A 55,063-nucleotide genomic window follows, 5' to 3' on the forward strand; every position below is an offset into this window, starting at 1 on the left:
CCAGGAGAGAACCCCCTCGCTGCGCTCGGGGGGGGCCCGGCTTCGCCGGCCCAAGGGCCGGCCCTTCGGGCCGGAGTCCTCCGCTGCGCTTCGGATGGCTCCTGGGGCGCTGCGCGCCCCAGGAGAGAACCCCCTCGCTGCGCTCGGGGGGGGCCCGGCTTCGCCGGCCCAAGGGCCGGCCCTTCGGGCCGGAGTCCTCCGCTGCGCTTCGGACGGTTCGGGGCTCCGCTTCGCTGCGCCCTAACGGCCTGCTTCGCTCCGCCCCTAACGGCGGCTCGCTTCGGAGGCTTGGGTGACCGGGCTTTTAGCAGGACCCCAGGCGCTGCGCGCCTGGGCAGGGACCCGCCTCGCTGCGCTCGGCGGAGGGGCGCTTTACTCCTGATGTCGGCCTCCGGTCGAGACTCCGTGCCCCTATGTGGGCCTTTGGCTGAGATTCCCTCCGCTTGGCTTCGGGCAAAGACTGTCCCCTCGCTATGTTCGGGGACGGGTTGCTTCGCAGCCCACAACCGGCCTTCGGTGGGGACCCATTGGCCTAGCTTCACGTGGGCTCGTTTTGTGGACTGATCTTGCCTCTACTGGGGGGCTTACTTTGCAGGCCCTAGCCCGCTTTTAGAGGAGATCTAGCTCCTGCGCGCCTGGGCAGAGATCCGCCTCGCTGCGCTCGGCGGAGGGACGCTTCGAGACCCGATGCCGGCCTCTGGCCGGGACCGCTCAGCTTCGCTTGGGGTAAAAACCGGTCTTGCTGCGTTCGGCGGAGGGCAGCTTCGCGGCCCTGATGCTCAGTCTTTGGCGGAGACCTGCTCCGCTTCGCTTCGGGTCGGGAGGAGGGCAGATTCGGAACCCACAGTCTGTCTTTGGTGGGACCCCGCACTTGGTTTGGGTAAGAACTGGCTTTGCTTCGCTTGGTGAAGGGTCACTTCGCGAGCTACTGCCCGTCCCTGAGCTTTGTTCCGGGAAGAGTCTGGCTTGCTGTGCTTGGTGGAGGGTTGCTGCTCAGCCTGGAAGTGATCCTTGGTGGGGATCGCTGCCTCGGCATCGGCAGGCTCGATCCAGGCGGGCTAATTCTGTACTTCGTGGGTGCCCTTTGTGCCTGGTTGCGGGTGGGGTGGTGGTAACTGGCGGCTGAGTGGTGTTTTTTGTCTGGGTTGGGTTGTCCTGTGGGGTCTGGTTCGGAGTGTGGGGTTTTGGCGTTAACGGCGTTAACGCCGTTAACGGCGGCTGGGAGTGATTCAAAGTGGAGAGTGGATAGAGACGGGATTCAGTCAGTTTCGGTGGGAGGGGAGGGGGATTGGCCGGGGGTGGGCGCGGGTGTTGGGACGTCAGGAAGTTGTGGCTTCCGGTGGGTTGGAGACGGCGTTGAGTACGCGCAGCGCGGCAGGAGACGGCCTATAGAAGGTACGGAGATGCGTTGCCGCAGGTCAGGGGGGGTACAGGGGGAAAGTTATGTCCCCTCAGAAGGGACATAACTCGGGGGATGTGTCGCTGCTAGGGGGACAGAACGAGCGCAAAACGTCAATGGTACTGACGCTTTTCGGGCTAAAACGTCTGGGAGGCTGACGTTTTGCTGGAGATGTGTCCCCGAACTGCTGGGGGGTGGGGAGTGGTTGGGGGCCCTGCGGGGCCGGGCCGGCGGGGAGGGTGTGGCTGAGATATGTCACCTGTGGGGTTACATAAGACACGCCGAACGTCAACGAGCGTGACACTTGTGTCACCCTTGTTGACATACTCTCTGCTGCAGATCAACGAAGTGGAGAGCATCCTCGTGTCATCAGAGCCACAGCGCCGTCGGCCGAGTCCGTCGCGCGCGCCGCGTCCTGATCTCCCCGTTGATGACGCGATCTCGGCGTGGAGTCAGCCGCTGGCTCCGGTCAAGGATCTGGACAGTCTGGCCCGGCGGTACCCGAGTCGGAAGCTCACGCTGGACGGAGAGCGCAAGCCGCTGGAGTTCTACGGGACTCAAAGTCAGCCAAACGCGTTTTCGATGGACAGCCTCGAGTTTTTCCTGGTGATCGCGCAGTACTTCCGGGAAGCCTTGCCGTTGAGGCTGATCCTGCTGCTCATCGCGTGCCAACGAGCGGGGGGCCGGATTCCTCTTACACAGGAGGAGATGGCTACCATCCTGGACGTCAGCCGGACAAAGACGTCGGAGGCGCTGCACACAGTCATGTCTCATGGGATCGTCTTCAAGGTGCGGCGGGGTGTCTACCAGTTCAACCCGCCCTACAGTTACCGGGTGGCTGAGTTCATCCCGGGTACAGAGATGACGGGTGAGTTCGTGAAGGTGGAGCAGCACAGCACCATCTCGCAGATTCGTAGCGATACGAGCCTGCCTGATCTGGTGCGCTTCCCGTCGCTGGATCACATGCGTCAGGCCATCGCGGAACTGCGGGCCGAACGGGCCAAAGAGCGCGCTGCGCGTCGGCTTAGCCGAGCGAAGCGCACGGAAGAAGGGACAGCTCAGTGAGCACCTTGCGATTCGCTGCGGTCAACGCCGACGGGCTTCTCTCCGACCTGGACCTCCCGCCTGCGGCCTACCGTGTGCTGCTGAAGCTGCGTTCGCTGAGCGAGCCGGGCGGGCGGATCCTCATTGACCAGGCCACGGTGGGCGGGCTGCTGGAGCTCAGCCGGCCGAGTGTCAATGCCGCGCTGCGGAGCCTGGAGCTCGCGAAGCTGGTGCGAAAGGTCAGGAACGGGGTGTACCAGATCAACCCGATGCTGGCCGGGTACAACTCGTTCGAGGACGCCGTCGCCGCGGTGAACGCGATGGCATCCGACGAGCGGCTCGACGCGCGGGGGTATGTCGCCAGCTACCACCAGGCGGTGGCGGAGTATCAGGACCAGCTGGCCGAGCAGCGGAAGAAGCGGGCCGCGCAGGCCGCTGCGAAGAAGGCTGCCGAGTCGAAGCGCCGCAGGACGTTGCACGCCGTGGGGTGATGCGGGCGTCTGGGCGGGCCTGTGAGGGCTTGCGAGGGTCCCGGGGTATCCCCGGGACCCTTTTTGGTTTTTGGGGCCGCGCTGGGGGTGCTGGGGCCGTTTTGGTCGTCAGAATGCGAAGTCGACGTAGTCGATGTCCGTGAACTCGACCAGCAGGCTCGTCGCGCGGGCGCCGTTGTCCTTGAAGTAGAGCTCCTGGAGGCCTTCGGCCGCGATGTGGCGGAGTTGGGACTCGGTGGCGCCGGCCTCCTGGGCGGCGAAGAGCCGGGACGCGTACTCCGGGGGAAGGTGCTGCGTGATGCGGCGCATGCGGCCGTCGTCGGTGGTGCCGGGGGCCGCGGTGAAGCCGAAGCGGGCGCGGGTCTCGATGACGAGGCCGGTGGTGCGGGCCGCCTTGTCGCGGGCGCGCTTGCGGACCAGGGGCTGCCAGCGGCGGCGTACTTCTGCTTCGAGGCGGGAGGCGAGGGCCGGTTTGGGCTGCTTGATCTCGTTCTTGACGTAGCGCTCGACCGTGCGTTGGGAGATGTTCAGGGTCGCTGCGACCGTTTTTGTGGATTTGAGCTGTTTGAGTAGGTAGCGCATCTGGGCGCCCGCGGATTTGGGGATGGGGCGGGTGAAGTGCTGTTCGTCGGCCCTGGTCAGGCTGTCGGAGATGTCGGACATTCTTCGTTACTCGCCGTCTGCCGCTGCGTCGTGGCCCTTGATGTGGCGGGCGGGGTTGAGGTGTTCGTCGAGCATCTGGACGGCCCAGAGGAGGGGCTGGGTGCCCTCGTGCTTGACCATGCCGGGGCTGACGCCCAGGCGGAAGCCGCCGGGGAGGGGCTTGCCGTCGGGGGTGTGGGGGAGGAAGTCGAGGGGGCTGGGGCCGTCGGAGAGGTACACCGCGCAGTCGGAGAGGACTGCGATGGGGTGGAGGCCCGCCGCCGTGGCGAGCTTCTGCATCTTGCGGTGCATGTTGACGCGGGCCGTGGCGATGACGGCGGCGCGGATGTCGGGGCGCCAGGTGGGGCGTTCGAGGGCGGGCCAGGGCTCGCCGGGGCGGTAGGCGGCGCCCTGGGGGCGTTCGCGGAGCTTGCCGATGCCGCCCTTCACCGTTGATTTGATGGCGGAGAGGATGGCTGCGGTGGGTGGGTTGCCTTCTTTGTGGGTGGACATCGCGGTGAGGAAGTCGGGTTCCGAGAGGGACGGGGTGACGCCGAGGTCCGCCATCGTCGCCATGTAGGCGTCGCGGAGGCGGGTGTACCAGGCGTCCAGGTACGGGCCGTGGTCTTCGCGGATCCAGGCCTCGGTGGGGTGGACGGCGTGGCCGAGTTCCTGTGCGTAGGCGAGGGTCGGGGTCGCGTACCAGGCGGGGCCGGTCGGGGGCTTGCCGTGGGGGGTGAAGGGGCTGGGCAGGCGGGGGTCGAGGGACAGGGTGGAGAGGTCCGCGAGCCAGCAGCCGGGGGTTTTGGGGTCGAAGCGGGGGGCGGTGACGTGGGTGGCGGGGCCGAGGCCGACCGGGAGGCGGTTGGCCGCTGCGGCGAAGGCCATGTTCACGTCGATGCCGACGGCGTGGGTGCGGGTGCACTCGGCGTCGGTGAGGAGCTCCGGGTCGCGGATCCAGTCGTAGGCCTCTTCGTCGAGGACCTGGTCCGGGGTGCGCTGGTGGGAGCGGGGGTAGAGGGCGGCGATCACCGGGTGCTCGTCGGGGGCTTCCGGGGGAGCGGGGTCGACGGCTCGGGTGAGGGACCCGGGGACCGGGGCCGACACCCAGGTGTTCGTGGCTTCGTCGCGGGCGGCGCGGGTGGGCGGGCGCAGGGCCGTCATGAGTTCGAGGCCGGTGACGGCGGTGGAGCCGCGGGGGGTGAGGACGCGGGCGGCGTAGGTCGTGAGGAGCTCGGCGAGTTCCGGGGCGGGGAGGGTGGCGGTGTCCTCGCCCCAGGCGCGGGGGTCGAGGGCGCCCCAGGGGAGGATCGCGAGCTGCACGCACTGGCGGCCGGTGGTGGGGGTGGCCGGGCGGTAGATGCGGGGCCAGGGCCCGAAGCCGCGACGGGTCAGCTGCCACTTGCTCTTGGCGAGCTGCTTGAGGGTGGGGTGGTTGTCGGGGAGGCGGAGGGCGCGGCGGTCTTCCAGGGTCGGAGGGAGGCCGAGCTGTTCCACGGCGGGGGCGGTGAGGACGAGGAGGGGGTCGCCGTCGCGGCCGTTGCGGTGGAGGCGGGGGGAGCGGAGGTCCGCCTCGGTGAGCGCCCAGGTGATGAGGGCGGGGAGGTTGGTGGTGGGGTGGTCCAGGACGAGGCCGGCGGCGGCGTAGGCGTGGCCGGTGCCGTCGAGGACTGCCAAGGGGCCGTTGCCCTCCGGGCGGGGTGGGTGGGGTTGGGCGGGTCGGCGGGTCGGGCCGGGCTTGCGGGTCTCGTGAGGGGGAGGCGCTGTTCCCATACCCGCCCCTTGCCGAAACCGGGGCTCCGCCGCAGGCCCCGGGTGGGGGTGCGCGGTGGAGCGGGCGTCGACGGGGGCCGTGGGGGTGGGCTCCGCCTTGGGGGGCTGGGGAGTGGCGGCGTTAACGCCGTTAATGGGGGCAGGCGGGGTGAGTTCGTTGGGCTCGGCCTCGGCGGCGGGGTGAGGGGTGGTGTCAACGGTGCTGACGGGGGCGGGCGGGGCGGGTTCGGTGGGCTTGGCCTCGGGGGTGGGGTGGGCTGGGGCGTTAACGGCGTTAACGGCGTTAACGGGGTGGAGGGTGGCCAGGCCTTCGAGGAGGCGGGCGTAGGCGGCGCGCTTCGGGGGGCGGGGGGCCGTGCGGCCGATCTCCCAGGAGGTGACCGTTTCGCGGCGGACGGACAGGGCCTTGGCGATCTGGTCCTGGCTCAGGCCGGCGGCCTCGCGGAGGCGCTTGCGCTCGTCCGGGTGCGGGAGCGCGTCCTTGGCGGCTGCTTCTTCCAGCAGGGCGTCTACCGCTGCGAAGAGGCTCTCTTGTTCGTTGGGCATCGGTACCTCCGAAGGCAGCCTATGTGAAACGCACTGCTGAACGCACATGAAACGCACGTGGGGGCGTTAACGGCGTTAACGGTGATGGCGTTAACGGCGTTAATGCCCCCGGCGTGGGTGGCTCGGATACCCCGCTCAGATACGCGTCATGAGGAGCTCCGTGACGGCCTTGAGGTCGTCCGGGGTGAGGTGTGCGGTGAGGGCGTCCGCGATCGTCTCCGGGGAGTTCGTGGAGATGGTGATGCGGGGCGAGGCGGCCGGGGCGGCGGGGGCGGCGGGGGCGGGGGCCGGGGTGGCGTTAACGGCGTTAACGGGGTGGGTGCGCTGGCGGGGCGGATTGACGGCGCTGAGGGTTTCGTCCGCCGCCGCCTCCTGGGCCTCCTGGGGCAGGCGGCCGATGCGGCGGGCGGGCTCCACTTTGAGCTCGCCCGATTCCACCTTGTCCTGGAGCTCCGGGGTCAGGTTCAGGAGCGCCAGGCGCTGGGAGACCCAGGCGCCGGTCTTGCCGAGGCGCTTGGCGACCTGGGCCTGGGAGCCGTGGACGTCGACGAGTTCCTGGAGGGCGCGGGCCTGGTCCATGGGGGCCACGTCGACCCGGTGGATGTTGGCGATCAGGGCCGATTCAAGGATGTCCGAGGAGGACGCCGAGAGGGCGTCGTTCACGTGGATGTGCATCGTCTTGAGGCCGGCGAGGTGGGCCGCTGCCAGTCGGCGGTTGCCGTCGATCACGACGTACGGGGCACGGCCCAGGCCGTCGGTGGCGCCCGGGTGGGCCTCCATGAAGGCCATGCGGGTGGCGACCGCGAGGGGCTGGAGCTGTCCTCGGGCGACGAGCGACGCGGCCAGTTCGTCGAGTTCCGTGAGGTCTTCGCGGAGGTTGAACGGGTTGTGCGCGAGAGCCTCGATGGGGACCTCGGACGGGGGGACCACTCCCGAGGTGGGGGCGCCCGTGGCCTCCGCGATGGCCGCGCGGCGCGAGCTCACCCCGACCGGCTGGGCCCGGGCGAAGGAGGCCGAGACACCGAGTTTGTCTGCCTTGCTCATGAGATCTCCCGGGCGAGGGCGCGCAGGGCCACGGCCTGGTCGCCCTTGGGTGCGTAGACGAAGAGGGGCTGCTTCACGCGGACTGCTTCGCGCTGTTCCTTGAGGTCGGGTACGACGGCGACGACGCGCGGATCCTTTATGTCCATCCAGGCCTGGAGGGAGGAGGTCGCGATGTAGCCGCGGCGGCCGTCGTAGAGGTTGACCACGAGGCCCAGGTAGTCGATGTCGAGGCTGAGGTCGTCGCGGAGGTCGTTGATCTGGGAGGTCAGGAGGTCGTACGCGTCGGCGGACGAGTCCTCCGCCTGTACGACGATCAGCGCGCCGGAGGCGCCGGGCTGTTCGGCGTCGCGGCGGCGGCCGTAGTAGATGGCCGCGTCCATGCTGAGGCCGAGGCTCGGAGGGCAGTCGACCAGGATGACGTCGTAGTCGGACTCGACCGGGGTCAGAGCCCGTTCCAGGGCGGCCTCGCGGGCGCGGACCGTGGAGAGGCGGACGTCGAGGAGGAAGGCGTCCGTGCAGGCGGGGAGCAGGTGGAGGCGGTCCCCGAACCGGTCGTGCTCGATGGGCACGATGAGGTCCTTGAGGGGGCCCTTGGCCTCGCCGGCCATGTGGCAGGTGAGGCTGTCGCCGCCGATGGGCAGCGGCTGCTGGCCGAGCTGCTTGGTGAGGTGGCCCTGCGGGTCGAAGTCGATCAGCAGGACGCGCATGCCCAGACCGGGGAGGTCCTCCAGATCCAGGGGGGTGCCCGGGTCCGTGGGGGGTTCGTCCTCGGGGGACGAGAGGCGGGCCAGCTGGCGGGCGATGCGCACCGGGTGGAGGGTCGACGGGTCCTCGGCGAGGGCCTCGGCGGTGCCTGCGGTGATGGCGGTCTTGCCGACCCCGCCCTTCTGGTTGCACACGATGATGCGGCGGACCACGGAGGGGCGCTTGACCGTGGGAGCCGGGTTCAGCTCCAGCCAGAGGTGGACGGCCTGGGCGAGTCCCTGGATGAGGGAGACGCCGCGGTCCTTGGAGTCGGCGCGGAAGGACTCCCACTGGCCGGCGGGCAGCCAGGTGGAGAACGATTCGGCGCCGGAGGTGTCGACGGGGGAGGGGGCCGAGGCGAGCGCGCTCCAGTGTGCGATGCCCTGGTGGACGGCGTCCTGGATGTCCACCCGCAGTTGGGCGGTGCGGATTTTCAACTCCTGGCGCAGCCACGGGGGGAGCTTGGAGACGACCTTCTCTCGGTCGCTCTGAGACGAGGGCGAAGTCATGAGAGGGACTTTACTAACGTTCAGGGGTGTTCGTGGGCGCCACGCTTGAGTTTTGCTAACGAAGTGGGCAAGAGGCGGGTGCTGGAGGGGTGCGGAGGGCGTTAACGGCGTTAACGCCCTCGGCTTCCGGAGGCGGGCAGCAGGGGTCGGGGGCCCGGCCGCGTTAACGGCGTTAACGCCGTTAACGGTCCAGGGCGGCCTCGCGCACGCCGTGGCCGGCTCCCCCGAGGTTTACCACGGCTGTGCGAGGCCGCCCTGGACACGCCGTCAGGCGGAGGGCGCGAGCCCGAGTTCGGCCCGGCACGCGGGCGAGCCGGCCGGGGCGAAGTGGGGGATGCGGCTCGCGGGGACGATGCCCGGGAGCAGGAAGTCCCACAGGTCGGTGATGCGGTGGTGCAGGTCCTCGCGGTGGGTGCGGACGTGCGAGGTGACCTGGATGCCGGTGAACGATCCGACGAGGAAGGCCGCGACGTCGTGGACGTCCAGCGACGGCAGCACGTCGCCCCGCTCCTGCGCCGGCGTCAGGCAGGCGCGGCAGGTCTCGATCCAGGTGTTGTACGGGGACGGGTCCGGGTCGGTGAAGGAGCCGAACTCGATGACGAGGCGGATGGCGGCGCGGACGCGGACGTTGCTGCGCAGCCCGAACGCCACCTGGTGGGTGAGGTCGATGACCGTCTGCAGGCCCGGTTCCCCGAGGGCGGGGACGCCGGACGAGATCTGGAACTGCTCGTCGATCAGGGTGCGGGCGAGGGCTTCCTTGGAGGGGAAGTGGAAGTAGAGCGCGCCCTTGGTGACACCGGCGTGCCGGACGACCTCGCTGAGGCTGGTGCCGCCGAATCCGGCGGCGTCGAAGGCGATCGCCGCTCCGTCGAGGATGGCCTGCCGGGTGATCTCGGCCCGATGCTGCCTGATCCTCGCCACGTGCGTGTTCCCCCTGGTCGCTGCCCCCGTCCGCGCGGTGACCGCTGCGGAGCGGCGTCAATGTAGGCAGGTTCTGGGGAAGAAAACCAGTCGACCAGTACTTTTTGGGGTCGGCGTTAACGGCGTTAACGGGGGCGAGGGGCGGGGTGGCGTTAACGGCGTTAACGCCGTGGGGCCGCATAGGCGGGGAGGGGGAGCGTGGAGGTTCTCTCACCGGCCTTCAGCATGAGGTCGAGGATGCGGCGGCGGCCGAGCAGGCCGTTGCGGAGGCCGAGGCCGAGCTTTGAGGCGGGGGCGAGGAAGGCACCCGTACGTGCTCCGCCCTTCTGGCAGCCCTGGGCGTAGGGCCGCAGGAGGGACTCGTAGCGGGCGAAGGCTCCCTGGTGGTCGTCGGGGGAGCGGGAGAGCTCGCCCGCCAGGACGTACGCGGCCACGATCCCGGTGCCGGTGCCCATGCCGCCGATGGTCGCGCCGCAGGCGGCGTCGCCGAGGAGGGCGATGCGGCCGGACGACCAGGTGGGTACGTCGACGCGGCTGATGGAGTCGAAGTAGAGGTCGTCGGCGGGGCCGAGGGAGTCGAGGAGGTGGTCCACGTGCCAGGGGAGGCCGGTGAAGGCCTGGCGCAGGAGCTGCTTCTGGGCCTCGGTGTCGTGGCGGTCGTAGGTGAGTTCCGGGGAGGCGAAGACGAAGAAGGCGCCGGCGCGGGTGGGGTCGGTGCGGTTGGCGCCGAGACTGGCGAGGCGGCCGGGGGCGTTGTGGCCGAGGGTCCCCGTGTCGGGGCGGAGGCCCAGGTGGTTGGGGAGGCTCCAGGTGGCGGCGTAGTGGCCGAGGTGCGTGACGTGGTCGGCTTCCGGCCCGAAGGCGAGGCGGCGGACGTGGGAGTGGATGCCGTCGGCGCCGATGACGAGGTCGAAGGTGCGGGGCGGGGCGTGGCGGAAGGTGACGTCCACGCCGGTGGCGGTTTCGGTGAGGGAGGTGACCGTGTCGCCGAAGAGGTACTCGGTGGAGGGGAGGGAGGACTCGTACAGGACGCGGGAGAGGTCGCCGCGCAGGACCTCGATGTCTCCGCCGGCGAACTCTGCGGGGAGGCGGAGGAGCGGTTCGCCGTGGGCGTCGACGAAGGTCATGGGGGAGCCTCCGGTCCGGATGCGCCGGAGGTCGTCGAGGATGCCCATCCGGCGGAGGACGGACAGGTGGGTCTCGCCCCGGAAGTCGACGGCCTGGCCGCCGGGGCGGAGGGCGGGGGCGAGTTCGACGACGGTGGGGCGGAAGTGGTGGCGGGCGAGCCAGTGGGCCAGGGCGGGGCCGGCGATTCCGGCGCCGGAGATGAGGATGCTGCGGGGCATGGAGTTCCTCCGGGGGCTGGGCGTTAACGGCGTTAACGCCGGTGCCGGTTCATGGGGACTGCCGGGGCGGCGTTAACGGCGTTAACGCCGTTAATTGTGTCCGGCGGAGACTGAAATTTTAGTGTGTACGGTAGACGCAGTTTTCGTGCGAGCGCAAGGGGATGTGGTCCGATGGCGGATGAGCAGTGGGGCGCGGCCGTGCGGTTGCTGTGGGGGCCGGAGCCGGCGGCCAAGCCCGCGCGGGGGCCGAAGCGGGGGCTCACGCTGGAAGCGATTGCTCGGACGGGGATCGGGATCGCCGACGCGGAGGGCCTGGGCGCGGTGTCTATGCAGCGGGTGGCCGGCGAGTTGGGGGTCACCAAGATGGCGCTGTACCGGTACGTGCCGGGGAAGGCGGAGTTGGTTGCGCTGATGGTGGAGGGGGCGTTGCCGGTGCCGGCCGTGCCGGTGGCTGTGTCGGTGGAGGGTGGGTGGCGCGAGCAGCTGGAGGTGTGGGCCCGGGAGTTGTACGCGGGGTTCCGGCGCCATCCGTGGCTGCTGGAGGCGACGGTCGGGGTCCGGGTGATGGGGCCCCGGGAGCTGGGGTGGATGGAGCGGGCGCTCTCCGCATTGGACGGCTGCGGGTTGAGCGGGGCCGAGGCGATGGATGCGGTGGTGCTGGTCGCCGGGCACGTGCGGGGGATCGCGGAGCAGGAGCGGGCGGCCGGGGGTGCGGGGCCCGATGCGCAGCTTGCGGTGGTGCTGGGCGAGGTCATGAAGGTGCGGGGGGCGGATTTTCCGGCGCTCGGGGCCGCGCTGGCCTCGGTGGCGGAGCACGGGGGGCAGGACGGGGCGCTGGAGTTCGGGCTTGACCGGATCCTGGACGGGCTCGGGCTGCTCGTCGCGCGGCGGGCGGGTGGGGGGTCGTCTTAACGGCGTTAACGCCGTTAACGCCGTTAAGAGGGTGGTGGCGGTCGCCCTTGCGTCTGACCTCGTTCGCGCCCGGACTCCTATGCCCTGCGGAGGAGCGCCCGGTCGCAGTTCGGCGTGTGGGCTCAGAACTCGGCGTAGAACAGGAGGAAGACGGCCGTCGCGGCGGTAAGGGCGAAGCCGGCGGTGGTCACGGCGGCGAGGCGACTGCGGTGGCCCTTCGCGGGTCTGCGGAAACTCCGCCAGGCGCCGTGGGCGAGGAAGAGGCTGACCAGGCCGGCACCTGCGACGGTCAGGCGAGGGCTGAAGGACCAGCTCAGGTAGGCGATCAGCGTCAGGCCGGCGAGCAGGGCGGTGGCGATCACGAGGACCGGTGCCGGTCCGGAAGGGTTGCCAGGTTGTGCATGCCGTTCGGCGGGCCGGACCCGGCCGGGATGTCTTCGCGGAGGCCGGTCGTAGCCGTGCCTCCTCTGTTGCCTCTCGTCGATGCTCAGGTCGGCTCTGTGCCTCGGCTGGCAGGATCGGGCCATGCCGATGGATCTGCTGCTGGCCCGAGCCCGTGGGCTCTGGGAGGACCTGGCCCAAGCGCCGGTGTCGTTCGCCTCGTCGGGGAGCGTGAACGTGGTGGTCTCCCCACGGTCCGAGCTGTGCCCGGCCGGCTGGGTCGGAGTCGTGGCTCTGGGCGGATCGGCGATCGTGACCGCGCCGAGTGAGAGTGCCGCCGTGATCGTTCGTGACGCGCTGGGGAGGCTGCCTGCGGAGGCCGTGGTCGACAGCGCCGCGGTGCGGGCGGTCCTTCCGGTGGCTCGTGTGCTTGGGCCGGCGGCGCTGGCGTACGTGTCTTCAGGGAGCTTCCGTCCGGTGGGTGACGGTGCGTTGATGACCGTGGAGCAACTTTCGGCGGCGCATCCGGACGTGCGGGCGCTGGAGCAGCGAGCCGGTCGCGAGGATGCCGGTGAGGCTGCTCTGGACGAGATCACGTCGCCCGCCTTCGTGGTTCGCGAGCATGGCCGGGTGGTTGCCGCGGCGGGCTATCAGGCGTGGCGGCGGGGGACGGCTCAGATCGGCGTGCTGACGGAGCCGGAGGCGCGGGGGCGGGGGCTGGCCCGGGCGACGGGCTCAGCGGTGGTCGCGCATGCCCTCGCGGCCGGGTTGCTGCCGCAGTGGCGTGCGCGGCGGTTGGCCTCGCGGCGGGTTGCGGGGGCGTTGGGCTTCGAGGAGCTGGGCTTTCAACTCAGCGTTGAGCTTGTCTGACGGGGTGGTGGGATGTGGCGGGGGGTGCTCCGGACGGGGGTGAGTCGCCGTCGTTGAGAAGCGGGTAGCGATCGTGGGCGGCCTGTTTCCGGCCCAAGGCGGGCTGTGGACGCCGGTCTCGAGGAGTGCGTAGCTTTGGCGCATGTCGGGGGCCGGGGGGATGGAGGGCCCGAGGGCGGGCGCGGCCCCTGCCGGAGCGGGGTCGGACATCGCTGATCGACCCGGTTTTCCTTCTTCCGCCCGGCCCGTTCTTTTGGGGGTTTCCCGGCAGTCCTTGTCTTTCCGGGGCGGGACGGCCTGCCAAGGGCGGCCGAAGGCCGTCGCGAAGCGACGCGACGACGAAGGAGGAGCGCCCTTGACAGGCCGGCCCGACACGGAAGGACTATGGGACTGACGGGAAAGCCCCAAGCCCTCCCTGATTCCGCGTAGGTGGGTGCCGCTGCGCGGAGCTGGTCCCCGCCCCGCCCTTTCTCCGTTTCCTGGGGCTCCGCCCCAGACCCCGCTCCTCAAACGCCGGAGGGGCTGGGTGGGTGGCGGGGCTGGACGGTCGGGCTCGGCTCCGTGTCTCCGACCCGGGCGGGTTGATGCGGTGGAGCTCTGCCTGGCCTTGGAGGGGGGATCGGCCCCCGGGCCCTGGCGCCTGGATGCTGCGGGGGCGGGGGCGGGGATCCGCCCCGGGGTCCTGGGCTGGGTCTTCGAGGCTGCCGGGGTCGGGCGGTTGGGGCTCGGGTTCGGCGTACGGGTTGCAGGCTCGGTGGGGGCTTTCGGTGGTGACGGGGTGGGTGGGCGCATGGTCGGCGTGAGCGGGGGAGGGGTCGTGTGTGGGGGCTGGGTTGTGTCGGGGGTGCGTGGGGGACGGCGTACGGCGGCGGGGTGGGTGCCTAGCATGCGGCGTGGATGAGTTTCGGCTTGATGTGGCGCAGGGGGAGTTGGACGACCTGCGCGAGCGGTTGGCGCGGGTGCGGTGGGTCGAGGGGTTGGAGGGGGTGGGGTGGGACTACGGGATTCCGGTGTCGGAGGTGCGCGAGCTCGTGCGGTACTGGCGCGACGAGTACGACTGGCGTGCGGCTGAGGCGCGGTTGAACGAATGGCCGCAGTTCGTGACCGAGATCGACGGGGCGCGGGTGCATTTTGCGCATGTCCGATCGCCTGAGCCGGGTGCTACGCCGCTGTTGATGACCCATGGGTGGCCGGGGTCGTTCGTGGAGTTCCAGCGGGTCGTCGGGCCGTTGACCGACCCCCGGGCGCACGGCGGGGATGCCGAGGACGCGTTTCATCTGGTGATGCCGCACATTCCCGGGTTCGCCCTGTCCGGGCCGACCAAGGACGTGGGGTGGGAGTTCAAGCGGGTGGCCCGGGCCTTCGGGACGTTGATGGACCGGCTCGGGTACGCGCAGTACGGGGTGCAGGGCGGGGACTGGGGGGCCGCGGTCTCGCGGGAGCTCGGGCGGGTGCGGCCGGAGAGCGTGGTGGGGGTGCACCTGAACCTGTTGCCGGGGGGTGGTGCCACCGCCGAGCCGGGGGAGGAGGAGCTGGCCGCGCTCGGTCCCGAGGAGAGGGCGCGGACGTGGGCCTCCTGGGAGCGGTACCGGGTGTGGGCGCGCGAGCGGCAGGGCTACGCCGACATCCAGGCGACCCGGCCGCAGACCCTCGCGTACGGGCTGAACGATTCGCCGGTCGGGCTGCTCGCCTGGATCGGGGAGAAGTTCGCGGAGTGGAGCGATCCCCGGTGCCCGATCGACCGGGACCAGATGCTCACCAACGTGATGCTGTACTGGCTGACCGGGACCGTGGGGTCCGCTGCCCGGATCTACTACGAGAGGGCGCACGCCGGCTATGCGGGGAAGGCCGTCGAAGTGTCGCGGACTCCTACCGCGCTGGCCGACTTCCCGCGGGACAACTTCATTCCGCTGCGGCACGTGGCCGCGCGGACCGATGCCGTCGTGCGGTGGACTTCGTACGACCGGGGTGGGCACTTCGCCGCCATGGAGGTGCCGGAGCTGCTGGTGGCGGACGTGCGCGCCTTCTTCCGCCAGTTGAGGCCCTAGGCCTCGGCGGTGGGCTTGCGGTCCAGTGCTTCCAGGGCGAGCGGCCACGGGAAGTGGAGCGGGGCGTCGGGGCCGGCCGGGCCGGGGATGAAGCCGCCCTCGCCGTGGAGGAGCTCGACCCCCGCCGTGCGCAGGACGGCCAGGGACTGGTCGAACTGGGGGTGCGCGGCGAGGGCGGAGTTCGTGCAGGGCATGGCGACGACGGGGGTGCCCTTGCCGATCGCCTCGGCGGCGACCCCCACCACGAAGCGGTCGGTCAGGCCGAGGGCCCATGCGTTGACCGAGTTGAAGGTGGCGGGGGCGAACAGCAGGGCATCGGCCGGGGGCCAGACGTCGGGCTCACCGGGGAGCTTGTACTGCCAGCGCACCGGGTGGCCGGTCAGGGCGGCCAGTCCGTCGAGGCTGCCGGACAGCCAGTGGGCCGCAGTGGGGGTGAGGCCCAGGCAGACGTCCCAGCCGCGGGCCTGGGCGTCCTCGACCACGTGGGCCACGTCGAAGACGGGCGGAGCGGCGGAGCAGAGCAGGTAAAGCGTCTTCGTGGTCATGTCGCAATATGATCATATTGCTCGACCTCGATTGCTTTCAGGTCAGGGAGAGGATGCCCACCAGCTGGTCGCCGCTGAGCTCGCCGGTGCACTGGAAGCCCAGGCCGAGGTAGAACGGCTCGGGGCCGCCCTCTCCCGCGTCCCAGGTGACGTACGCCTGTGAGGCGCCCCGGCCGCGGATCTCCTCGGTGACCGCCTGGACCGCGAAGCGGCCGTAGCCCTTGCCCTGCTTGTCGGCGGCGATGTTCAGACGCCAGATGCCCGAGCGGCGGTCGGAGGGGTCCTCGGCGGGGTTCCAGGCGATGTCGAGGAACGCCATCACGAAGCCGACCACCTCGTCGCCGTCGACGATGGCTCGCGGCCAGGCGGCCTCGCCGTGGACGTACGCCTCGGCGAGCGACTTCACCACGGGGGAGACCAGGTGGTTCTGGTCGGGGCGGACCTGTACCGCGCACACCGCGTCGAAGTTGTCGGCGGTGACCGGTTCCAGGCGGAGGGCGGGGGGCGGGGCGGGGGTGATCACGGGGGGAGTCTAGGCGGCTTCCGGCAGGTCAGGGCGCCGGGCCGGGGGCGGCGAAGTCCGCGCACATCCGGGACTCAAGCGCAGCGGTGCACCATCGGGCGCGTCGAGCTGTATGTGTCGGGTCGTGCGTCGTCCTGTGTCGGGCTGCGATCGTCCAACCGCATGCGTCCAGTTCCATACGTTCAGCTCCATACGTTCAGTTCCAAGCGTGCAGTTCCATGTGTCCAGGTTTGTGTTCAGCTCCTTGTGTTCAGCTCCTTGTGTCTCCCGGACTCAGAGAAGAGGAACCGCCCTGATGCCGTCGACCTCCACCACCTCCACGACCGCCTGGCTCGCCGCGCTCGAGCAGCGGATCGAGCGCCGTGACCCCGGGGAGCCGGAGTTCCACCAAGCCGTGCGGGAGGTGCTGGAGACGCTCGCGCCGGTCTTCGACGCACGCCCCGAACTGCGCGAGGCCAGGGTGATGGAGCGGATCGCCGAGCCAGAGCGGCAGATCCTCTTCCGTGTGGTGTGGCAGGACGACCAGGGCCGTACGCAGGTCAACCGTGGCTTCCGGGTGGAGTTCAACAGCGCGCTCGGCCCGTACAAGGGGGGCCTGCGCTTCCATCCCTCGGTGAACCTCGGGATCGTGAAGTTCCTCGGCTTCGAGCAGATCTTCAAGAACGCCCTGACGGGGCTCGGGATCGGCGGCGGCAAGGGCGGCAGCGACTTCGACCCGCGCGGGCGTTCCGACGCCGAAGTGATGCGGTTCTGCCAGGCCTTCATGACCGAGCTGCACCGTCACCTCGGTGAGCACACGGACGTCCCGGCCGGTGACATCGGCGTCGGCGGCCGCGAGATCGGCTACCTCTTCGGGCAGTACCGGCGCATCACCAACCGCTGGGAGGCCGGCGTGCTCACCGGCAAGGGCACCGGCTGGGGCGGCTCCCACGCCCGTACGGAGGCCACCGGATACGGCAACGTGCTCTTCACCGCCGAGATGCTCAAGGTGCGCGGCGAGGACCTGGACGGGCAGCGGGTCACCGTCTCCGGCTCGGGCAACGTCGCCATCTACACGGTGGAGAAGGCGCAGGCGCTGGGCGCGCAGGTGCTGACGGTGTCGGACTCCGGCGGATACGTGGTCGACGAGAAGGGGCTCGACCTGGAGCTGCTCAAGCAGATCAAGGAAGTGGAGCGGGGCCGGATCAGCGAGTACGCCGAGCGCCGCGGAGGCTCCGCCCGCTACGTCGAGGGCGGCAGTGTGTGGGACGTGCCCGCCGATGTGGCGCTGCCGTCCGCGACGCAGAACGAGCTGACCGAGGCCGACGCGCGGAACCTGGTGCGGGGCGGGGTCAAGGCCGTGTCGGAGGGCGCGAACATGCCGACCACGCCCGAGGCGGTACGCCTCCTCCAGGAGGCCGGCGTCGCCTTCGGCCCCGGGAAGGCCGCGAACGCGGGCGGAGTGGCCACCAGCGCCCTGGAGATGAGCCAGAACGCCGCGCGCGACGCGTGGCCGTTCGCCCGTGTCGAGGAGGAGCTGGCCGGGGTCATGCGGCGCATCCACGACACGGCGTACGAGACCGCGGAGCGCTACGGCCGTCCCGGCGACTACGTGGCGGGCGCGAACCTGGCGGGCTTCGAGCGGGTGGCCGACGCGATACTGGCGCAAGGCCTGATCTGACGCCTCCATCCCACTTCCGTCGCGGCCCGAGTGGACTGGGACACGCTCGACGCGTCCATGAGAGCGATGGAGGGCTGACGATGACGGTGAAGGCGATGGGCAAGGCTCCGGAGAGGCCCGTGGCGCTGGTGACCGGGGCCACCAGTGGTATCGGGCTGGCCGTCGCCCGGGATCTGGGGGCCCGCGGCCATCGGGTGTTCCTCTGCGCCCGCACCGAGTCCGCGGTCAAGCAGACCGTGGAGGACCTGCGGGCCGAGGGGCTGACCGTGGAGGGCGCGGCCGCCGACGTGCGCGACCGCGCCGCCGTGGAGGCGCTGGTCGCCGCCGCCGTGACCGCGTACGGCGCGCCCGTCAGCATCCTCGTCAACAACGCGGGCCGCAGCGGCGGCGGCGCCACCGCCGGCATCACCGACGAGCTGTGGCACGACGTCATCGACACCAATCTGAACAGCGTCTTCCTGCTGACCCGTGAGGTGCTCACCAGCGGCGGGCTCGGGGCCGAGCCCTGGGGGCGCATCGTCAACATCGCCTCCACGGCGGGCAAGCACGGCGTGCTGCTCGGGGCGCCCTACTCGGCCTCCAAGCACGCGGTGATCGGTTTCACCAAGTCGCTCGGGAAGGAGCTCGCGACGACCGGGACCACCGTCAACGCGGTCTGCCCCGGCTACGTGGAGACGCCGATGGCGGCGCGCGTGCGCACCGGGTACGCGCAGGCGTGGGACACCACGGAGGAGTACATCCAGGAGCAGTTCGAGGCCAAGATCCCGCTCGGCCGCTACTCCACCTCCGAGGAGGTCGCGGGTCTGGTGGGCTATCTGACCACCGACCTGGCCGCCTCCATCACCGCCCAGGCGCTCAACGTGTGCGGCGGCCTCGGGAACTACTGAGGCGGCCGGCGCCGCCCGCCGGGCGGGTGCGGACGTACGAGAGAGGGCCCCGGCCGGTTCTTCCGGTCGGGGCCCTCCGTTGCGTGTGCTTCGTGCGGTGCCGTTCACAGGACGGTCGGCGACCCCGACACATCCCGTACGACGGCCTGCGGAGCGATGGCGGCGGCCCGCCAGTCGGCCAGGACCGCGGAGTCCACCGGCTCGTCCGCCAGCAGGACGTGCCGCAGCGCCGGCAGGCTGCTGCCGCGGGCCGCCGAGGTCAGCCGGGCGAAGGCGGACGGCAGCTGGGTCACCACCGTCACTTCCTGCTCGGCCAGCAGCCGGGCGAACTCGCCCGCGTCGGACGCCGTCTCCCGGTCCACGACGACGGCCCGTCCGCCCGTGAGCAGCGGCCCCCACATCTCGCGCATGCCCAGGTCCAGGCTCATGGAGTGGAAGTACGTCCACACGTCGTCCGGGCCGGTCTCCAGCATCGGGACGCAACTGTCCACCCACGACAGCACGTCGAGGTGGCTCACCGGCCGCACGGCCACCGCCCGCCCCGGATCGCCGCCCGAGGGGAGCGCCAGGAAGGCCGTGTGCGGCGGGATCTCGCGGCGCATCGCCACCTCCGGCCGCATCGCGATGACGAACCGGCCCGCCTTGGCCACCGGGATCTCGTCGCGCAGCAGTCCACTGTCCGAGACGACCATCTCGGCGCCGGCGTCGCGCATCAGGAACTCCTGCAGCCCCGCGTTGTGCCCGGGCTCCAGGGGCAGCACCGCCGCCCCGGTGCGCAGCGCGCCCACCACGGCGGCGGACGCCGCGCACGAGCGCTGCGCGCGCACGGCGACGGCCGCGCCGGGGCCGGTGCGCCCCGAAAGGCGGCGGGCGATGTCGTCCGCGGCCCATTCCAGTTCGAGGTAGGTCGCCTTCTCCTCCGCGTCCTGGGCGGCTACCCGGCCCGGATGGCGGGCGGCCGCGGCCGCGAAGCGGATGTCGATGCGGTCCCGGCCCACGGGCCACTGGCCGGCCGGGTCGAGCCCGATCCGTCCGAGCAGACCGGCCAGGTCGGCGGACAACTGGTCGAGCTCCGGACGGTCCGGAGTGGCGTTCATGCGGCCTCCCAGCGGGCGGGTCGTTACTCCACGCCCGATGGTGTCGGGCGGCGCCGGAGGAACGCTCAAGTCCTGCCGTACAGGACCGGTCGGGGGCGGGTCAGGGGCAGGTCAGGGGCTCGTGGGGGGTGCGTCCGGGGGTGCTCGAGAACCGCTCGAAGGCAGGTGCACACGGGGTCGAGAACCGCTCGGGACGACCTGGCCGGGCCCCCCGGCGCGTGCCTACGATTCTCGGGCTCATACCGAAGCCGCACTTTCCCGGTCGTGCTCCGAGCGGACCACTCGTAGACGCACGCACATGGAACTGAGCTTTGTGGCTATGGCCCGTCTCACGAGACTGGAATTGACTGTACTCATGACTCAGAACACGAACATCACCCTCGTCATCGGCGGAAACGGCAAGACCGGCCGCCGCGTTGCCGACAAGCTCTCCGCCCAGGGCCGAGAGGTCCGGATCGGTTCCCGCAGCGGTGTGCCCGCCTTCGACTGGCACGAACCCTCCACCTGGGTTCCGGCGCTCGAGGGTGTCGACCGGGTGTACGTCACCTACTTCCCCGACCTCGCCTTCCCCGGTGCCGCCGAGCAGGTCGCCGAATTCTCCAAGGTGGCCGTCGCGAACGGTGCGCGCCGTCTGGTGCTGCTGTCCGGCCGCGGTGAGGAGGCCGCGGAGGTCAGCGAGGAGAACCTGAAGGCTTCCGGTGCCGACTGGACCATCGTCCGCGCCAGCTGGTTCAACCAGAACTTCTCCGAGAGCTTCTTCCTGGAGCCCGTCCTGGCCGGCGAGATCGCCCTGCCGACCGGGGACGCCGTGGAGGCCTTCGTCGACGCCGACGACATCGCGGACGTCGTGGTGGCCGCGCTGACCGACGACAAGCACATCGGCAAGACCTACGAGCTGTCCGGCCCGCGCCTGCTCAGCTACACGGACGTCGCGGCGGAGCTGTCGAAGGCCACCGGGCGCGAGATCAAGTACATCTCCGTCACCAACGAGGAGTACCGCGCGGTCCTGCGGGAGAACGACCTCCCGGAGGAGTTCGCCGACCTCTTCACCATGATCCTCGACGGGCGCAACGCGCACCTGGTGCACGGTGTCGAGGAGGCCCTGGGCCGCAAGCCCAAGGACTTCGCGGAGTTCGCCCGCGAGGCGGCCGCCAGCGGGGTCTGGAACGTCTGACCCGCTCCGCGCGAGCAGATCCCCTTCGTGCCCGCCTGCCGGGCGGCGACTCTGGTACGGCCGCCGCCCGGTACGCAGGGCCTTCGGGGAAGCGCCCGCGCATCACGTACGACCACGCACCGCGCATGACCGACCGGCAGGAGGCTCCTGTGCCCACTCCCAAGTCGTTCTCCAGTGAACACGGACTGGAATCACTACCCCCGCACTTCCACGGCTTCGCCCTGATGCACATCGCGATGCGTCGCGACGCGGCCCGCCTGCGCGCCGCCGCCCCCGCGTGGAACGGTTCGGGAGCCGAGTGGTGGCAGAAGTTCCGCGAGGTCGTCGAATGGCACCACATCAGCGAGGACGACGTCCTGTGGCCGGGACTGCGCCGCCGGGACGCCGACTTCGACGCGCAGGCACGCGAACTGCACGAGGACCACGAGGAACTGGACGCGGCCATGGCGGCCGTGTCGACGGCGATCGCCCGCCGCGGCGAGGACCTGGTCCGGGCCGCTACGACCTTCGAGGGCGTGCTGCGCGACCACCTGCGCGACGAGGAGCGGGTCGTCTTCCCGGTCTTCGACAGGCTCGGTGAACGCGCCTACCTGGCCGAGGAGCGCAAGCTGATCTCCAGCGCCCCCATGCGCGTGATGACGTACCTCCAGCCGTGGATGTTCGACGGCGCGGGCAGCCGCTCCGTCGCCTACGTCTCCGAGACGATTCCGCCCCCCGTCCGGCTGATCGGTGCGACGCTGTTGAAGAGGCGGTACGAGCGCACGCTGAAGGGAATCCTGAAGTGACCAGCACGACGACGCAATCCGTGACCCTGGTGGCGGCGACGGTGGGCACCGGCCTGATGGCCGGCCTCTACTTCGCCTTCGACATCTCGGTGATGCCGGGCCTCGGCCGCGGTGACGACCAGACGTACGTGACCGCGATGCGGAACATGAACGAGGCCATCGACAACGGCCTGTTCGGCCTGCTGTTCCTGGGCGCCTTCCTCGCGACCGGTGTCGCGGCCGCGCAGCAGCAGCGCGGCGGGCGGCCCGACGCGGCGCGCTGGGGCTGGGTGGCCTTCGCGCTGTACGGCCTGTCGCTGCTCGTGACGGCGATCGTGAACATCCCCCTCAACAACCAGCTCGCCCGGGCCGGGGCCGACGTCTCGGCCGCCCGCACCCGCTTCGGCGGCCGCTGGACCTCCGGCAACGTCGTGCGCACGGTGGCCTGTACGGCGGCCCTCGCCGCGCTGGGCCGCGTACTGACCCTGCACGGCCGCGCGTCGGCGGCGTAGGCAGCCTGGTGCACCACCGGTTCCACCCCCGTGAACGGCGCCCGCTCTCTCTCCGTCCCCCGCGGCAGAGCGGGCGCTTCGGGGTGCCCGTGGACGGTTCGGAAAGCGCGGAGAGCCCGGAGAGCCCGGAGAGCCCGGAAAGGACGTACGCATGGACACGCTGACCGGCCTGCTGGAAGGGCCCAAGGCCCGCGGGGCCTTCCTCCTCAAGTCCGTCTTCAACCCGCCCTGGTCGCTGCGCGTCGAGGACCGGGCCCCGCTGTCCGTCGTCACGATGGTGCACGGCGACGCCTGGCTCATCCCCGACCACGGGGAACCGGTGCGGATCCGGCCGGGCGACGTGGCCGTCGTACGGGGCCCGGAGTGCTACACGGTCGCCGACACCCCGGACACGCCGGTCCAGATCACCGTCGGCCCGGAGCAGCGGTGCAGCACGCAGGACGGCGAGGACGTCACCGAAACCATGGCGCTCGGCGTACGCACCTGGGGCGCGGGCTTCCAGGACGCCGGCTCGGCGGTCATGCTCAGCGGCACCTACCAGGCTCCCAGCGAGATCGGCAGGCGGCTGCTGAACGCGCTGCCGACCATCCTCGTCCGGCCGGCCGAGGCCGCCGACAACACCCTGGTCACCCTGCTGACCTCGGAGATCTCCAAGGACGAGCCGGGCCAGGAGATCGTCCTGGACCGGCTCCTGGACCTGCTGCTGATCGGGGTCCTGCGGACCTGGCTGGCGGCGCCCGGCAGCGGTGCGCCCGCCTGGTACCGGGCCCAGAGCGACCCGGTGGTCGGCCCCGCGCTGCGGCTGCTGCACGAGAACCCGGCGTACGGCTGGACCGTCGCCGAACTCGCCCTGAAGGTGGGGGTCTCGCGGGCCTCGCTGGCCCGCCGGTTCACCGAGGTCGTCGGCGAGGCGCCGGTGGCCTACCTGACCGGCTGGCGGCTCGCGCTCGCCTCCGACCTGCTGCGCGAACCGGACGCCACGGTCGCGACGGTGGCCCGGCGCGTGGGCTACGGCTCGGCCTTCGCCCTCTCGACGGCCTTCAAGCGGGTGCGGGGGGTCAGCCCCCAGGAGTTCCGCAGCGGCGCCGGGCCGGCCGCCGCACCGGAGGCCGCCCAGCCCCCGCGCACGGTGGTGCTGCCCGGGTCCTGAGGGCGGGTGGCGGGCACCACCCGGCCGCGGTGGGCGGTTCGGGTCTTAGCGGGCGGCCCTGTGCCAACTGCCGGAGCGCACCGCCCGAGATGACCCAAGGGCCGCCCGCGAGGGCAGGGGGCGGTTGCGCGCGGGCCTGAACACCGGCTGCCGACGAAGCTGTTCTATCGATGGGCGCGTGACCCCTGCCCCACCTTGACGACCCCAGCCATAGAAGGTGCGCCCAGACGAAGCCCGCAGCCGCAATTCCGGGCGTTCGGGGCTCGCTCAGCCCACCACTCTGATCAACCACGCTGCTGGCCTTTGAGCCCGCCAGGAGCCCGCGTCCGCCGATGGCGGACGCGAACCCAGTGGGGGCGCGCCGGGCCCCCGGGGCCCGGCGGGACCACACCCTGCCGCGTGCCCCGTAACCGGGCAGAGGACGGCGAGCTGGGCCCCTTCCGCTGCCTGCCATACCCGGCAGCGCCCCCAGTGGGCCGCACCGTGAAGACGGTCGGCTGGATGGTGGGGGCGGAGGCCGACGCGGTGGCGCGCGTTTTAGTAAGAAGGGGACTGTGCGCCTGACCTGCGACAACGTGAGGCTAAGGGGCTAAAAATAGCCCGTTAGAGGGCGAAAAATAGCCCGTTAAGCGGCCGGGGATGTTGAAGGGTACGCGACATAAGGGGCTGTTCTTCGAATTTGGAACAGTAAAGTTGAGGGCGTAAGGGGCGGTTCTTCGGAGCTAAGGGGCTAAAAATGCTCCCTTAGGCGCAGGGACGGGGGCAGCGATGACGGCAGGTAGGAGCAGGGGCTTGGTCCTTGTGGACCAAGCCACCGGCGAGGTTGTCATTCCGACACCGCGTGCGCCCCACCAGTTCGAGGGGAAGGGCTACACCATGCAGAGCAAGGGAGCCGAAGTCCCCCTCTACCGCCTCGGCCTCACCGCAGCGGAGTGGGCGATCCTGGACTGGTTCAAGGAGAACGGCGGCGCGGCAGGCATGGTCGCGGTCAAGCCGGGGGAGCTGGGCGACGACATCGGTGCCAACGAGAGCACCGCCAAACGGTCCCTCACCCGCCTCGTCAAGATCGGCCTCCTGGTCAAGGCCAGCCCCCGCGCCGGCGCCTACCAACTCAACCCCATCCGCTATTGGGAAGGGGCCAGTACAGCGCAGCTCGCCGCCTGTCGCAGGATGGACCCGCCGCGCATCACCCCCGACGCGAAGGCCAACGTCACCGTGGCCAAGCCGAAGACTTCCGACGAGGCCGCCCAGAGCAGCCCCAGATCCGCCACCGGAGGGAACCGATGAGCACTCCCGCCTTCGACCCGGACCGTGAGCTCACCTGCCCTCCGCTCTACACCCTCAACCTCTCCGCCGCGCAGCGCAGCGTCCTCGCCTGGATGGAGGACCACGGCGCCCTGTTCGCGCACATCGTCGCCCCCGTCGAGGAGGTGGCCGACGGCTGCGAGCTCAGCGTCTCCACCGTCTACGACGCGCTGGCCCGCCTCGAAACCCTCAGGCTCGTTCTGAGGGAGCCGGGCGGCGCAGCCCGGATCAACGCCCGGTACTACTTCACGCTGCACCCGGAGATGCGGGAGATGATCACGGCCGCGCTGACCGCCCCGGAGATCGTTCCGGACGACCGCGCGCGGGCACCCCGGAAGACCGGCAATATCGCGGCGCGGCGCCGCCGAACCGTCCGGCCAGTGGACGACGACTGACGGCTCAGGCGGGAAGCGCCTTCACCAACGTCCGGTAGACCGGTGCGCCGTCCCACGGCCGGGTGTGCCCCACGAGTTCGTACCCGTGCCGTTCGTACCAGGCGGCGGCCGGGGCTTCAGGACGGACGGTGAGGGTGGCCCGCTCCGCGGAGAGCCCGTCCAGCAGATCGGCGTGGAGTTGCGTGCCGATGCCCTGCCCGCGCTGGTCGGCCAGGACGGCGAGTTCTTTGATGACGAAAGTGCGCTGGCCGTCCTCTCGGGTGAACTCGGCTGCGGGGGTCGCGTCCAGGAAGCTGTCCCACCATCCGGTCGTGGATCCGAGCGGGAGCCCGTACGCGAACCCGGTCAGCTCCCCTTCGCCGGTGCGGGCGAGGACGAGGCGGAAGCCGGGTGTCTTGTGCTCGTACTGGTAGGTCTCCAGGAACAGTGCAAGGTCGCGAGGCCCCTCCAGGTACGGAGGTTCGGCGAAGACGGCCTCGTAGACGGGCGCGATGTCGTTGAGTGCGAATCCGGCGTGGGCGGGGTCGGTGATCAGGGTGTAGCGCACGGTGTCCTCATCGAGTGGGGCGGATGCGGTCGAGTTCGCGGCGGGCAACGGCCAGTCCTTCCCGGGCCCGGCCGGAGGAGACCTCGGTGAGCAGGGCCTCGCCCTGCTGGATGTGGTGGGCTGCTTCGTCGGCCTCGCCGGAGCGGGCGAGGGCGCCGGCGAGGCGGCCGCGGTGCAGGGCTTCGTTGCGGGCGTAGGTGACCTCTTGCCGTTCCAGAGAACGGCGCAGCCAGGTCACGGCGGCTTTGTGGTGGCCGGCGGCGGTGAACAGTTCGGCCTGTGCTGCCGCGAGTTCGGCAGGTCCGTGGAAGAGCGTCCAGTCGGGGGCCGGGCGGCTGCCTCGATCCTGCTCGGAGAGGCGGGCGGCGCTGGCGAGGGTGGTGCGCGCGGACGCGGAGTCGCCGAGCATCGCCAGCGCCCTCGCCTCGCGGGTGGCGAGGATCGACATGAGCGCCGGAGGAGCCCACGGGGCCGCGAGTGCTGCGGCCCGCCTGGCGTGGTCGAGACCGTCGTGGGGCTGCTCCTCGCGCAGTTCCAGGAGGGAGAGGGAAGCGAGGACCAGGACGGCGAGACTGTCGTCGCGCAGCTCGGTCGCGGTGTCCCGGGCTTGGGTCCAGTATCGGCGGGCGCGGGCGTGGTCGCCCGCGTCGAAGGCCAGCCAGCCGACGTGCTCGGCGGTTTCCCCGCCGATCAGACGCAGTTGTCGGCCGATCGTCTCGGGATACCGGCCGGTGTCGATGAGCCGCTGGACGCGGGAGAGGTGCGCGGCAGCGAGCGGGCCGACGGTCGCCCCGCCGAAGCGGTCGTCGAGCCCGTACAGGCCGCTGAGGCCGGCTCGCAGGTCGGTGACGGTGTCGGTGCCGACACGGGGACCGTCGTACGCGGCGGCCGGGACGGGCGCCCCTGTCCCGGCGATACCGAGGGCGGCGCCGCCCACGGCGGCGAGGATGGTTCTGCGCTCCACGGGGTCGGGCCGCCTTTCGCGAAGCTCGGGGATGGGGCCGTGCACCGGCACGGGGACGGTCACGGGGTTGCGGCGGTGCGCCGGTACGCGGAACCCGCACTGTTCCAACGGGACGCCGAGCATCGCCTCCAAGACTCGCTGACGGCCGGGCTGCGGACAGGGTGGGGACGGCGCCCGCCACCGTCTGACCTGCCGGTCCGTGACATCGTTGCGCTCCCCGATCCGGGTGGCGACCGCCGCGTACACACGGATGAACTCTGCGGGCGACCGCCACCCGAACCCGTCGACGAGGTCGGCGAATGGTGTTGCTGGCTCCGGGTGTTCGGGCATATGGCCCCCTCGTGAGGTGCTGGCATGGCCCCTTCCCCGCACGGTAGAGGGAAGCTCCCCGACTTTCAGTGGGACGGCGAGAGGAAAGTCCGGCGCAAAGTCCGGCCGCCCCGGCGACCCGACCGGCCGTGACGCGTTGACTACCCATTGCACACACCTCGGCGGGTGCGGCCCGTCCACTCCCAGACCGCACCTTGACCGCCAGGAGCCGGAGGAACGCCATGCACACCCGCAGCAACGAGTCCACGGCCCGCACACCCGGGATCCGCCTTCGAGCTCCCGGAGACACGCTCTCGGCCCGCACGCTCGCCCGGGCCGAGCATGGGCTCGCCGCCTTCATCGCCCGGTGGGACGACTCCGAAGGGATCTTCCACAACGACAGTGACGGCGACAGCGAAGGTGACGTCGTCGTAGAGGGGGACGGGTGAGCTCCAGCCCTACACATGGCCGCCGTGCGCCTTACGCCGTCGGAGATCTGGTCACCGGCACCTCCTACGTCCAGCCCGGGGACCGCGTCAGCGAGAAGCCGGTGGAGATCATCGGCCACATCGTCCAGGTCGGCTCCGGGTGGGACGGCATCGACGCCGATCACGCGTATGTGTGGGTCCGCCTGCCGTCCGGCCGCGAACGCCAAGCGCTGATACGGGACATCCGCAAGGTGACCTCCTGACCCCGCCGCCGGGCAGGCCTGCGGCATCGCCACAATCCAGCACGAGGAGAGACCATGCCAGCACCTCCACTCCCGCACCGCCCGTATCCCGCACCGGTGCCGGTCGAGAAGTTCGTCCGCCGCACCTACCTGGAGCGGGCTGCCCGCTACCAGATCGCGGCGGACCGCATGAGGACGGGCGGCCTGTGCGACCGGCACAGCGTCGCCGACATCGGAGCCGGGCACACCGAGTTGGATGTGTGCCTGCGCACCGAGCACGGCTGGCGGGGCCGGTACCTGGCAGTGGACCGGTGGACCAGCGACGTTGACCTTGAGACCTGGCAGCCACCGATGCGCTTCGACTGGATGGCGTGCTTGGAGGTCATCGAGCACCTCGCCGATCCGGAACGGCTCGTGCGCGTACTCCAGGACAGCGCCGCACTCGGGGTGGTGATCACCACCCCGAATCCGGACACTGTCGACGTCCTCGCTCTTGACCCCACCCACAAGACGCCGGTCAGCCGCCAGAGCCTGGCACGCCTCGGCTTCTACACCAGTACCCACAACCTCTACGGCACCCCGGACGACGGCATCTGCGCCGTCTGGTACCGCGCTGGTAACTCCCTGATCGAGCGTGACCTCGCCCCCGTCCCCTATGAGGGGGGACAGCCGTGATCAAGGAAGGCCAGTACACGTTCATTGCTGGCCGCGACGAGGTCCGCCCCTTCCAGGGGAAGTACGCGGCCAAGCGCGCGGACGTCTTCGAGGTGATCGAGCGCCGGTTCGCGGCGGCCGGGCTGGGTGGGATGCGGTACCGGCCGCTGCGCCTGGAGCTGGAGATCACCACGAAGTGCAACGACAGCTGCCCGTCGTGCGGGATGGGCGCGCTGCCGCTCGCTTCCGGGATCACGATGAGCCCGCAGCAGCGGATGCGCATGGTCGACGAGTTCGATGCGGTCGGCCTGCCGTCGGCCGCTGTGACCGGCGGGGAGCCGTTCGTGGCCGTCCACGCGCTGATGCCGCTGATCAAGGCAGTGACCGGGCGGGGCATCGACATCTCGAAGCTGACCACGAACGGCGTGTGGGGTGCTCGGCGCCGCTGTGAGCGGACGTTCGACAAGCTGGAGAAGGCCGGGTTGTTCGACAACCGGCTGTTCGTGCCCCTGATCATGCTGTCCGTCGGTGAGCAGACCATGCCCCTGGAGTGGGTCGCCCGGATCCTGCACCACGCGGTCAGCTACTACAGCGACCGTGAACTGAACGTCGCCGTGTCCTCGCTGGCGAGCCCGGACAGTCGCGAGCACAAGGTGTACGAACTGATGGAGGTGTACGAGAAGGCGTACGGGGACTTCCCGCACGACCGGGTGCACTCCACGATGCGCGTCTACTTGGACAACGACCGACTGCCCGAGCAGCAGAAGGTGCACCGCCCAGGTGAGACGACGGTCAAGCGGTGGATGGACCGCTGCTTCGACTGTTTCGCGCCGACGGTAGGCACGTACATCCTGCCCTCAGGCCTGGTGAAGCAGGACGGCCGCGTGTACGCGTGCGCGTCATTCGACGTTCCCGAATCGCTCGGCTTCGGGAACATCTTCGTCGACGGGATGCGCACGATCGTCGAGCGGGCGAACGACGACTCCTACCTGAGGCGGATCGCGGACGGCGGCGGTCTTACCGGCCTGCACGGCGTGGTCCCGGAGGAGTTCACCACGGAGACGACGTGTGGTGGGTTCTGTGCCTCGTGCGCCCTGCTGAGCGACAAGTACCGCGAGGTCAATGGTCTGCCTGCGGCTCGGCCGCTGCCGATTATCGGGCAGGACGCACTGATGTCACGCCTGCGCCCCGCCGAGACGGTCGACGCTCAATGAGGAAGGAGCATCGTCAATGCTGAAGGTGACAACGACTGAGCATGTTCTCCGTGCCGCGCTGGCACGGGTCGTCGGCGATGGCGTCGATACGATCCCCGAAGACGGACATTTGGAGCAGGACTTTGGGATTGACAGCCTGGCCCTGGCCGAGCTGGTGACCGATCTCGAACAGCGCCTGACCGTCGTCATCCCGGACGAGGACACCGGCCGCCTGAAGACGGTCATGGACGTGCGTGCCCTCCTTGCCCGGCTCGTACCGAACGGAATGGACGCATCGTGAGCCTTCGTCACATCGACCCGAAGCAGCGCGGTTTCCTGATCGTGAACTCGCATCCGGACGGGGCCGCTGAGACCGTGCACCGGATGTGGGAGCAGATCCCGGCACGCGCCGACGGCAGCAGCCCGGTGGTACTGCTCCTCGGCCACAGCGCCGGCTACGGGCTGGCCACGCTGCTGACGGGGCTGCGGCAGCACGGCATCCGCGGTGTGGGTGTCGCCTTCGAGGGCGCGGAGACCGAGCGGCGCACGGCCACGGCGGGTTGGTACCGCACCGCGGCCGCCGATGCCCTGGCCCGGGATGCCGGCCGTGACTTCGTGTTCGTCAACACCGACGCGTTCTCCGAAGCGGGCAAGGAGCAGGTGCTGGCTCTGGTGGGAGAGCGCTATGGCAAGGTCGACTACCTGATCTACAGCCTGGCGGCTCCACGCCGCACCGACCCGGTGACCGGCACGGTCTACCACTCGGTGATCAAGCCGCTCGGCGGGACGTACGAGGCTCCGGCGCTGGATTTCTCCGGTGACGCGCCGAAGGTGGGACAGGTGTCCCTGGAGCCGGCCAGCGACGAGGAGCGGCACGCGACCCAGCAGGTGATGGGCGGCGCGGACTGGCTGCTGTGGGTCCGGGCCCTGGCCGGGCGCGGCCTGCTGGCCGACGGGTTCACGACCGTGGCGCTGACGTACATCGGCTCGGAGCTGACGGCGCCGATCTACCGGCAGGGCACGATCGGTGCGGCGAAGGAGGACCTGGAGCGGACCGCCGGGCAGCTGGACGCGGAGCTGGGGGATACGGGCCGGGCGTTCACCGCGGTCGCGGGCGCGGCCGTCACCCAGGCGTCGAGTGCGATCCCGTCGATCGCCCTGTACACGGCCTTCCTGCGGACGGTCGTCGGAGACGGGTTCCGTACGACGGCCGATCAGGCAGGGGAAATGTGGGAGCAGTTGACGGGTGCGGTGCCGCTGGTCCTCGACGAACAGGGCCGTATCCGCCTGGACGGTTGGGAGCTCGACGACGAGGTCCAGGACCGGGTGCGTGAGCTGTGGGCGGACCCGGAGGCCGGGCTGGAGCGCGCGCAGGGTGGAGCGGAGTGGTTCATGGGGCAGATCCGCGAGCTGTACGGGTGGGGCGTCGAGGGTGTCGACTACGCCGGGGCCGTGGAGACGACGGTGGCGTGGCCGACGCCGCGGGACTGAACGGCGCCGCTGATCGACGGCTTTCGGCTCTCCCCCATGGGCTCGCTACCGGTCGGCGCGGGCCGGTCGGGCCACCGCGGTCAGGATCAGGTCCGGGCCGGCCAGCCAGCGGCCCTCGTACACCGGGTCCACGGGCGGGGGCACCGGTGGCCGCAGGGTGGTGCTGAAGGTGCCCTCGGGGGAGAGGGCGAGGGTGGCGTCGCGGAAGCCCAGCCAGATGCCGGTGGCCGGGTACCAGGCCTTGTACGCGGCCTCCTTCGCCGAGAAGAAGACGCGGTCCCACGGGACGGAGGGGTCGGCCGAGGCGAGGTCGGACAGGTGCTCCCGCTCCTCGTCGGAGGTGATCAGGTTCAGCACGCCCTTGGGGAGCGGGCCCGAGGGTTCCGCGTCGATGCCCAGGGCGGCCAGCGAGGAGGACCGGGCCGCCACCGCCCCCCGGTAGCCGTCGCAGTGGGTGATGCTGCCGACCACGCCCGACGGCCACTGGGGGGCGCCGCCCGGACCCGGCAGGAGGGGGACGGGGTTGCGGCCCAGTTGGGTGAGGCAGCGGCGGGCGCAGGCGCGGGCCGTCGCGAACTGGCGGCGGCGGCGCGCCCGGCGGCCCTCCATCAGGGCCGCTTCGGCCGGGAACAGAGGAGCGGGCGCCGCGTCGTCGAAGGCTTCCGAAGACGTGACGCCCGGGGGCAGGAGTTCCTCGATCATCGTGAGGCGAGTTCGGCGACCGCGGAGACGGCGAGGAGCGGGCGCTCCAGCGGGAGCATGTGACCGGTGTCGGCGATCTTCTCGAAGCGGGCGTCGGGGAGGGTGTTCGCGAGGATCTCGGCCAGGCCGATGTCGATGACCTTGTCGCCGTCGCCGTGCAGGACCACGGCCGGGATCGTGACGGAGGCCAGGGCCCCGCGCAGGTCCCAGCCGCGGGTGCAGCGGAAGAAGTCCGCCCGGACTCGGGGGAGGGTCGCCGCGAACATCTGGCGGTTCACGTCCAGGACGACGGGGTCCACCTTCTTGCCCATGGTGGAGCCGAGCAGCTTGCGGCCGAGCCACGGACGGCGCAGGGCCTTGGTGAAGAGGGGGTTGCCCATCATCTTCACTTCGCTGTCCGGGGTGTCCTGGCCGTGCGCCGCCGTGCCCAGCAGCACCAGCCCGCGCAGCCGGCTCGCCGACGGCGAGGTGGTCGCGTACGAGAGGGCCGCGAAACCGCCGCCCGAGTGGCCGACGACCACCGCTTCGCGGGCGCCCGTCTCGGCCAGCACCGCGGCCAGGTCGGAGCCGAGGCGTTCCACCGACACCGGGGTGCGGCCCTCGGTGGAGGCGCCGTGGCCGCGCTGGTCGTACAGCACCACCCGGTGGCCGGCCCGGATCAGCCGGTCGGCGACCGTGCCCCAGGCCCGGCGGGCGTGCGCCCAGCCGTGGACGAGGACCACGTCGGCCGCCGAAGGGGTGCCCGACAGGGGGGCGAGGACGGTGACGGCGAGGTCGGCACCGTCGTCCGTGCGGACCGTCAGCTCGTGCGTGAGGTCGGGGGCCGTGGTCACCGCGGGACCGCCGACAGCTGGCGGTCCAGCGACTCGAAGGCCGCCAGGGTGCCCTTGGAGTGCTCCGCCCCCAGGTCGGCGACCTTGGAGAGGATCTTCAGCCAGCCGTGCGGGGTGCCGACGAAGTGCATGGAGATCCGGGTGCGGCCGTCCGCGAGGGGTTCGACGCGGAAGGTGCTGGGACCCCGGAAGACCCCGTCCACGTACTCGATGTCCAGGCGGCGGCCCGGCTCCACGGCCACCGTGCGCGAGGTGAAGCGCAGCTTCAGCCCGCCCTTGTCGGAGCCCTTGGTGTGCACGGTCACGCCCACCAGGCCGCCGACCTCGTCGGGGGCGCCGGAGATCGTCTTGAACGTGTTGGCGGGGACCCACCACTTCTCCCCGCCGCGGAACTCCGCGAGGAGCGCGTCCCAGACGGCGTCCGCCGGGGCGTCGATCACCGCCTCGTCGATCAGGTCGTACGTCGTCATGCCGAAGCCTCCAGTGGATGGCGGAAAAGGAAGTGGCGGGGGCGGGATCGTTCTCCCCGCCCCCGCCGCCGGTGCTCCACGACCGGTCAGGTTCCTGCTGTCAGGCGAAGAAACCCTGGCCGGGCGTGAAGATGTTGTTGGGGTCGAACTTCTTCTTGGCGTTCACGAAGCCGGTCCAGCGGTTGCCGAAGTGCTTCTGCCAGTCGGCGCCCGACATCGGGATGGAGCCCACCAGGTAGCGCTTGGCGCCCAGGCCCACCGCGATGTCGTACAGGCGGCGGTTCTGGTCGATCATTCCCTGGATGTTGGGCTCGCCCGGGTTGGGGAAGCGCAGCAGGTCGAAGAGGTAGACCACGGACTCGTTGGGCATCATCGCCAGCGGACGCCTGATCTTCGAGGTGAAGAACGGGTAGAAGAGCAGGAACCCGCCGCCGAGGGAGTTCGCGTCCAGCTCCTGCTCGACCAGCTTCATGAACTGCTTGGTCTTCGACGCCGGCAGGAACATGCTGAGCCACGGCTTGGGCGTGTACCAGTGGCCGCCCTCCTTCAGCACCGCCTCGTAGCCGTCGAGCCGGAACATGTAGTCCCGGAACGACACGTCCTCGATGACCGCGTCCGCCCGGACGTCCTGCAGGCCGCACAGCAGCGCCGCACGGTCCGGCGGGGTGGTGTTGTAGGTGGCGCCGACCTCCAGCTTGTAGCGCCAGCCCGACCCGTCCGGCTTCTGCAGCATCTCGCCCGCGTGGACCTGGAACCGGCCCTCGGCCAGCACCTTCTCCGAGTCCGCGAGGTACGTCTCGACGTTGGCGTAGAACAGGCTGAAGATGACGGAGCGCTTCGGCGCCGGGATCAGCCTGACCTTGACCCGGACGATGATGCCGACCTGGCCGCCGCCCGACAGGGCCGCGTTGAACAGCTCGGGACGCACCGTCGCGGTGGCCGTGACCAGCTTGCCGTCGCCCGTGATGATGTCGATGGACTGCACGGTGTCGCACAGCAGGCCGTACCGCTGCACCGTGCCGCCGATACCGCCGATGCTGATGGTGCCGCCGACCGAGATGTACAGGTAGTCGGGGAGCGCCGGCGGGGTCTTGCCCACCTTCAGGGTGGCGTCGGTCAGCTGACCCCAGGTCACGCCGGCCTCGACGATCGCGTGGTCGCTGCCGATCGACAGGATCTTCGACATTCCCTTGGCGTCGATGGAGATGCCGCCCGGGACGCGCGCCTGCCCGTACACCGAGTGCGACTCGATGTCGTTGCCGGTGCCGCCCTGACCGTTGACGGCGACCTTGATGCCGTTGGCGCGGGCGTAGTTGACGATCTTGACGATGTCGTCCACGCCACCCGGCCGCAGCACGGCCCACGGCTTGCTCGGCGCCCCGTCGAAGAGGTGGCCGAAGTCGTTGGCGAAGGCCTCGACCGTGGCCGGCGCCGTCTCCAGGGTGCCGACCAGGCCCGGCACGGGGACCACGTCGGAGCTGCCGGCCTCGGCGGCCGTCGCCCAGGTCTGGGAGACGGTGTTCCAGCCGACGATCGCCACGGCCGTGGTGGCGATCCCGCCGAGGACCCGGCGGCGGGACGGCTCGGCGGCGGTGCCCGCGGCGTTTCTCTGGGTGCTGCTCATCTGCGTACGTCTCCTACTGGTGAGGTACCGGCTTGGTGCTGCGCACCCGGGAGGCGAGCTGGTACTCGCTCAGGTCCAGGCGCTTGGTGCCGCGGCGGAAGCGCCAGGTGTACGTGGGGAAGATCGAGGTGTTGCGGCCGTTGGCGTCCAGGTACCAGCTCTTGCAGCCGCCCGACATCCAGACCGTGCCCTCGAGGTGCTCGTCGAGCTTGCGGTTGTAGGCGTCCTGCGCCTCCTGCCGGACCTCGATGCTGGCCAGGCCCCGCTTCTCGGCCTGCTGGAGGGCGTCCACGATGTACTGGACCTGCGCCTCGATCATCACGGTCTGCGAGGAGTGGCCCAGGGCCGTGTTCGGGCCCAGCAGCATGAAGAGGTTGGGGAAGCCGGCGATGGTGGTGCCGCGGTGCGCGGACATCCCGTCCTTCCAGGCCTCGCGCAGCTGTACGCCGCCCTTGCCCCAGATGCGGCGCGCGACCGGGCGGTCGGTGGCCTGGAAACCGGTGCCCAGGATGATGGTGTCGACCTCGCGCTCGACCCCGTCCGTACCGACGATGGACTTGGCGCGGACCTCCGCGATGCCGTCGGTGACGATCTCCACGTTCGGCTGCTGGATCGCCGGGTACCAGGTGTTGGAGAACAGCAGCCGCTTGCAGGCCACCAGGTAGTCCGGCGTCAGGCGCTTGCGCAGCGCCTCGTCCTTCACCGACTTCTCCAGGTGGTCGCTCGCCATCTTCTGGACCTTCTCGGCGAGCTTGGGGCGCTTCCAGAAGAACGCGAGGATCTCCCGGCCCCACATGTTGAAGCCGCGCCGGAACTGCTGGTAGCCGGGGACCGAGCGCAGCATCGCGGTGTGCCGCGGGGTGTTGGGCTTGTCGGGCTTGGGGCCGATCCAGGCGGGGGTGCGCTGGTAGAGGTCCAGGTGCCCGACCTCGGGCTGGATCGCCGGGACGAACTGGATCGCCGAGGCGCCCGTGCCGATGACGGCGACGCGGCGGCCGGCCAGCTCGTGGTCGTGGTCCCAGTTCGAGGAGTGGAAGACCTTGCCCTCGAACTCCGCCAGGCCCTTGATGTCCGGTACGGCCGCCTCGCTGAGGTAGCCGGTGCCGGTCACCAGGAACTGGGCGGTGTACTGCCCCTGCGAGGTCTGGATCTTCCAGTGCCGCTCGCCCTCGTCCCAGCGGGCGGCCTCCAGCTCGTGCCCGAACCGGATGTGCGGGCGTACGCCGAAGCGGTCGGCCGTATCGCGCAGGTAGGCGTACAGCTCGTCGCGGGAGGCGAACGTCGACTTCCAGTTCGGGTTCCGGGCGAACGAGAACGAGTAGAGGTGGGACATGACGTCGCACGCACAACCCGGATAGCTGTTGTCGCGCCAGGTGCCGCCGACCTCGTCGGCCCGCTCGAACACCAGGAAGTCGTCGATGCCCGACTGCAGCAGCCGGATGGCGGTGCCCAGGCCCGAGAAGCCGGTGCCGATGACCGCGACCCGCAGGTGCCGGGTCGGGCCGCCACCGCCGGGGGCGGCTGCCGTACCGGTCAGCGCCCCGCCGTCGGTGGCCGGGTTGAGAATGCTCGCCACGTCGGCCTCCTTAGCGGCGGGTGATGGTGACGCGGAAGTTGTTGAAGAACTTGTCCTCGAGCGTGTACGCGAAGATGTCGAGGTAGCGCTCGAAGCGGGAGACGACCTCTTCGCCCTCCATGGCCACGGCCTCGTCCCGGCGCTCGGCCAGCAGGACCAGCCAGGCGCGGCAGGCCATCGCGAAGGACTCGCGCTCGTTGACGATCTCGTCGATCTCGAAGAGACCCTCGGCGGCGGAGCTCAGCTCGTGCAGGTGCGGGATGTGGCAGCCCTCGAACTCGGAGCGCTGCAGGAACTTCAGGTCGTCGAGGAGCGCGCGGTTCATCGGCAGCGCCTCGGCGGTCATGGTGTGCAGCACGAACTTCGCGCCCGGGTTCAGGGCGTTCGCGATCTGCTGGAAGAAGTAGCGGTAGCGCTTGGTGCGCTCCTTCGGCGGCAGGTTGGAGGAGACGAAGTGCTCCAGCGCGTTGATGCAGAACGCCGCGTCGTACTTCTCGCTGTCGTCGGCGACCTTGTAGTCCGCCCAGCTCTGGACCAGCGTGGTGATCTTCGGGTTGTTCAGCCCGTCGATGAACGCTTCCTGGGTACGGGAGAGGGTCAGGCCGACGGCCTGCTCCGCGCCGTGCACGGTGGTGAGGCGGTTGAGCATGGTGCCCCAGCCGCAGCCGACGTCCAGGACGCGCTTGGTGGAGCCGGCCTTGACGCCCGCGAGCTCGGCGAACTTGTCGAGCTTGCGCTCCTGGGCCTCGTCCAGGGTGGCGACGAGGTCCTCGCCGTCCTCCCAGTAGCCGCCGGAGTACATCATCGTGGGGCCCAGCAGGAGCCGGTAGAAATCGTTGCTGACCTCGTAGTGGTGCCTGATCGCATCGACCTCGGGGTCCACCGACTTGGGGGCGACCGTTGTCATCCTGATCCTCTTTCCTGCGTGTCCGGCGGGCCGTATTTCCGAATTCGCGTCAGAGAAAACCGGATGCCCCGCAAGGCGTGCGCAAGACGGGCCGGTTTCACGCCACCGGCCGGTGTTGCGCCTTCCTTGCGGGGGCGCAGCTTTTATCGCTCTCGAAAACCAGACACGCACTGCCGAGTTGCATTGCCGAGAGAGGACCGACCCCATGTCGCTGCCCACCATCGAAGAACTGGCGAGCCAGCTCGAGGCCGTTTCGGGTGCCGCGGAGGTCAGCCCCGACGCCCCGCTCCAGCACATCGCGGACGTCGACTCGCTGGACCTGATGGAGTGGCTGTACGGATTCCAGAACCAGTACCCGCACATCCCGGCCGACGAGTCCCTCTTCGCCGACCTCGACGACACGACCACGCTGCGTGACGTGTACGCGAAGATCGTCGAGCTCGTCCCGGCTCAGGCGTAGCGAGGGGTGACGTGACCGGCTTCGACATCACCGGGTGGGGCATGTCCGTACCCGAACGCATCGTCACCAGTGCCGAACTCGCCGAGCGCTTCGGCGTGGACGAGCACTGGATCACCAGCCGCTGCGGCATCCGCGAGCGGCGGGCGGTCGACCCGGGGCAGACCACCGCCTCCCTGGCCGTCGAGGCCGGCCGGCGTGCGCTGGAGAAGGCTGGCCTGACCGGCGCCGACATCGCCCACCTCATCGTCGCGACCGCCACGCCCGAGCAGCCGTCCCCCGCGACGTCCGCGTTCGTCCACCACGAGCTGGACATCGCGGGAAGCGCGCACGACGTCAACTCGGAGTGCGCCGGCTTCGTGTACGGGCTGGTGTCCGCGATGGCCCTGATCGCCATCGACCCCCGTCCGATCCTGCTGATCGGCTCCGACACCCACACCCTGACGGCCAACCCGGCCGACCGGGACCTGTCCATCCTCGTCGGCGACGGCGCGGGCGCGATCGTCCTGCAGCCGGGCTCCGAGAACCGGGTCAAGGCCTGGAACCTGGGCGCGGACGGCGCCTGCACCGGCTCCCTCAAGGTGCTCGCCGGCGGCAGCCGGATGCCCACCACGCAGGAGACGCTGGACGCGGGCCTCCACTACGCGCAGATCAACGGCAACGAGATCTACCTCAACGCCGTCCGCTACACCGTCCGCACGGTGCGCGAGACGCTGGAGAACGCCAAGGTGGACGCGGCGGACATCGACCACGTCGTACCGCACCAGGCGAACATCCGGATCATCAACTCGATCCTGTCGCACACCGGGCTCCGCCAGGAGGCCCTGATCACCAACCTCCAGAAGTACGGCAACACGGCTTCGGCGTCGATCCCGATCGCGCTGACCGAGGCCCTGGAGGAGGGCCGCATCAAGGCGGGCGACAAGGTCCTGCTGGCCGGCTTCGGAGCCGGCATGACATGGGGTTCGATCCTGATGGAATGGGGCGGTGTCGCGGCATGAGCAAGAACAGTGCGGGCGTGCGGCCGGAGTCCCCGGTCGCGCTCGTGACCGGTGCCTCGGGCGGCCTCGGCCAGGCCCTGGCGCTGGAGCTGGACGCGCTGGGCTGCCGGGTCGCGGTCCACTACAACAGCTCCCGGGAGGGAGCCGAGGCGGTCCAGGAGAAGCTGACCAACCCGTCGGTGCTGGTCACCGGTGACGTCGGTTCGTGGGAGGCCACCCAGGCCCTCTACCAGCAGATCTCCGACGAGCTCGGGCCGGTGGACGTCCTCGTCAACAACGGGGCCATCCGCAAGGACAGCCTGATGGCCATGCAGAACCCGGCGGACTGGGCGCAGGTCATCCAGACCAACCTGATCGGCTCGTTCCACACCGCGCGTGTCTCGGTGCCGTACATGCTGCGGCAGCGGTGGGGCAGGGTCATCAACATCGTGTCCCCGTCCGGCATCATCGCGACGGCCGGACAGACGGCGTACTCGGCGTCCAAGGCCGGTCTGATCGGCTTCACCCGGACCCTCGCGTCCGAGTGTGGCCGCCGTGGAGTCACGGTCAACGCGCTCTCGCCCGGCTTCATGATCACGGGCATGACGAACACCCTTCCGGACCGGGTGATCGAGGGCATGGAGGACAAGGCCCCCATCCCGCGCTTCGTCACGGTCGAAGAGGTCGCGCGCAGCGTCGGGCTCTTCCTGGACCAGGACTGCATGACGGGCCAGGTCATCAGCATCGACAGCGGGGTGTCCATCACCTGACCCCCGCGGTCGCCCCCTCGGCTCCGGCCTCCCACCCCCCGGGGAGGCCGGAGCCTCTCGTCGTACGTGCGTGCAGCTGCACGAAAGGCCGCCGCCGCGGAGACTCCGCGGCGGCGGCCTTTCGTACGTTTCGGAGGGGCAGGGGCAGGGGCGGATCAGGCGGCGGGGGAGGACGCCACCCGGTGCGTGACGCAGCCGGCGGCCGGTGAACGGGTGCCGGGCGCGCGGTGGTCCACCTCGAAGACCCCCATCAGCACCGGGTCCAGGCAGGTGCACGAGCGCGGGGCCGGCCTGGGCTCCGGAGTGCGCAGCAGCTCCAGGTAGGCCGCCTCCGTCTCCGGGGCGGGGTCTATGCCGAGCTCCTCCGCCAGCACCTCGCGCAGCTGCTGGTAGCTGCGCAGCGCCTCGGCGCGGTTGCCGGCCCTCGAGTGGGCCGTCATCCGGCAGCGGTAGGCGCTCTCCCGGAACGGGGCCCGGCGCACGGCCTCCTCCGCGTAGCGCAGGGAGTGGTGCTCGTCGCCCAGTGCGGAGGAGGACAGGCTCGCGATCTCCAGCGCCTTCAGGCGGAGTTCCTCGAGCTGCTCGCGCATCGCGTCGACCCATTCGCCCTCGTGCGAGGGCAGGAACGAGCCGCGCAGGTTCGACACCGCGCCGGCCGCGAGCTGCTGGGAGACCGCGTAGGCCCCCGCCGCGTACGCCTCGGCGGCCTCCGTCACGGCGATCTCGGCGCACTCCACGTCCACGGCCGCGTCCTGCGGCAGTCGCAGGATGTAACGGCCGCCCTGCGCGATGAGGGGAGTGACCCCCGGCTGGTCCCCGGGCGTCGTGACGAAGGTGCGCACCCGGCTCACCAGGCTGCGCAGCGCGGACGCCCAGGTGTCCGGCAGGCCCTCGGGCCAGATGGTTTCGGCCAGTTGGTCACGGTCCGTGCCCCCGGCGCGCTCCATGAGCAGTCGTGCGAAGGCCACCTGTGCCTGGGCGCTCGACAGGTGTTGTGGCGGTGCTCCGTCCGGCTCGATCGTGACAAGGCCTACGAGTCTGATCAGCACTATGCACTCTCCGAAACGGTCGTCAATCCGGCCGAGTCCCCCAAGGTCGTGCGATTCAGAGAATAGCGGCGGCCTGCTCTTGCGTCGCTCTTGCGCCCCCCGAGCCTTAATGGAATTCCACTAGAGCCGAGCCGGAAAAACGGCGGAGCACCGATGGAGTTCCGGGTCAGCCGGACGATCACGACGAGGAGAAGAACGTGAACTCATCCGCTGCCTGGAAGCGCCTGGAGCCGAAGCTGGCGTATTTCCGCGACCGCGTCGCGCAGCTGGAATACGAGCCCAACCGGAAGAACAGCTTCGTCGCCTACACGGCCGAGCGGGACTCCGCGTACGCCGACCAGGACGGCCGCCGGCTGCTGATGATGTCCGGCTACTCCTACCTCGGCCTCGCCGGCGACGAGCGCGTCGTCGCGGCCGCCAAGGCCGCCGTCGACCTCTACGGCACCGGCAACCACGGCGTCCGCGCCCTGGCCGGAACGACCCCCCTGCACGAGGAGCTGGAGGCCGAGGTCGCCAAGGTGGCCGGCCGCGAGAAGGCACTGGTCTTCGGCTCCGGCTACGCCGCGAACACCGGCACCGTCGGCGCGATCGTCGGCCCCGGCGACACCGTCTTCATCGACAAGTACGACCACGCCAGCATCGTCGACGGCTGCAAGCTCTCAGGCGCCAAGGTCGTCCGCTTCCGCCACAACGACGTCGCCCACCTGGAGCGCCGCCTCGCCACCGCCCCCGACACCGGCGTCCGCCTCGTCATCGTCGACAGCGTCTACTCCATGGACGGCGACATCGCCCCCCTGGTCGACCTGCGCAAGGTCTGCGACGCCCACAACGCGCTGCTGATGGTCGACGAGGCCCACGCGCTCGGCGTCATCGGTGCCACCGGCAAGGGCATCGAGGAGCACTTCAACTACGAGGTGAAGGTCGACGTCAAGCTCGGGACCCTCTCCAAGGCCATCCCCTCCATGGGCGGCTGGGTCGCCGGCTCCGCCGAGTTCATCCACCACCTGCGCTACGCGGCCCGCCCCTTCCTCTTCTCCGCGGCCCTCGGCGGCGCCCAGACCGGCGCGGCCCTGGAGTCCCTGCGGATCCTGCAGCGCGAGCCCGAGCGCGTCGAGTTCATCCAGAAGGAGTCCCAGCGCTTCCGCGACACCCTCAACGACGCCGGGATCAGCACCGTCGACAGCGAGACCGCGGTCGTCCCGGTCATCGCCGGCTCCGACGACTCCGCCTACGACCTCGCCACCGTCGCCCGCAAGAACGGCGTCATCGGCCTCCCCGTGGTCACCCCGGCCGTCCCCAACGACCTGGCCCGGCTGCGCATCGCCATCACCGCAGCCCACACCAAGGCGGACCTCGAGTTCGCGGCCGAGGCCTTCATCAAGTCGGCGCGCGAGTGCCGGATCATCTGACCGCCCTCACGACGACCGTTCACACCCTTCAGGGAGCAGACATGCCTGGACCGTCCAGGGGCAGTTCGGCCCGGCCGCCCGTAGCCATCACCGGCATGGGCGTGGTCACCCCCGGCGGGTGCACCCCGGACGAGCTGTGGCAGACGCTGCGGGCCGGCCGGTCCACCGCCGCCGAGCTCACCCACTTCGACCTCAGCCGCCACCGCGTGAAGATCGGCTGCCGCGTCCGCGGCCTCGACGGCCTCGCCGGGCTCGTCCCGGCCAAGGAAGCCCGCCGGATGGACCCCTTCGCCCACTACGGAACGGCCGCGGCCCTCGCCGCCCACCGCGACGCGGGATCGCCCACCGCCGAAGCCGGCCGCACCGCCATCGTCGTCGGCAACGCCGTCGGCGGCCGCGCCACCAGCGACCTGGAGTCCGCCCACTTCACCGAGGGCGGCCCGGCCAAGGTGAACCCGCTGATGCCGCTGATGACGATGCCCAACGCGGCCGCCGCGCACATCGCCATCCGGCTCGGCTGGACCGGCCCCGCCCTCACCGTCGCCAACACCTGCGCCAGCGGCGCCGACGCCATCGGCCACGCCCTGATGCTGCTGCAGACCGGCCGCGCCGACCTCGTCATCGCCGGCGGTGCCGAGCACACGCTCACCCCGGTCACCCTGGCCGGCTTCGGGAACCTCAACGCGGTCTCCTTCCGCAACGACGACCCGGAGCACGCCTCGCGCCCCTTCGACAAGGACCGCGACGGCTTCGTGATGGGGGAGGGCGCAGGGTTCGTCGTACTGGAACGGCTCGACGACGCGCTGGCCCGCGGCGCGAAGACGTACGGGCTGGTCGCCGGGTACGCCGCCACCGCCGACGCCCACCACCTCGCGATGCCGCTCCCCGACGGTGCGGGAGCCGCGGACGCCATGGCCGGCGCCATCGCCGACGCAGGACTCGACCCCTCCGACATCGTGCACGTCAACGCGCACGGCACCTCGACCCCGCACAACGACCGGTCCGAGGCGGCGGCCCTGAGGAAGGTGTTCGGCACCTCCCAGCCGCCCGTCACCGCCCCGAAGTCGGTCATCGGCCACCTCATCGGCGCCGCCGGGGCCGTCGAACTCATCGCCACCGTGCAGGCCATGCGGCACTGCGAGGTGCCGCCCACCGCCAACCACGAACAGCTGGAGCCAGGAATGGACATCGACGTCGTCCACGGCGCACCCCGCACCGTGCCCTCGGGACCCGCGATCACGAACTCCTTCGGGTTCGGCGGCCACAACTCCTCCGTGGTGGTGACGCCGGTATGACGCTCCTGTCGCTGCCCTCCCCGGTCCGCACGCTCACCGTCACCGAGCCCCAGATCACCGACTACCGCGGCGCCGCCCGGCGCGGGCTGACCACCGCCCGCCCCGGCCAGGCCTCGCCCGTCCACACCTTCGTCCTCGCCCACACCGTGGCCGAGCAGACCGTCGCCGCACTGACCGAGGCCGAGCCGGGCCCGGTGTCCGTGGTCCACCTCGGCCAGGACATCCGCACCCTGCGCCCCGTCCGGCCCGGCGAGGAGGTGACCGTACGCCTCGACGTGGTCGGCATACGCAAGGAGCCGCGCGGCGCCCGGATCGCGCTGCGGGTCCGCCTCATCGGCGAGGACGGCCCGGAGCCCTTCGCGGAACTCGTCATCTCCGCCCTGCTGGTGGGCGCGACCCTGCTGGAGCCCTTCGGCGACATCGCTGGCGGCCCCGCCGCCCCCACCCCGCTCGGGGCGGGCGAGGCGCAGACCGCGGTGCACGAGCTGACCACCGACTGGATCAGTACGTACGCCCACGCCTCCGGCGACCTGAACCCCATCCACCTCGACGAGGAGGCGGCCCGCGGGGCCGGCTTCGACACCGTCATCGCGCACGGCATGAGCGTCGTCGCCCTCGCCGTGGAGGAGGCCGTGGACCGCTTCGCGGACGGCGACTCCGCCACGGTGCGCGGCCTCGGCTGCCGCTTCTCGGCCCCCGTGCCGCCCGGCATCCCGCTGGAGATCGCCCTCCAGCCCGACGCCGAGGCCCGCGTCGTCCGCTTCACCTGCAAGACGCCCAAGGGCGCCGCCGTCAAGAGCGGCTGGATCGAGTTCGACCGGCCGGCCGCGCAGGGGGCGGGTGAGGCGCCGTGACCGGGATCCCGAGCACTCCCGCCGTCGAACTCGGCCTCCTGGGCGGCTTCCTGACCCAGGTCCGCGACCGGCCGCACGCCACCGCCCTCGTCTTCAACGGGGAGGAGACCACCTACCGCGAGCTGTACGAGCTGGCGGGGCAGGAACGGGACCGGCTCGCCCGGCTCGGACTCGCCCCCGGAGTGCCGGTCGGCGTCCTCGCCGACAAGTCCCCCGCCACCGTGGCCCTCGTACTCGGATGCCTGCTCTCCCACCGGCCGCTGCTGCTCCCGTCCCCCGCCCTCGCCGACACCCTGCTCGCCGATCTGTTCGCCCAGGCCGGCTGCGCCCACGTCCTCGCCCCCGGCGGCGAGAGCGCCCGGGTCGCACCCAACCCGGACGTCGCCGCCCAGCCGCTGCCGGCCGACGAGGCCGCCGACACGGCCTTCATGCTCACCACCTCCGGCTCCACCAGCCTCCCGAAGATCGTCCCGATCAGCCTGGGCGCCGTGGACCGCTTCACCCGGTGGGCGGGCAACGCCTTCGAGATCGGCCCCGACCGGACCGTCCTCAACTACGCCCCCCTCAACTTCGACCTCTGCCTCCTCGACGTCTGGACCACCCTCGCCCGCGGCGGACGCGTGGTCCTCGTCGACCCGGCACTGGCCGCCCACGGCCGCCACCTCAGCGACCTGGTCCGGCGCCACGACGTGCACGTGGTGCAGGCCGTACCGATGGCCTTCGGGCTCCTCCAGGACGCCGCCGCCAAGACCGGCGACACCTTCCCCGGCGTCGAGCACGTGATGTTCACCGGGGACGCCATCCCCGACCGGACCTTCGCCGCCCTGCCCGCCCTCTTCCCCAAGGCCCGCATCCACAACATCTACGGCTGCACCGAGACCAACGACAGCTTCATCCACGAGGTCGACACGTCGGCCACCTCCTTCCCGCCCGTCCCGATCGGCCGCCCGCTGCCGGGCGTGCTCACCCTCGTCCTCGACCCCGACACCCTCGCCCCCGTCGAAGGCCCCGGCAGCGGAGAGCTGTTCGTCTCCACGCCGTTCCAGACCCGCGGCTACCTCGACCGGACCCGGCACGCCGACAAGTTCACCGGCCACCCGCTCGGCCTCGACGACCGCCGCTGGTTCCGCACCGGCGACCTCGTACGGCGCGACGCCGCCGGCACCCTGCACCTGACCGGCCGCACCGACTTCCAGGTCAAGGTGCGCGGGGTCGCCGTCAACACCGCCGAGATCGAACGGGTCCTGCAGGAACACCCCGAGGTCCTGGAAGCCGGCGTCGCCGCCCTGCCCGACCCGATCGCCGGCAAGCGGCTCATCGCAGGAGTCCAGCGGGCCCCCGGGTCCACGCTGACCGGCCTCCAGCTCCGTACGCACTGCGCCCGGCACCTGCCCAGGGCCGCCGTGCCCCACCAGCTCACCCTCACCGACGTGCCGTTGCCGAAGACGGCCACCGGAAAGGTCGACCGCAAGGCGCTCGACCGGCTCGACCAGCTGAGCCTCACCACCACACCCGTCGCCACACCTCTCGTCTAAGGAATCCGTCATGAGCAACGTCGACACGATCAAGAACTTCGTCATCACCGAGTTCCTCCCGGGCACCCCGGCCTCCGAGCTGGCCGTCGAGCACGACCTCCTCAACGACGGGGTCATCGACAGCCTGGGCGTCCTCAAGCTGATCGCCTGGGTCGAGGACCGCTTCGAGCTCGCCATCGGCGACGAGGACCTGGACCCCAACAACTTCCGCAGCGTCGAGGCGATCGACACCTTCATCAGCCAGGCCCGCAGCACGGCCGCCGCCTAGGCCAACCACCCACGCAACCCGACGGCCACGACGGAGACGAGACGGAGACGACCGTGCACGACGCACTCACCGGTCTGCTGGAGCAGAAGGCTCCCGTCGACCGCGAGACCTGGCGGTCCTGGTGGGACCAGCTGGGCGCGGGAGGCCTCGACAAGGCCGAGGTCCTCGCCCTGCTGGCCTCCCTGACCAGCCGGCTCCCCGACCACCGGACCCTGCGCCACCTGCTGGACTCGCTCGCCGAGCGCCGGCCGGCGGGCCCGGTGACCACCCCCTGGGAAGGCACCGTGAACGTCGTCGGCACCGGCGGCGGGCCCAAGACCTTCAACATCTCCACCGCCTCGGCGTTCGTCGCCGCGGCCGCAGGGGTCAAGGTCGTCAAAACCGGCTCCCGGGCCTACACCAGCTCGCTCGGCTCCGTCGACCTGCTGGAACGGCTCGGAGTCCGTCTCACCTCCTCCTACGCCCAGACCGAGGACACCCTCGACGCCTTCGGGATCGCCTTCGCCGGGCCGTTCGTCTACCCGGCCCAGCTGACCCGGCTGGCCCGGACCGTGGCCCCGACGAGCATGAAGCCTTTCGGCCGGTTCCTGAACGCCCTGGGCCCCTTCCTCGCCGACCTGCCGGTGGCCGCCCAGGTCACCGGGGTCTCGGCGGCCGCACCGATCGACACCCTGCGGGAGCTCGCCGCGACCACCACGACCCGCCGCATCTGGCTCACCACCAACGACACCGGCGCGGACGAACTGCTCCCCTTCGCCACCAACACCATCCACGGGGACCGCTCCCCGGCCCGGATCATCCGGCCGGGCGAACTCACCCCCGGCGACGGCTCCTTCGGCGACCTCCGGCCGGCCGCCGACCCGGCCGGGGCCGTGGACCACTTCCTCTCCGTCCTCTCCGGAGCGGCGGGCCGGGTGGCCACCCGTACGGTCTGCCTCGGTGCGGCCGCCCTGGTCGTCGCCGCCGGCCACCGCCGGGACTGGTCCTCCGCGGTCTCGCTGGCCGAGGAGGCCGTCCGCTCCGGCGCCGCCCACGACCTGGCGCAGCGCCTGGCGGCGGCGGCCGCGGCGAAGGCCCCGGCTCCGGCTCCGCGCACCCTGGCGGTGGCCAGTGTCTAGCCCCACGGCGGCGGGGACCCTCGCGGCCCCGACCGCGGCGAACGCACCCGCCCCCGCTCCCTTCTTCGCCCGCCGCACCCCCGGCGGGGTGCCCGGACTGGCGCTGTTCCTCAACGCGGGCGACCCGCCCCTGCCGGTCCTGCGGGACCTGGTCCTGATGCTCGACGAGGAGGGCGTGGACTGCCTGGAACTGGCCGTCCCGTTCCCCGACTCGGTCACCGACGGCCCGGTCGTCCGGCGCTCCGCGCGCCGGGCCCTGGACCGCGGCGGGGCCGGACTGGACGACGTACTCGCCTTCATCGCGGACGTACGGCCGCACCTGTCGCACCTGCGGATCGCCCTGCTCGCCGACTGGAGCCACTCCCTCAAGCACCGGGACCTGGCCGCCACCACCCGCGAGATCGCCGCGTCGGGAGCGGACGGGCTGCTGGTGCACGCGCTGCCGCCGAGGCTGCGCGAGGAACACCTGGAATCCGCCGCGGCGGCCGGCCTCCCGGTCGTCACCACCTGCTACGCCAAGAGCGACCCCGGGACGCAGGCGCTGGCCGCCGCACACGCCTCGGCCTACCTCTACCTCGTCGCCCACTACGGACGCAGCGGGACCGCACCCGCCGAAGGCCATGCCGCGCTGGCGCGGACGGTCACCGCACTCCGGGCGCACACCGACTCCCCGATCGCCGTCGGCTTCGGGGTCAGCACACGGCAGGACGTCGAGGCGGTCGGCGCGGCCGGCGCCGACGCCGCGATCATCGGCTCCGCCGCGGTGGCGGCCGTGGAGCGGGCGCAGGAGGCCGGCCGCGACGTGACCGAAGCCTTCCGCGAGTTCGTCCGCTCGGTCCTGCCCGAGGAACCGCGCAGCACCACCTGAGCCTCACCGCCTGACCGATCCACCAGAAGAAGAAGGTTCCACCCCTCATCCGGAACATCCGCGCACCACCATCACACCGGGAGACCGTCATGATCGTTCGCGACATCGAGTCCGTGAAGACCGTCGAGTGGGGCAACGGCCTCAGCCGCCGCTTCCTCCTCGCCTCCGACGGCCTGGGTTACTCGCTCACCGACACCCTCGTCCTGGCCGGCACCAAGTCCCGCCTGGAGTACGTCAACCACCTCGAGGCCTGCTACTGCATCGCGGGCTCCGGCGAGGTCATCGAGCTCGACGGCACCTCGCACGAGATCGTCCCGGGCCGGATGTACGCCCTCGACCAGCACGACGCGCACTACCTCGTCGCCAGCCCGCATGAGGACCTTCGCCTGGTCTGCGTCTTCTCGCCGGCCCTGCGCGGCGACGAGGTCCACAGCCTCGACGCCCACACCTCCTCCGCCTACTGAGGCGCCCCGGCGCACCCGGCGCCCACCCGGAGCGCCACTCATCCGAAGCACCGCCACCGAAACAAAGGGGTCCGTCGTGATCCGTTGGAACGCCGACCAGGCCGAGCTGCGCGACAGCCTGGAGCGGTGGGGAGACGCACTCAGCGCAGACCACATCGAGCTCGACGAGCAGTCCGCCTTCTCGGAGGACAAGTGGAAGCTCGTCCAGAAGACCGGGATCCTCTCACTGCCCTTCGACGAGGACTTCGGAGGCCTCGGGCAGTCGATCCTCACGACCATGTACGTGCTGGAAGGGCTCGGCGAGTACAACCGCGACGCGGGCCTCAGCTTCTCGGTCACCACGTCCATCTGCTCGACCGGAATCCCGCTCCAGCAGTTCGGCACCGTCGAGCAGAAGGAGCGCTACCTGCCCCTGATCTGCTCGGGCGAGGCGATCGGCGCCCACGCCATCACCGAGGCCGAGGGCGGCTCCGACGCCATGGCGATGGGCACCCGGGCCGTCCGTGACGGGGACGACTTCGTCATCAACGGCAGCAAGGTCTTCGTCAGCAACGGACCGGTCGCGGACCTGGTCGTGGTCTACGCCCGGACCCACCCGGACGGCGGGCCGCTCGGAACGACGGCGTTCCTGGTGGACCGCAACACCCCCGGGATCACGGCCGGCAAGCCCATCAAGAAGATGGGTCTGCGGACCTCGCCGATCAGCGAGCTGTTCTTCGACGACGTACGGGTGCCCAGGAGCGCGGTGCTCGGCAGGGTCGGCGGCGGGTTCATGGTCATGGACTACGTGATGAAGCGGGAGATCCTCTTCTCCTTCATCGTCAACGTGGGCGAGATGCAGCACCGGCTGGAGCGGTGTGTCGAATACGCGAAGACGCGTAAGTCGTTCGGAAAGGCGATCGGTTCGTACCAGACGATCGCCAACAAGATCGTCGACATGAAGATCCAGCTGGAGACCGCCCGCAAGTGGCTCTACGACACGGGCGAGCGGCTGCAGGCCGGCGAGAACGTCACCCAGGACCTCGCCATCGCCAAGCTCGTCACCAGCGAGGCCAACCTGGCCGGCAGCATCAGCGCCGTGCAGATCTTCGGCGGCCACGGCTACATGTCGGAGTTCGGCCTCGAGCAGGAAGTGCGCAACGCCGTCGGCGGCACCATCTACTCCGGCTCCAACGAGATCCAGTACAACCGCATCGCCTCCACACTGGGGCTGGGCAAGTGACCACCACGCGCCCGCTGTCCCAGACCCTGCTGAAGGTCTGCGGGGCCACGGTCCCGCAGGACATCGAGGCGGCGGCGGCCGCCGGGGCGGACTGCGTCGGGCTCTGGCACGGCGTACCCGGCGGCCCGTCGGAGCTGGACCGGGACGGGCTCGCCGCCCTCGCGGCGGCGGCCCGCTCGGCCGGGCTCCTCCCGGTCTTGGTGACCTTCCTGGCCGACCCCCGCGAGATCGCCGGGCTCGTCCGGAGCACCGGGGCCGGCTGGGTCCAGCTCCACGCCTACCAGCCGCCGGCCGTCGTACGGGCCCTGCGCGAGCAACTGCCCGCCGAGACCGGCATCGTCAAGGTCCTGCACGTCGAGGAGCGCGGCGGCTGCGTGGAACGCCCGCTGATCGGCGCGTACGAACGGGCCGGCACCGACCTCTTCCTCCTCGACACGGCCACCGGGGACGGCCGCATCGGCAGCACCGGACGCACCCTCGACCCGGCCCACCTCACCGCCCTGCTGCCCCGGCTGACCAGGCCCTTCCTGCTCGCCGGCGGACTGTCCCCGGCCAACCGCCCCGCCTACGAGGAGGTCGTGCACCACCACGGGTTCCGCGGCATCGACGTGGACACCGCGGCGCGCGACCTGACGACCGGCCGCTTCGGCGTCCCGGAGATCGCAGCCCTGGCCCGCGCCTGGCGCACCGACCCCTCTCCCTCACACATCACCGACGACCCTCGACTGGAGCTTTCGCGATGACGAAGCAGAACCGGACCGGCTTCCCTTTTCTCGAGGCCCTCCAGGCCTCCCCCACCCCAGTCGTGATGGAGGTGAAGCGGCGCGACGCGCACGGATACGACCTGGTCGGCGGCAGAACCCCGGCCGCGATCGTGGGGTCGTACGAACTCGCGGGCGCGCCCTGCATCTCCGTGGTGACGGGCCGCTGGTTCGGCGGCTCGCCCGCCCTGCTGCGGGACGTGGCGGCGCTGACCGACCTCCCGCTCCTCCAGAAGGACTTCATCACCAGGAAGGACCAGATCCGTACGGCCAAGGAGCTCGGCGCCTCCGCGGTGCTGCTGACGGCGGCCCTGCTGCCCGCGTCGAGCATGGGAACGCTGGTCACGGAATGCCTGCTGACCGGCCTCACCCCCTTCGTGGAGGTCACCGACGAATCCGAACTCGAAGCGGTCCACCACCCCGAGGAGTGCGTGATCGCGGTCAACAACAAGGACATCAAGACGCGCGAGCGCGGCGCCGGCGACCTCGGCCGCTCCCTGGACCTGCTCCCGGCGCTCCGCGCGATCGGCACCGCCTGCCCCGTCAGCGCCAGCGGCATCGAGGGCCCGGCGAACGCCGCCGAACTCCTCGACGCCGGCTTCGGCGGCCTCCTGGTCGGCACCTCGCTGCTGCGCACCGGATCCCCGACGGCGTGGGTGGACGCGATGGCCTCGGCACGGAAGGAGCTGGCGGTCCGATGACCACACTGTTGGGCGGAGTGCGCCCCTACACCCTGAACGCGGCGGGCATCCCGCTGTCGGCGATCCTGGCGCTGCCGGAAGGCGCGGCGGCGGACTCAGCCCCCCGCTCGACGATCCTGGCCATCCACGGCCGGGGCATGCGGGCGGCGTACTGGAATTCCTTCATCCCCCTCGCCACCAGCCTGGGCCACGCGGTCCTGGCGGTCGACCGGCCGGGTTACGGCGACTCGGCGGACCTGCTGCCGGAGGGCCAGGGCCTGGCCGCCCAGGCGGAGACCCTCCACGCGGCCCTCAAGGAACACGCCGCCACGCACGACATCGGCGCCGGAGCCTTCCTCCTGGGCCACTCGGACGGCGGCAAAGTCGCGCTCCACACGGCGGCCACGGACGGCGGCGTTCCGCTGCTAGGCCTGGACGCGTCGGGCGTCGGCTACCGCTACAACCCCGAGGCCCTGCACTTCCCGTCGACCCTCGGCGGCGGCGCCACCAAACTCAACTGGGGCCCGCTGCCCCTCTACCCGCGCGGCACCTTCCAGGCCAGCCGCGCCCTCCTGTCCCCGACCCCGCCGCGGGAATCGGCCGAAACCCTCCGCTGGCCCGGCCAGTACGAGGACCTGGCGGACCGCGTGCGCATCCCCGTCCGCCTCACCTTCGCCGAACACGAGGCCTGGTGGGACCTTGACCCCGCCGTCCTGACGGCGATGGCCTCCCGCCTCACCTCGTCCCCGAGGGTGGCCCTGGAACACCTCCCGGCCGCGGGCCACAACATCAGCCTCGGCCACGCGGCGGCGGCGTACCACCTGCGGGTGCTGATGTTCCTGGAGGAGTGCCTGCCGCCGGCGGGCGCGGGCGCCTAGAGCTCGGAGGTGTCGAGCTCGATCCCGAACGGCTCGGGCAGCCGGAGGGCCGTACCGAAGGGGTACGGCCCTTCGACGCGGGTGTAGCCCAACGGCCCGGGGTCGGCAAAGAGCGTCACGCTCTGCTCGATCAGGTCCACGAGGAGGTAGAGCGGGGCACCGTACTCGGCGTATCGGCGACGCTTCACCACCCGGTCGGTGTCGGCGTTCGAAGGAGAGGTCACCTCGACGACGAGCAGCGCGTCGGCCGGCAGGAGAGCACTGCTGCCCTTCGCCAGATCTCTCGGGACCACGGCGATGTCAGGCACGTACCAGTTGGGGGACCCCGGGAGGTCGATGTTGCCGGCCCCGGTGGCACAGCCCAGTTCCCTGGCTCGGGCCTTGACCTGATCGCGGATGGCCTCGATGGCCAATTCATGGTCCCAGGTGGGTGGCACGGATTCGATGACCCCCTCGATGATCTGGGCGCGATCACCCTTGATGTGCTGGACGGCGTACTTCAAGGCGCGCTCGGGGTCGGCCACCTGGCTGTAGTCGGTAGGACCCCCACCAGGGCCGACCGGTGCTGTGCTCATACCGCTGCGCTCCTCTCCTTCATCAACGCGACGGTACCTCCGGCGGGAGGGCCGGGCACCCTACAGCGGCTCCCCGGTCACTCGAACGAGGGGCCGAACGCGGCGCTGCCTCCCTTGTGGGACGGGGGGCGGCGGTCTGGGTCTGGCCGGCAGGGTGCCGGCCGGGCGCAGATCAGGAACCCACGAGCTGGCGGGGGTCATCGAGCCACGCGTACTGGCCACCGCTGTCGACCGTGATGCCGAATCGGGTGATGTGGGGACGGCCCCGGAGCTCGTACCAGGTGATCACCCTGCACTCGGCGTCGGTGAAGGTGGCGGGGTCTTCGAGCATCGCATTCATGCGGGGCTGGCTGCCGTTGCTGTGGAGGCCGCTGAAGTGCCGTCCGCCCCCCTGCTTGGACCAGTCGCCTGTGCGGTGCGGCAAGTCGCGGCGCGGCTCGCAATGGCTGGTAGCGACGTGGCGGCGGGCCCTCGGCATGGTGTGGGTGTGCGCGCCAGGGTGTGGGCCCGGCGGGCCCTGGGGCCCTTCGGGCCCCCACTGGGTTCGCGTCCGCCATCGGCGGCCTACGGGTTCGTGGTGGGCTTTGAAACGAGCAGCGTGGCTGGTCCCGGTGGGTGGTTGCGCGAGCCCCGAACTGCCGGTGGCCGTGTGCGGCCTTCGTCGTGGCGCACCTTCTATGGCTGGGGTTGTCCAGGTGGGGAACGGGTTGCGCGGTACATCAAGGGGAGGCAGGGCGGGGCGGGCGTTCAGGCCCCGTGGGGGCGGGGGAGGGCGGTGAGAGCCGTAGTCAAGGGCTGAGACATGTTGTCCTATCATCACGCGGTGATACTCGACGCGGCTTTGGCCGACATCCAGGGCCAGGGCATTTCCGAGTCCGGCACGGAGCGGGTCCTCGCTGCCCTCATGGACCAGGGCGTGTTCGTACCAGTCCACGACGACGGGTCGCTGTACCTCCTCCGGAACGCCGGGGACAGTGCTCCGGCCCTGCCGGGCTGCGTCAGTGAGGCGTGCTGCGCAGAGCACCTGCCGGACGCCGCGGGCACCGTCTACTGCGACGCGGTGCGGCTGATGGGCATCGCCCGGGAGAGCGGCGTGGAGCAGCTGCTGCTGTTCGCCTCGGACGGATCATCGTTCACCGTCCCGTTCTCGGTGCTCTTCAAGGCCATGGCCCAGCGGGGCATGCGGGGCGACGGGCAGCGGCTCAGGCTGACGTGGTCCACTCACCCACTCGCCGTGGCTCTGCGGGACGCGGCCTTCCGCCGCCTGCAGGAGTTCCCGGACATCCACTGCGTCTGGGTTGCTCACGCCCGGTGGCTGGACACCGGCAGCGAGAACCTCATGGTCTACACGGCCGTGGACGAGGAACTCCCGTCGCCCGCCTCTCAGCGGTTCATGCAGACCCTGCTGAACGAGGAGGTGACGATGGGCGAAGACGACCCGATGGTTTCGGCACTTGCGCTCCACCGGGTCACCCACGCGGCCGAGACGGCCAATCTCGACCGGATGGGACTGGACACCATTCGGATCGACCACTCCACCGGGCGGATCGAGCTGATCTCCCGGGAGTACGACGACCCGGAAGCCGCCGAGGCCGCCCGCCGGGCCCATGCCGGGCAGCGTGATGAACAGCCTGACGAGCAGCCCGACGAGCAGCCTCAGCGCCGTTGGTGGCGCCGTTCCTGACGGCAGAGAACTCGACGCCGGCCCCGGTCGCAGAACTCCGGGGCCGGCGTCGTATCCGGGCGGGGGTCAGGCCGCTACCACTCGGCTCACCAGTTGGTCTCGGATGCGGGACGGGATTTCCGGGGCGAAGCGCTGGAGGTAGTGGTCCATGTGGGAGTCGTCGCCGACCAGGAACGGGAGGTCGAAGACCAGGAGCTTGCGGACCGCCAGGAGGGGGAGCGGGGCGCGGAGGGGGCGGAAGGACTCGTTGTAGAGGCCGGGCTCCTCGCAGACCGGGTGGAACTGGCCGATCATCAGGCCTTCCGCGACGAACTCGTCCTTCGCCTTGCGCTGGAGTTCGTCCAGCTCGACGGAGTCGGTGGGGTCGAAGGCCGGGAGGACCAGGAGGATCGTCAGGAGCTCGCGGTCCTCCGGGGAGAGGGGCTCGGAGAGGGTCGCGTGGCGGGTGCGGAGGGAGTCGACCGCCTGGCTGAGGTCCTCGCAGTCGGGGGAGGGGAGGGCGAGGTGGAAGAGCTCCTTTCGGAGGGAGGGCTGGGTGTAGGGGCAGACGGGGCCGGAGCGGCCCAGTTCGGGGTGGCTGGAGACCAGGAAGTCCCGGCTCCACATGAGGACCTGGAGGAGCGGGCCGATCGCGTCGGCCGGTACCTCGCCGCGGGCTATTTGGCCTGCTGTCCAGGACTGGATCAGGTCGTCGCCCCTCATCGGGGGTTCCTCCACATCGGTCGGAGTGCGGGGCCGTTCGAGGGGAGCGTGATGTCGTCGCCCAGGCGCTCGAAGCCGAGGCGGCGGCAGGCGGCCTCGCCGCCCGGGGAGCTGGCTTCCGCGTAGACGGGTACGTGCTCGGTGTCGGCGCGGGAGATGACCTCGCCCAGGAGCCCGGTCATCAGGCCGCCCTGCTGGCGGCCCGGGCGGACCGCGCCGAAGGAGACGTAGTAGTGCGGCGGGTCGTGCGGGTGGTGTTGTTCCTGGAGACGGGAGATGGTGCGCAGGGCGTCGGTGTGTTCGCCGAGGGCCTCGGCGAACGCCGCGTCCAGGGCCGCGTCGTCGGGCTCGGCGCCGGGCGGGAGGAAGAGCAACACCGCGTCGCCGTCCGGGGTGGTGAGCACCGCGTCGTACGAGGCGGAGAGTTCGACGAACACCCGGAAGAAGCCGGGGAGGAGCTCGGCTCGCAGCCGCTCGTCCGGGATCATCCAGCGGGTCAACGCGTCCTCGTGGAAGGTGGTCGCGAGGAGAGCGGAGAGGTGGGTGATTCGGGACCGGCTCAGTCGGGGCGAGAGGGTCGTGGTCGGGGACAAGGTTGGCCTCCTGTGGGATGGGGGTGGGACGGGAGGGCTCGTTCCGTCAGGCGCGGGCCTGCGCGGCGAGGTCCGCCACGCGGGCGTGGAGCGTCGGCAGGTAGTGCTCGTGCTCCGGCTTGATCAGGACGCTGCGGATCACCCGGGCCGCGTCCGCGTCGCGGACCACGTGCGGGTGGCGTCGTACGAACGCGTCCGCGTCCGCGCGCAGCACGCTCAGGAACACCGGGTCGGCCTCGGACGTCATGCCGTCGCGCAGCAGCCGGTCCGAGGCCGCGT

At 70.9% G+C, this 55,063-nt stretch carries 59 protein-coding genes (1 of these 59 cut by a window edge); 35 read left to right on the forward strand and 24 right to left on the reverse strand.

Going from position 1 to position 55,063, the window contains the following annotated elements:
* The first annotated feature begins 1,717 nt into the window (after positions 1-1,717).
* Positions 1,718-2,464, forward strand: a complete 747-nt coding sequence (locus ACIGFK_RS36385) for a hypothetical protein (protein WP_386468764.1) — start codon at positions 1,718-1,720, stop codon at positions 2,462-2,464.
* A complete protein-coding gene (locus tag ACIGFK_RS36390) occupies positions 2,461-2,934 on the forward strand; it encodes a MarR family transcriptional regulator (protein WP_376657885.1) in 474 nt (157 codons plus the stop codon). The genes ACIGFK_RS36385 and ACIGFK_RS36390 overlap by 4 nt, the downstream gene beginning before the upstream one ends.
* A gap of 108 nt (positions 2,935-3,042) precedes the next feature.
* Here the strand turns inward: ACIGFK_RS36390 and tpg are convergent, their stop codons facing one another.
* From tpg to ACIGFK_RS36420, 6 genes are all read right to left on the reverse strand, one after another.
* Positions 3,043-3,597: a telomere-protecting terminal protein Tpg gene (gene tpg, locus ACIGFK_RS36395; protein WP_400055290.1), complete on the reverse strand. Its 555-nt coding sequence runs from the start codon at positions 3,595-3,597 to the stop codon at positions 3,043-3,045.
* 6 nt (positions 3,598-3,603) lie between these two features.
* Positions 3,604-5,895: a telomere-associated protein Tap gene (gene tap / locus ACIGFK_RS36400; protein WP_400055292.1), complete on the reverse strand. Its 2,292-nt coding sequence runs from the start codon at positions 5,893-5,895 to the stop codon at positions 3,604-3,606.
* A 135-nt stretch (positions 5,896-6,030) separates the two neighbouring features.
* Positions 6,031-6,939 carry a ParB/RepB/Spo0J family partition protein gene (locus tag ACIGFK_RS36405; protein WP_386468769.1) on the reverse strand — a complete coding sequence of 303 codons (909 nt, stop codon included), beginning with the start codon at positions 6,937-6,939 and terminating at the stop codon, positions 6,031-6,033.
* Positions 6,936-8,192 (reverse strand): ParA family protein, encoded by a 1,257-nt coding sequence (locus ACIGFK_RS36410; protein ID WP_376657889.1) that lies wholly within the window; start codon positions 8,190-8,192, stop codon positions 6,936-6,938. Before ACIGFK_RS36410 ends, ACIGFK_RS36405 begins: the two co-directional genes overlap by 4 nt.
* A 267-nt stretch (positions 8,193-8,459) precedes the next feature.
* Positions 8,460-9,113 (reverse strand): ScbR family autoregulator-binding transcription factor, encoded by a 654-nt coding sequence (locus tag ACIGFK_RS36415; protein ID WP_376657890.1) that lies wholly within the window; start codon positions 9,111-9,113, stop codon positions 8,460-8,462.
* Between the two features lie 161 nt (positions 9,114-9,274).
* Entirely contained in the window at positions 9,275-10,459 is a 1,185-nt protein-coding gene (locus ACIGFK_RS36420) for an FAD-dependent monooxygenase (protein ID WP_400055295.1), read from the reverse strand.
* Between the two features lie 171 nt (positions 10,460-10,630).
* On the opposite strand from ACIGFK_RS36420, the gene ACIGFK_RS36425 reads away from it, so the two are divergent.
* Positions 10,631-11,371, forward strand: coding sequence for a TetR/AcrR family transcriptional regulator (locus ACIGFK_RS36425; RefSeq protein WP_386468774.1), 741 nt, complete (start codon positions 10,631-10,633; stop codon positions 11,369-11,371).
* A 122-nt stretch (positions 11,372-11,493) separates the two neighbouring features.
* On the opposite strand, the gene ACIGFK_RS36430 is transcribed toward ACIGFK_RS36425, so the two are convergent.
* A complete protein-coding gene (locus ACIGFK_RS36430; RefSeq protein ID WP_400055297.1) occupies positions 11,494-11,733 on the reverse strand; it encodes a lysine transporter LysE in 240 nt (79 codons plus the stop codon).
* Between the two features lie 163 nt (positions 11,734-11,896).
* On the opposite strand from ACIGFK_RS36430, the gene ACIGFK_RS36435 reads away from it, so the two are divergent.
* Positions 11,897-12,622 (forward strand): GNAT family N-acetyltransferase, encoded by a 726-nt coding sequence (locus ACIGFK_RS36435; RefSeq protein WP_400055299.1) that lies wholly within the window; start codon positions 11,897-11,899, stop codon positions 12,620-12,622.
* An 893-nt stretch (positions 12,623-13,515) separates the two neighbouring features.
* Positions 13,516-14,670, forward strand: coding sequence for an epoxide hydrolase family protein (locus ACIGFK_RS36440; RefSeq protein WP_400055301.1), 1,155 nt, complete (start codon positions 13,516-13,518; stop codon positions 14,668-14,670).
* Here ACIGFK_RS36440 and ACIGFK_RS36445 read toward each other — a convergent pair.
* Positions 14,667-15,215 carry a flavoprotein gene (locus ACIGFK_RS36445; RefSeq protein ID WP_376657896.1) on the reverse strand — a complete coding sequence of 183 codons (549 nt, stop codon included), beginning with the start codon at positions 15,213-15,215 and terminating at the stop codon, positions 14,667-14,669. The genes ACIGFK_RS36440 and ACIGFK_RS36445 overlap by 4 nt on opposite strands.
* A gap of 37 nt (positions 15,216-15,252) precedes the next feature.
* Entirely contained in the window at positions 15,253-15,735 is a 483-nt protein-coding gene (locus ACIGFK_RS36450) for a GNAT family N-acetyltransferase (protein ID WP_376657921.1), read from the reverse strand.
* Between the two features lie 298 nt (positions 15,736-16,033).
* On the opposite strand from ACIGFK_RS36450, the gene gdhA reads away from it, so the two are divergent.
* The gene (gdhA, locus tag ACIGFK_RS36455; protein WP_376657897.1) at positions 16,034-17,398 is read left to right on the forward strand and encodes an NADP-specific glutamate dehydrogenase; all 1,365 of its coding nucleotides are present in this window, start codon (positions 16,034-16,036) and stop codon (positions 17,396-17,398) included.
* Between the two features lie 80 nt (positions 17,399-17,478).
* Entirely contained in the window at positions 17,479-18,285 is an 807-nt protein-coding gene (locus ACIGFK_RS36460; protein ID WP_376657898.1) for an SDR family NAD(P)-dependent oxidoreductase, read from the forward strand.
* 104 nt (positions 18,286-18,389) lie between these two features.
* On the opposite strand, the gene ACIGFK_RS36465 is transcribed toward ACIGFK_RS36460, so the two are convergent.
* Complete coding sequence (locus ACIGFK_RS36465) at positions 18,390-19,382, reverse strand: AMP-binding protein (protein WP_376657899.1); 993 nt, start codon at positions 19,380-19,382, stop codon at positions 18,390-18,392.
* A gap of 355 nt (positions 19,383-19,737) precedes the next feature.
* Between ACIGFK_RS36465 and ACIGFK_RS36470 the strand changes: the two genes are divergently transcribed.
* The 6 genes from ACIGFK_RS36470 to ACIGFK_RS36495 all read left to right on the forward strand — a co-directional run bounded on the left by ACIGFK_RS36470 (position 19,738) and on the right by ACIGFK_RS36495 (position 24,682).
* Entirely contained in the window at positions 19,738-20,556 is an 819-nt protein-coding gene (locus tag ACIGFK_RS36470; protein WP_376657900.1) for an NAD(P)H-binding protein, read from the forward strand.
* A gap of 149 nt (positions 20,557-20,705) precedes the next feature.
* Positions 20,706-21,341: a hemerythrin domain-containing protein gene (locus ACIGFK_RS36475; protein ID WP_376657901.1), complete on the forward strand. Its 636-nt coding sequence runs from the start codon at positions 20,706-20,708 to the stop codon at positions 21,339-21,341.
* Positions 21,338-21,832: a DUF1772 domain-containing protein gene (locus ACIGFK_RS36480; protein ID WP_376657902.1), complete on the forward strand. Its 495-nt coding sequence runs from the start codon at positions 21,338-21,340 to the stop codon at positions 21,830-21,832. Before ACIGFK_RS36475 ends, ACIGFK_RS36480 begins: the two co-directional genes overlap by 4 nt.
* Positions 21,833-21,983: 151 nt before the next feature.
* Positions 21,984-22,982, forward strand: a complete 999-nt coding sequence (locus ACIGFK_RS36485; RefSeq protein WP_400055305.1) for an AraC family transcriptional regulator — start codon at positions 21,984-21,986, stop codon at positions 22,980-22,982.
* Positions 22,983-23,858: 876 nt separating this feature from the next.
* Positions 23,859-24,269, forward strand: coding sequence for a MarR family transcriptional regulator (locus ACIGFK_RS36490; protein ID WP_400055307.1), 411 nt, complete (start codon positions 23,859-23,861; stop codon positions 24,267-24,269).
* Positions 24,266-24,682, forward strand: coding sequence for a MarR family transcriptional regulator (locus ACIGFK_RS36495; RefSeq protein WP_400055309.1), 417 nt, complete (start codon positions 24,266-24,268; stop codon positions 24,680-24,682). Before ACIGFK_RS36490 ends, ACIGFK_RS36495 begins: the two co-directional genes overlap by 4 nt.
* A 4-nt stretch (positions 24,683-24,686) precedes the next feature.
* Here ACIGFK_RS36495 and ACIGFK_RS36500 read toward each other — a convergent pair whose 3' ends face one another.
* On the reverse strand, positions 24,687-25,229 hold the full coding sequence (locus ACIGFK_RS36500) for a GNAT family N-acetyltransferase (protein WP_376657906.1): 543 nt from the start codon (positions 25,227-25,229) through the stop codon (positions 24,687-24,689).
* A gap of 7 nt (positions 25,230-25,236) precedes the next feature.
* A complete protein-coding gene (locus ACIGFK_RS36505; RefSeq protein WP_400055311.1) occupies positions 25,237-26,193 on the reverse strand; it encodes a hypothetical protein in 957 nt (318 codons plus the stop codon).
* 551 nt (positions 26,194-26,744) lie between these two features.
* On the opposite strand from ACIGFK_RS36505, the gene ACIGFK_RS36510 reads away from it, so the two are divergent.
* Genes ACIGFK_RS36510 through ACIGFK_RS36535 form a run of 6 tightly spaced genes read left to right on the forward strand, consistent with a single transcriptional unit; the run spans position 26,745 to position 30,510 of the window.
* A complete protein-coding gene (locus tag ACIGFK_RS36510) occupies positions 26,745-26,951 on the forward strand; it encodes a hypothetical protein (RefSeq protein WP_376657908.1) in 207 nt (68 codons plus the stop codon).
* Positions 26,948-27,193 carry a hypothetical protein gene (locus ACIGFK_RS36515; RefSeq protein WP_376657909.1) on the forward strand — a complete coding sequence of 82 codons (246 nt, stop codon included), beginning with the start codon at positions 26,948-26,950 and terminating at the stop codon, positions 27,191-27,193. The genes ACIGFK_RS36510 and ACIGFK_RS36515 overlap by 4 nt, the downstream gene beginning before the upstream one ends.
* Before the next feature lie 54 nt (positions 27,194-27,247).
* Positions 27,248-27,847, forward strand: coding sequence for a hypothetical protein (locus ACIGFK_RS36520; RefSeq protein ID WP_376657910.1), 600 nt, complete (start codon positions 27,248-27,250; stop codon positions 27,845-27,847).
* Positions 27,844-29,040: a hypothetical protein gene (locus ACIGFK_RS36525; RefSeq protein WP_376657911.1), complete on the forward strand. Its 1,197-nt coding sequence runs from the start codon at positions 27,844-27,846 to the stop codon at positions 29,038-29,040. The genes ACIGFK_RS36520 and ACIGFK_RS36525 overlap by 4 nt, the downstream gene beginning before the upstream one ends.
* 16 nt (positions 29,041-29,056) lie before the next feature.
* Positions 29,057-29,320: an acyl carrier protein gene (locus ACIGFK_RS36530; RefSeq protein WP_376657912.1), complete on the forward strand. Its 264-nt coding sequence runs from the start codon at positions 29,057-29,059 to the stop codon at positions 29,318-29,320.
* A complete protein-coding gene (locus ACIGFK_RS36535) occupies positions 29,317-30,510 on the forward strand; it encodes an enoyl-[acyl-carrier-protein] reductase FabV (protein ID WP_400055314.1) in 1,194 nt (397 codons plus the stop codon). The genes ACIGFK_RS36530 and ACIGFK_RS36535 overlap by 4 nt, the downstream gene beginning before the upstream one ends.
* A gap of 45 nt (positions 30,511-30,555) precedes the next feature.
* Here the strand turns inward: ACIGFK_RS36535 and ACIGFK_RS36540 are convergent, their stop codons facing one another.
* From ACIGFK_RS36540 to ACIGFK_RS36565, 6 genes are all read right to left on the reverse strand, one after another.
* On the reverse strand, positions 30,556-31,212 hold the full coding sequence (locus ACIGFK_RS36540; RefSeq protein WP_400055316.1) for a 4'-phosphopantetheinyl transferase: 657 nt from the start codon (positions 31,210-31,212) through the stop codon (positions 30,556-30,558).
* On the reverse strand, positions 31,209-32,045 hold the full coding sequence (locus tag ACIGFK_RS36545) for an alpha/beta fold hydrolase (RefSeq protein ID WP_376657915.1): 837 nt from the start codon (positions 32,043-32,045) through the stop codon (positions 31,209-31,211). The genes ACIGFK_RS36540 and ACIGFK_RS36545 overlap by 4 nt, the downstream gene beginning before the upstream one ends.
* Positions 32,042-32,515 (reverse strand): SRPBCC family protein, encoded by a 474-nt coding sequence (locus tag ACIGFK_RS36550; RefSeq protein ID WP_376657916.1) that lies wholly within the window; start codon positions 32,513-32,515, stop codon positions 32,042-32,044. The genes ACIGFK_RS36545 and ACIGFK_RS36550 overlap by 4 nt, the downstream gene beginning before the upstream one ends.
* A gap of 100 nt (positions 32,516-32,615) precedes the next feature.
* The gene (locus ACIGFK_RS36555; RefSeq protein WP_376657917.1) at positions 32,616-34,139 is read right to left on the reverse strand and encodes an FAD-binding protein; all 1,524 of its coding nucleotides are present in this window, start codon (positions 34,137-34,139) and stop codon (positions 32,616-32,618) included.
* Positions 34,140-34,152: 13 nt separating this feature from the next.
* A complete protein-coding gene (locus tag ACIGFK_RS36560; protein WP_376657922.1) occupies positions 34,153-35,706 on the reverse strand; it encodes a flavin-containing monooxygenase in 1,554 nt (517 codons plus the stop codon).
* Positions 35,707-35,725: 19 nt separating this feature from the next.
* The gene (locus ACIGFK_RS36565; RefSeq protein ID WP_376657918.1) at positions 35,726-36,622 is read right to left on the reverse strand and encodes a class I SAM-dependent methyltransferase; all 897 of its coding nucleotides are present in this window, start codon (positions 36,620-36,622) and stop codon (positions 35,726-35,728) included.
* Between the two features lie 205 nt (positions 36,623-36,827).
* On the opposite strand from ACIGFK_RS36565, the gene ACIGFK_RS36570 reads away from it, so the two are divergent.
* Genes ACIGFK_RS36570 through ACIGFK_RS36580 form a run of 3 tightly spaced genes read left to right on the forward strand, consistent with a single transcriptional unit; the run spans position 36,828 to position 38,829 of the window.
* On the forward strand, positions 36,828-37,082 hold the full coding sequence (locus tag ACIGFK_RS36570) for a hypothetical protein (RefSeq protein WP_219665194.1): 255 nt from the start codon (positions 36,828-36,830) through the stop codon (positions 37,080-37,082).
* 11 nt (positions 37,083-37,093) lie between these two features.
* Positions 37,094-38,080 (forward strand): 3-oxoacyl-ACP synthase III family protein, encoded by a 987-nt coding sequence (locus ACIGFK_RS36575; RefSeq protein WP_376657919.1) that lies wholly within the window; start codon positions 37,094-37,096, stop codon positions 38,078-38,080.
* Positions 38,077-38,829, forward strand: a complete 753-nt coding sequence (locus ACIGFK_RS36580) for an SDR family NAD(P)-dependent oxidoreductase (RefSeq protein ID WP_386468794.1) — start codon at positions 38,077-38,079, stop codon at positions 38,827-38,829. Before ACIGFK_RS36575 ends, ACIGFK_RS36580 begins: the two co-directional genes overlap by 4 nt.
* Positions 38,830-38,984: 155 nt before the next feature.
* Here ACIGFK_RS36580 and ACIGFK_RS36585 read toward each other — a convergent pair whose 3' ends face one another.
* Positions 38,985-39,878 (reverse strand): BTAD domain-containing putative transcriptional regulator, encoded by an 894-nt coding sequence (locus ACIGFK_RS36585; RefSeq protein ID WP_376656255.1) that lies wholly within the window; start codon positions 39,876-39,878, stop codon positions 38,985-38,987.
* A gap of 197 nt (positions 39,879-40,075) precedes the next feature.
* Between ACIGFK_RS36585 and ACIGFK_RS36590 the strand changes: the two genes are divergently transcribed.
* From ACIGFK_RS36590 to ACIGFK_RS36645, 12 genes are all read left to right on the forward strand, one after another.
* Complete coding sequence (locus tag ACIGFK_RS36590; RefSeq protein WP_376656254.1) at positions 40,076-41,287, forward strand: aminotransferase class I/II-fold pyridoxal phosphate-dependent enzyme; 1,212 nt, start codon at positions 40,076-40,078, stop codon at positions 41,285-41,287.
* Between the two features lie 41 nt (positions 41,288-41,328).
* Entirely contained in the window at positions 41,329-42,582 is a 1,254-nt protein-coding gene (locus ACIGFK_RS36595) for a beta-ketoacyl-[acyl-carrier-protein] synthase family protein (RefSeq protein ID WP_376656253.1), read from the forward strand.
* Positions 42,579-43,436 carry a MaoC/PaaZ C-terminal domain-containing protein gene (locus tag ACIGFK_RS36600; protein WP_400055321.1) on the forward strand — a complete coding sequence of 286 codons (858 nt, stop codon included), beginning with the start codon at positions 42,579-42,581 and terminating at the stop codon, positions 43,434-43,436. The genes ACIGFK_RS36595 and ACIGFK_RS36600 overlap by 4 nt, the downstream gene beginning before the upstream one ends.
* Positions 43,433-44,971: an AMP-binding protein gene (locus ACIGFK_RS36605; protein WP_376656251.1), complete on the forward strand. Its 1,539-nt coding sequence runs from the start codon at positions 43,433-43,435 to the stop codon at positions 44,969-44,971. The genes ACIGFK_RS36600 and ACIGFK_RS36605 overlap by 4 nt, the downstream gene beginning before the upstream one ends.
* 10 nt (positions 44,972-44,981) lie before the next feature.
* Positions 44,982-45,239 (forward strand): phosphopantetheine-binding protein, encoded by a 258-nt coding sequence (locus tag ACIGFK_RS36610; RefSeq protein WP_376656250.1) that lies wholly within the window; start codon positions 44,982-44,984, stop codon positions 45,237-45,239.
* Between the two features lie 53 nt (positions 45,240-45,292).
* Positions 45,293-46,357, forward strand: coding sequence for a hypothetical protein (locus ACIGFK_RS36615; protein ID WP_376656249.1), 1,065 nt, complete (start codon positions 45,293-45,295; stop codon positions 46,355-46,357).
* Positions 46,350-47,225 (forward strand): tryptophan synthase subunit alpha, encoded by an 876-nt coding sequence (gene trpA, locus ACIGFK_RS36620; RefSeq protein WP_400055323.1) that lies wholly within the window; start codon positions 46,350-46,352, stop codon positions 47,223-47,225. Before ACIGFK_RS36615 ends, trpA begins: the two co-directional genes overlap by 8 nt.
* Positions 47,226-47,314: 89 nt before the next feature.
* The gene (locus ACIGFK_RS36625; protein ID WP_376656247.1) at positions 47,315-47,689 is read left to right on the forward strand and encodes an ectoine synthase; all 375 of its coding nucleotides are present in this window, start codon (positions 47,315-47,317) and stop codon (positions 47,687-47,689) included.
* A gap of 76 nt (positions 47,690-47,765) precedes the next feature.
* Positions 47,766-48,911 carry an acyl-CoA dehydrogenase family protein gene (locus tag ACIGFK_RS36630; protein ID WP_376656246.1) on the forward strand — a complete coding sequence of 382 codons (1,146 nt, stop codon included), beginning with the start codon at positions 47,766-47,768 and terminating at the stop codon, positions 48,909-48,911.
* Complete coding sequence (locus ACIGFK_RS36635; RefSeq protein WP_376656245.1) at positions 48,908-49,654, forward strand: N-(5'-phosphoribosyl)anthranilate isomerase; 747 nt, start codon at positions 48,908-48,910, stop codon at positions 49,652-49,654. The genes ACIGFK_RS36630 and ACIGFK_RS36635 overlap by 4 nt, the downstream gene beginning before the upstream one ends.
* Positions 49,651-50,373, forward strand: coding sequence for an indole-3-glycerol-phosphate synthase (locus ACIGFK_RS36640; RefSeq protein WP_376656244.1), 723 nt, complete (start codon positions 49,651-49,653; stop codon positions 50,371-50,373). Before ACIGFK_RS36635 ends, ACIGFK_RS36640 begins: the two co-directional genes overlap by 4 nt.
* Entirely contained in the window at positions 50,370-51,230 is an 861-nt protein-coding gene (locus ACIGFK_RS36645) for an alpha/beta hydrolase (RefSeq protein ID WP_376656243.1), read from the forward strand. Before ACIGFK_RS36640 ends, ACIGFK_RS36645 begins: the two co-directional genes overlap by 4 nt.
* Here ACIGFK_RS36645 and ACIGFK_RS36650 read toward each other — a convergent pair.
* Together ACIGFK_RS36650 and ACIGFK_RS36655 are read right to left on the reverse strand one after the other, a co-directional pair.
* Entirely contained in the window at positions 51,227-51,805 is a 579-nt protein-coding gene (locus ACIGFK_RS36650; protein WP_376656242.1) for a Uma2 family endonuclease, read from the reverse strand. The two genes, ACIGFK_RS36645 and ACIGFK_RS36650, sit on opposite strands and share 4 nt — an antisense overlap.
* Before the next feature lie 172 nt (positions 51,806-51,977).
* Positions 51,978-52,145 carry a hypothetical protein gene (locus ACIGFK_RS36655; protein WP_376656241.1) on the reverse strand — a complete coding sequence of 56 codons (168 nt, stop codon included), beginning with the start codon at positions 52,143-52,145 and terminating at the stop codon, positions 51,978-51,980.
* A 483-nt stretch (positions 52,146-52,628) separates the two neighbouring features.
* Here ACIGFK_RS36655 and ACIGFK_RS36660 point away from each other — a divergent pair, with 483 nt between their 5' ends.
* Positions 52,629-53,489 (forward strand): hypothetical protein, encoded by an 861-nt coding sequence (locus ACIGFK_RS36660; protein ID WP_400055327.1) that lies wholly within the window; start codon positions 52,629-52,631, stop codon positions 53,487-53,489.
* A 66-nt stretch (positions 53,490-53,555) separates the two neighbouring features.
* Here the strand turns inward: ACIGFK_RS36660 and ACIGFK_RS36665 are convergent, their stop codons facing one another.
* The 3 genes in view from ACIGFK_RS36665 to ACIGFK_RS36675 are tightly spaced (at most 46 nt apart) and all read right to left on the reverse strand, a layout consistent with a single transcriptional unit that may run on beyond the window.
* A complete protein-coding gene (locus ACIGFK_RS36665) occupies positions 53,556-54,191 on the reverse strand; it encodes a DUF6875 domain-containing protein (RefSeq protein ID WP_376656239.1) in 636 nt (211 codons plus the stop codon).
* Positions 54,188-54,784: a hypothetical protein gene (locus tag ACIGFK_RS36670; RefSeq protein WP_376656238.1), complete on the reverse strand. Its 597-nt coding sequence runs from the start codon at positions 54,782-54,784 to the stop codon at positions 54,188-54,190. Before ACIGFK_RS36670 ends, ACIGFK_RS36665 begins: the two co-directional genes overlap by 4 nt.
* 46 nt (positions 54,785-54,830) lie before the next feature.
* Positions 54,831-55,063 carry the end of a pyridoxal phosphate-dependent decarboxylase family protein gene (locus tag ACIGFK_RS36675; protein ID WP_376656237.1) on the reverse strand. Its footprint extends 1,156 nt past the window's final position, so 233 of the gene's 1,389 nt are visible here — the last part of the coding sequence; its start codon lies beyond the right edge, outside the window; its stop codon occupies positions 54,831-54,833.

This window comes from Streptomyces sp. NPDC085524 (genome assembly GCF_044541755.1).
In the GTDB taxonomy this organism is placed as follows: domain Bacteria; phylum Actinomycetota; class Actinomycetes; order Streptomycetales; family Streptomycetaceae; genus Streptomyces.

Coding starts and splice junctions, on each gene's coding strand:
- tpg (WP_400055290.1), bottom strand. CDS start 3,597: ATGTCCGACATCTCCGACAGCCTGACCAGGGCCGACGAACAGCACTTC.
- tap (WP_400055292.1), bottom strand. CDS start 5,895: ATGCCCAACGAACAAGAGAGCCTCTTCGCAGCGGTAGACGCCCTGCTG.
- ACIGFK_RS36405 (WP_386468769.1), bottom strand. CDS start 6,939: ATGAGCAAGGCAGACAAACTCGGTGTCTCGGCCTCCTTCGCCCGGGCC.
- ACIGFK_RS36410 (WP_376657889.1), bottom strand. CDS start 8,192: ATGACTTCGCCCTCGTCTCAGAGCGACCGAGAGAAGGTCGTCTCCAAG.
- ACIGFK_RS36420 (WP_400055295.1), bottom strand. CDS start 10,459: ATGCCCCGCAGCATCCTCATCTCCGGCGCCGGAATCGCCGGCCCCGCC.
- ACIGFK_RS36425 (WP_386468774.1), top strand. CDS start 10,631: ATGGCGGATGAGCAGTGGGGCGCGGCCGTGCGGTTGCTGTGGGGGCCG.
- ACIGFK_RS36435 (WP_400055299.1), top strand. CDS start 11,897: ATGCCGATGGATCTGCTGCTGGCCCGAGCCCGTGGGCTCTGGGAGGAC.
- ACIGFK_RS36445 (WP_376657896.1), bottom strand. CDS start 15,215: ATGACCACGAAGACGCTTTACCTGCTCTGCTCCGCCGCTCCGCCCGTC.
- gdhA (WP_376657897.1), top strand. CDS start 16,034: ATGCCGTCGACCTCCACCACCTCCACGACCGCCTGGCTCGCCGCGCTC.
- ACIGFK_RS36460 (WP_376657898.1), top strand. CDS start 17,479: ATGACGGTGAAGGCGATGGGCAAGGCTCCGGAGAGGCCCGTGGCGCTG.
- ACIGFK_RS36465 (WP_376657899.1), bottom strand. CDS start 19,382: ATGAACGCCACTCCGGACCGTCCGGAGCTCGACCAGTTGTCCGCCGAC.
- ACIGFK_RS36470 (WP_376657900.1), top strand. CDS start 19,738: ATGACTCAGAACACGAACATCACCCTCGTCATCGGCGGAAACGGCAAG.
- ACIGFK_RS36485 (WP_400055305.1), top strand. CDS start 21,984: ATGGACACGCTGACCGGCCTGCTGGAAGGGCCCAAGGCCCGCGGGGCC.
- ACIGFK_RS36490 (WP_400055307.1), top strand. CDS start 23,859: ATGCAGAGCAAGGGAGCCGAAGTCCCCCTCTACCGCCTCGGCCTCACC.
- ACIGFK_RS36495 (WP_400055309.1), top strand. CDS start 24,266: ATGAGCACTCCCGCCTTCGACCCGGACCGTGAGCTCACCTGCCCTCCG.
- ACIGFK_RS36510 (WP_376657908.1), top strand. CDS start 26,745: ATGCACACCCGCAGCAACGAGTCCACGGCCCGCACACCCGGGATCCGC.
- ACIGFK_RS36520 (WP_376657910.1), top strand. CDS start 27,248: ATGCCAGCACCTCCACTCCCGCACCGCCCGTATCCCGCACCGGTGCCG.
- ACIGFK_RS36530 (WP_376657912.1), top strand. CDS start 29,057: ATGCTGAAGGTGACAACGACTGAGCATGTTCTCCGTGCCGCGCTGGCA.
- ACIGFK_RS36540 (WP_400055316.1), bottom strand. CDS start 31,212: ATGATCGAGGAACTCCTGCCCCCGGGCGTCACGTCTTCGGAAGCCTTC.
- ACIGFK_RS36550 (WP_376657916.1), bottom strand. CDS start 32,515: ATGACGACGTACGACCTGATCGACGAGGCGGTGATCGACGCCCCGGCG.
- ACIGFK_RS36555 (WP_376657917.1), bottom strand. CDS start 34,139: ATGAGCAGCACCCAGAGAAACGCCGCGGGCACCGCCGCCGAGCCGTCC.
- ACIGFK_RS36565 (WP_376657918.1), bottom strand. CDS start 36,622: ATGACAACGGTCGCCCCCAAGTCGGTGGACCCCGAGGTCGATGCGATC.
- ACIGFK_RS36570 (WP_219665194.1), top strand. CDS start 36,828: ATGTCGCTGCCCACCATCGAAGAACTGGCGAGCCAGCTCGAGGCCGTT.
- ACIGFK_RS36580 (WP_386468794.1), top strand. CDS start 38,077: ATGAGCAAGAACAGTGCGGGCGTGCGGCCGGAGTCCCCGGTCGCGCTC.
- ACIGFK_RS36595 (WP_376656253.1), top strand. CDS start 41,329: ATGCCTGGACCGTCCAGGGGCAGTTCGGCCCGGCCGCCCGTAGCCATC.
- ACIGFK_RS36600 (WP_400055321.1), top strand. CDS start 42,579: ATGACGCTCCTGTCGCTGCCCTCCCCGGTCCGCACGCTCACCGTCACC.
- ACIGFK_RS36610 (WP_376656250.1), top strand. CDS start 44,982: ATGAGCAACGTCGACACGATCAAGAACTTCGTCATCACCGAGTTCCTC.
- ACIGFK_RS36625 (WP_376656247.1), top strand. CDS start 47,315: ATGATCGTTCGCGACATCGAGTCCGTGAAGACCGTCGAGTGGGGCAAC.
- ACIGFK_RS36640 (WP_376656244.1), top strand. CDS start 49,651: ATGACGAAGCAGAACCGGACCGGCTTCCCTTTTCTCGAGGCCCTCCAG.
- ACIGFK_RS36645 (WP_376656243.1), top strand. CDS start 50,370: ATGACCACACTGTTGGGCGGAGTGCGCCCCTACACCCTGAACGCGGCG.
- ACIGFK_RS36650 (WP_376656242.1), bottom strand. CDS start 51,805: ATGAGCACAGCACCGGTCGGCCCTGGTGGGGGTCCTACCGACTACAGC.
- ACIGFK_RS36655 (WP_376656241.1), bottom strand. CDS start 52,145: ATGAATGCGATGCTCGAAGACCCCGCCACCTTCACCGACGCCGAGTGC.
- ACIGFK_RS36665 (WP_376656239.1), bottom strand. CDS start 54,191: ATGAGGGGCGACGACCTGATCCAGTCCTGGACAGCAGGCCAAATAGCC.